The sequence below is a fragment of the Micromonospora sp. NPDC047793 genome, from assembly GCF_040642635.1.
Classification (GTDB): domain Bacteria; phylum Actinomycetota; class Actinomycetes; order Mycobacteriales; family Micromonosporaceae; genus Micromonospora.
Genome location: NZ_JBEYSG010000006.1, coordinates 171,893 through 228,117 on the forward strand (window position 1 = coordinate 171,893; position 56,225 = coordinate 228,117).

A 56,225-nucleotide genomic window follows, 5' to 3' on the forward strand; every position below is an offset into this window, starting at 1 on the left:
TGGTGCCCGGCTGGTCGGCGGAGCACACCTGGCAGGGCTGGCACGACACCCCGCAGTCCCCGGTCGACGGGGTCGCGGTGATGGCCAACGAGCGCGGCATCTCCACCGCCCTCGGCGTCGAGTTCGCCCCGCCGTACCGCGCCGACCGGATCCGTACGCTGCTCACCGCCCGCACCGGTTGGCGCGCGGAGCAGATGGCCGCCGTCCACACCGACACCCACCTGGCCGGCGCCGCACCGCTGCTCGCGGTCCTCGCCGACCTGGACGGCCTCAGCGCCGACGCCGACGCGCTGCGGACCCGCCTGCTGGCGTGGGACCGGCGGATGGCCGCCGACAGCGTCGACGCGGCGGCCTTCGCCGACCTGCGCTCGGCGGTGGCCCGACGGCTCGCCGTCCACCCGGCGCTGGCCGGGCTGGCCGAGCCGCCCGCCCACCCGGAGGTCTTCCACCCCTGGCTGGCCCTGGTGCCCCGGGTCGGGTACGCGGTGGTGCCGCTGCTCCACGCCGACCTGCCCGGCGTGGACCGGGACGCGCTGGTGCGGGCCGCGGCCGAGGAGGTCGCCGCCACCGGCGACACCCGTCGGTGGGGTGAGCGGCACCGGCTGCTGGCGTGGCAGGCCCTGCCCGACCCGGCCGCGCCGCCCGGGCCGGAGCTGCACGGCGACAGCGACTGCGTGCTGGCCACCTCCAGCGTCCCCGGCGTCACCGACCTGTGCCTGCGCGGGCCGGCCGCCCGGTACGTGTGGGACCTGGCCCGCCGCGAGGACAGCCGCTGGGTGGTGCCGCTCGGCGCCACCGGCACCGGAGCACACCGCGACGACCAGCTCCCCCACTGGCTGCGCGGCGACCTGGTCGAGGTGACCTGCGACTGGGACCGCCTCACCGAGGAGCACGATGACTGACCCGCACCACCACCGGCGGCACGTCCCCGGTTTCGGCACCGTCACCTTCCGGCCGGTCGACCCGGAGGCCGACGCGGACGTCATCCACGGCTGGGTCAGCCAGGACCGGGCCCGCTTCTGGGGGATGGGCGACGCCGACCGGGACCGGGTCGTGGAGGTCTACCGGTACGTCGACTCGCTGCCCAGCCACCACGCGTACCTCACCCTGCGCGACGGGCAGCCGGTGGCGCTGTTCCAGGGCTACCAGCCCGAACACGACCCGGTCGGCGAGTGTTACCCGGTACGCCCCGGCGACTACGGCGGCCACCTGCTGATCGGCACCCCGGTACGCCCCGAGCCCGGGTTCACCGGCACGCTGCTCGCCGAGTTCGTCGCGTTCGTCTTCACCGACCCCACCCGACGGCGGCTGATCATGGAGCCGGACGCTCGCAACGACAAGGCGATCGCCCGACTCCGGCGGGCCGGTTTCGTCGAGGGCCCGTTGATCGACCTGCCGCACAAACAGGCCCGCCTGATGTTCCTCGACCGACCCAGGGTCGCGCTCGATCCAGGATCGAGTGGCATCCCAGCGCCGCAGTGACCACCCGATCCCTGATCGAGCGTGATCTCGGAGGCGGGTTCCGCGATCGAGAGGAGTGCCGTGGTGGACGTCTTCGGATCGGTGGCCGACCTGTACGACACCGTCCGGCCGGGCTATCCGCCCGAGATCGCCGGGGAGATCGTCGCCTACCACGGCGGCACGCCCGCGTCCGTGGCCGAGATAGGTGCCGGCACCGGCAAGGCAACGACCGCGCTCGCCCGCATCGGCGCACCCCTGACCTGCATCGAGCCCGATCCCCGGATGGCGGCGCTGCTGGCCGCGCGTCACCCCGGTGTTCGCCTCCACGTCAGCACCTTCGACCAGTGGTCGCCACCCGCCGGTGGGGTCGACGTGCTGGCCTGCGCCATGGCCTGGCACTGGCTGGATCCGGCCACCCGCAACGCACGCGCACGGCGGGCACTCGCGCCCGGCGGCACACTGGCTGTCCTCGGGCACCGCTACGACTACACCGACCCCGGCCAACGAGCGGCGATCCGATCGGCACTGCACGCCCTGGACCCCACCGTGCGGGAGCGGCCCACGGACTGGTTCCACCAGGACATCGTCGACCATGGACAGTTCGTCGACGTCCGCCAGGAGGTCTTCCGACGCGAGCTGCCCCTCGACCGGCAACGCTATCTCGACCTGGTGCGCACCTTCGGGCCGTACCTCTCCCGGTCGCCGGAGCAGCAACGGGCTGGTCTGACCGTCCTCGGCCGACTGGTCGACGACTTCGGTGGCACTGTCCTCCTCGACCTGCGCACCACGCTGGTGCTGGGCCGGGCGGGACGGCGCACCGGTCACGCCGGCCGGCAGCGCTCCGACAGGGCGTAGCGGGTCAGCACCACGTCCCCGATCTGACGCGCCTCCATCACCTGGGCCCGCCGGCCCGGATGCCAGGGGAACCGGCCCTCACCGACGAACCGGGGTGCCCGCCGGTCCCCGACGAAGAACGGCGCGACCACCAGGTGCAGTTCGTCGGCGAGCCCGGCGGCGAGGAACTGGCCGTGCACCACCGCGCCGCCCTCCACCAGGAGCCGCCGTATCCCCCGGTCGGCGAGGTCGGCCAGGGCCCGCGACAGGTCGACCGGGTCACCGGCGTCGACGACGGTGGCCAGGTCACCGAGGCGGTGCCGGGTCTTCTCCAGCGCGCCACTGGCGCTGTAGACGATCCGGTCGGTGTCGCCGACGGTGAAGAACCGGGCGGTCGGGTCCAGGTCGCCGCAGCCGGTCAGGGTCACCCGGGTCGGGGACTCCGGCAGGCCCCGGGCCACCCGCTCGGCCCGGCGCCGGTCGCAGCGGACCAGCAACCGGGGATCGTCCCGGCGGACCGTACCGGCGCCGACCAGGATCGCGTCGCAGTCGGCACGGACCGCGTCGACACGGTCGAGGTCCGCGTCGTTGGAGAGCAGCAGTCGCTCCTCGGTGGCGTCGTCGATGTAGCCGTCGATCGAGGTCGCGCAGCTGAGCAGCACGTACGGGCGCTGCGCCGTCGCCGGGCCGGTCACCGGACGAAGGGAAGATCGACGGTACGGGCGGCGCGGCTGGCCTTGGCCGCGAGGTAGTCGGCGTTGGCCGGGGAGAGGAAGACACCGGTGGGCACCTGCTCGGTGACGGTGACCCCGAGGCGCCCCAACTGCTCGGTCTTCTCCGGGTTGTTGCTGAGCACCGCGATCGGCCCGACACCGAGCGCGACGAGCATCTGCGCGGCCACGGTGTAGTCGCGCTCGTCCTCCTCGTGCCCCAGCGCCACGTTGGCCTCGAAGGTGTCCAGCCCGGCGTCCTGCAACGCGTACGCGTCGAGCTTGGCGTACAGACCGATGCCCCGGCCCTCCTGCCGCAGGTAGAGCAGGTACCCGCCGACCTCGGCGATCCGCTGCACCGCCTCCCGCAACTGGGGGCCGCAGTCGCAGCGCTGACTGCCGAAGACGTCACCGGTCAGGCATTCGCTGTGCGGGCGGACCAACGGCACGGCCCCGCCCTGCTCGGCGTCGCCGAGGGCGAAGGCGAGATGTTCCCGGCCGTCGACCAGGCCGTCGAAGGTGAACAACCGGGCGGTGGTGGCGTAGCCGTCGGGGAACCGCAGCGGCACGGTGACCTGCGTCCGGATGGAGGCGAGAGGCAGTGAGTCGGACATGGGTCTCCTCGTCATACGGTGGCGGGTACACGGACACGTCGAGCCAGCAGCACGGCCGCTCCGGGCAGGCTCGCGACGAGCACGAGAGCCCCGTACACGGTCGCCGCGGCCACCCCCTCGGCGGCGGTCAGGCCGGCGGCGGCGAACGCCCACGCGGCCACCCCCTCGCGCGGACCGAAACCGGCGACGTTCGCCGGCACGGCCATCGCGAGCAGGGCAAGCAGGGTCAGCGGCAGCAGCAGGGTCAGCGGCGCGGTGGAGCCCGCCGTCCGCGCCGCCACCAGGAACGTCGCCAGGTGCCCGCCGATCGCGAGCGCGGAGGCGAGCAGCACACCCAGCCAGGTGCGTCGGCCCAGCAGGCCGTGGCGCACGTCGGAGACGGCCGTACCGATCGCGCGGGTGACCCGGGTGGCGCCCGACTGCGGCAGCATCCGGGCCGTCAGCACCACGCCGGCCAGCACCGCGACCGCGACGGCGGTCGCCACCGGCAGGTACGGCCGCACCGGCGAGGGGAACACGAACAGCAGCACCACCGCGACCGCGACCAGCACCACCTGACCTGCGACGCGCTCCCAGACCACCGCCCGGATGCCGCGTCCCACGTCACCGACGTCACGGCCGTGGCGTACCGCCCGGTGCACGTCGCCGAGGATCCCGCCGGGCAGCGTGGCGTTCAGGAAGATCGCCCGGTAGCAGTGCGCGACCGCCTCCCGCAGCGGCAGCCCGACGCCGAGACCACCGGCGACCAGGCTCCACCGCCAGGCGACACAGACCGTGGTGAACAGGCCGATGGCGAGCGCGGCACCCAACGCGGGTGCGTCGATCAGCCGCAGTCCGGCCAGGAACGGTCCCGTTCCCAGCCACAGCAGCAGCCCGACGAGCACGGCGAGTCCCAGCGCCAGTCGTGCCCAAGCCCAGAACGACCGACCCGCCGGGGCGGCCGTGGAGACGGCGCCACCAGCTACATCCCCCACGCGTGCCTCCCCGGCATGGCGATCTTCCCTGACTGTACGCACGTAGTCGGCCGGCCACCGGTTCAATGGCACAGCGCGAGCAGGTCGACGTGATCGACCTGTACCCCGAGACGACCGGTTCTAGCCTCCTCGCGCCGACGACGCGCGTACTCCTCGGTGCGGTCGGTCAGCTCGGGCCGGTGGTCGCGGGCCGCGTCCAGCCAGCCGGCGAACCACTCCCCGGCCAGGTCGGCCTCGTCCGGCCCGAGCCGCCACGGGCTGGGCTGCACCCGCACCGGCACCCCGTGCCGGGCGAAGGCGGCGGTGCACGCCTGCACCGCGTCCGGGCCGAGCAGGTGCCGGCCCGCCACGGCCCGCCGCTGGTGGGCGTTGAAGGCCGCCGCCACCTCGTCGTCCAGCGGGTCGGACGGGGTCAACCGCACCCCGCCGGTCACCGAGATCAGGAACAGCGTCCGGGTGCCGGCACCGACACAGGCCGCCACGATGCGGTCGATCTCCTCGGCGGTCAGCATGTCGAGCAGCGCCGACGCGGTGACCAGGGCGGTACCGGCCAGGTCACCGTCGGTCAGCCGGGTCAGGTCCCCCGCCTCGGCGCGTACCGTGACCGCGCTGCCGTCGGCGGCGGTGGTGGGCATGTCGGCGCAGGCCCGGGCCAGCAGGTCGGGGTCCTGGTCGTGCAGCACCCAGTGCTGGGGGCCCGGCAGCAGCGGGGCCAGCCAGCGGCCCAGCGAGCCGGTGCCGGCGCCGAAGTCGCGCACCAGGTACGGGCCGTCGGTCAGGGTGGCCCGGACCGCGTCGACCAGCTCCGTCGACCGGGCCGCCACGTCGGCGGGTTCGCGCAGCGAGAGCCACTGCGCGAAGCCCGGCGGAAGCGAGAAGCTCATGCCGGCACTCCGCTCCGCTGCGTGCCGCCATGAGGCACCACCACCCTGCACCGATGATTCACTCGCTGACGCTTACTCATGCCGGCACTCCGCTCCGCTGCGTGCCGCCATGAGGCACCACCACCCTGCACCGATGATTCACTCGCTGACGCTCGTTCATGACGCCAATGCCTCCTTGAGGGCGGTGGTGATCCGGGTGGTGGTGGCCGTCCAGTCGTCGAGCGTGTCCCGACGCCGCAGGGCGGCCTCGCGCAGGCGTGCCCGCAGGGCCGCGTCGTCCAGCCAGTGCCGCAGCGCCCCGGCCAGCGCCTGCGGGTCCTCCGGCGGCACCAGCAGCCCCGGCCGTACGCCGTCGGGGGCGTGACCGAGGGCGTCGGGCAGCCCGCCGACGGCCGAGGCCAGCACCGGCATGCCTCGGGCCAGCGCCTCGGTGACCACCATCCCGTACGTCTCGCCCCGGGACGGGTGCACCAGCAGGTCGGCGGCGGCGTACGCGGCGGCGAGCCGGTCACCGGTGAGCGGGCCGGCCAGTCGTACCCGGTCGGCGAGCCGGTGCTCGGCGAGCCGGGCCCGCAGCCGGTCGACGAAGGGTGGGTCCCGGTGCAGCGGGCCCGCGCAGGTCAGCGTCCAGTTCCGGTCCGCGACCGCGGCGAGCGCCTCGACCAGCACATCATGGCCCTTGTGTGCGGCGACGGCCGCGACGCAGAGCAGTGCCGCGCCTTCCGGCGAACCGGGTACGGGCGGAGCCGGGTCGACCCCGGGCGCGGCCACGTGCACCCGGTCGGCGGGCAACGCGTACCGGTGCAGCAGCCGGTCGCGCGTCCAGGCGCTGGTGGCGACGACCGTGGTGGCCGCCGCCAGCGCGCGGGCCTCGGCGTCGTCGTCGCGGGGCAGGTGCACCAGCGGGACCAGGCGCAGCCGTCGGGCGTGTGCCACGAGCACGTCCGGGACCACCGAGGCGACGAGGCCGTCGATCAGCACCGGGGCACCGTCGGGGAGCCCGGCCAGCACCTCGGCCAGCGCGGCCTGCTCGGCCGGGGACGGCTGCGGCCAGCCCCCGGGCACGGCGTACTCGCGCACCGGCCAGCCGGCGGCGGCCAGACCGGCGCAGACACGCCGGTCGTAGCCGTTGCCTCCGCTGGGTGCGGCCGGGTCGTCGATGTCACCGGGCAGGATCACGTGCAGAACCGGCACGTGCGAGTCACCGGGCAGGATCACGTGCGGAACCGGCACGTGATCCTCGCCCGACGCGGGCGTATGCGGTACGACCACGTCAGGCGGCGCCCCCGCCGGACCCGCCGGGCAGTGACCGCTCGTAGGCGGCCCAGGCCACGTGCGACTCGTGCAGGGTCACGGTGATCCCGGTCAACCCGTGCGCGCCCGCTCCGAGCGCACCGGCGGCCACCGCGTCGGCGAGCCGGTCGGCGATGGTCCTGGCCAGTACCTCGGTGGTGGTGTTCGTGCCGGCGAAGGCGGGCTCGTCGTCGAGGTTGCGGTAGTTCAGCTCGCCGAGCACGGCCTTGAGCTGGTCGGTGGCGAGTCCGATGTCGACCACGATGCCGTCGGCGTCGAGGTCGGGACGGCGGAAGGTGGCGTCGACCACGAACGTCGCGCCGTGCAGCCGCTGGGCGGGCCCGAAGACGTCGCCCCGGAAACTGTGGGCGATCATGATGTGGTCACGGACGGTCACGCTGAACACGGTCTACTCCCCGTCGTAGGTGATGAGATGGCAGAGCGCGGGCAGGCTGCCCTCGCTCAGTCGGTGCAGGACGTCGGGCAGCTCCGCGAAGGGCGACCGCCCGGTGATCAACGCGTCGAACGCCGGATCGGCGAGCAGGTCGAGCGCGAGAGCCATCCGGTCGGCGTAGCTGCGACTGCCGCCCCGGGCGGGGGCGACCGTGCCGACCTGGCTGCTGCGGACGGTCAACCGCCCCGAGTGGAACGCGCCACCGAGCGAGAGCTGCACCTGGCGGTCGCCGTACCAACTCAGTTCCAGCACGGTCCCCTCGGGCGCGAGCAGGTCCAGGCCGCGTTGCAGTCCGGCGGCGGTGGCGCTGGCGTGCACGACGAGGTCGCGTCCCCCGGTGGCGGTCTCCGGCGTGGCGAAGTCCACACCGAGCGCGGCGGCGATCCCGGCCCGGGTCGGGTCGGTGTCGACGAGTTCCACCCGTACCCCGGGGAAACGGGCCAGCAGGGCGGTCACCGCGCAGCCCACCATGCCACCGCCGATCACGGTGACCCGGTCGCCGACCAGCGGCGGCGCGTCCCAGAGCGCGTTGACCGCGGTCTCCACCGTGCCGGCCAGCACCGCGCGGGCAGCCGGCACGTCCTCCGGTACGACCGTGACCGCGTCGGCGGGCACCACGTACGCGCTCTGGTGCGGGTGCAGACAGAACACCGTCCGCCCGCGCAGCCGCTCCGGCCCCTGCTCGACCGTGCCGACGCTCAGATAGCCGTACTTGACCGGGGCGGGGAAGTCGCCCTCCTGGAACGGGGCGCGCATGGTGTCGTACTGGCTCTCGGGGACCGCGCCGGTGAAGACGAGCGTCTCGGTGCCCCGGCTGACGCCCGAGAAAAGTGCCCGGACCAGCACCTCTTCCGGGCCGGGCGTCGGGAGGGTCACCGAGCGGATCTCACCACGGCCTGGCACGCTGAGCCAGAAGGCGCGAGCCGTTCGGGTCACCGAGTTCTCCTTTGCCTGGGTCCGGACCGAACCGATCCGTGATGTTTTCCGTACATCTCTGACAGGGTCGTCGATCATAAACACGGAGGCACGGTGTCCACAGTTCGAACCGGTCCGCAAATCGGGCTGATCGTTCAGATCGTCCTGCTGGCGGGGCTCGCCGCGACCGTCGGTATCGGGGTCGCCGGCTGGGTGGCCGGGCTCGCGTACGGCACAGTGACCTGCGCGGTTCTCGTCCGCGCCCTGCGCCGATCCGGCTCGGACCGGCTCGGACCCGCCGACTGGGTGACCATGGGGCGGGGGCTGCTGGTCGGCGGGGTCACCGCGCTGATCGCCGACGCGCTGATCGCCGGCCGCCCGGCGCCGGTGGTGGTGCTGGTCACGATGACCGTGGTGGCGCTGGCCCTGGACGCCGTCGACGGCAAGGTGGCCCGCCGCACCGGCACGGTCAGCGCCCTCGGTGCCCGGTTCGACATGGAGGTCGACTCGTTCCTGGTGCTGATGCTGAGCTTCTACATCGCCCCGTCCGTCGGCGGGTGGGTGCTCGCCATCGGCCTGATGCGGTACGCCTTCCTGGCCGCGAGCTGGGCACTGCCGTGGATGGACCGGCAACTGCCGCCCCGGTACTGGCGTAAGGTGGTCGCCGCGGTCCAAGGGATCATGCTCGCGGTCGCCGCGTCCCAGGTGCTGCCCGGGCCGTTGACCACTCTCGTACTGGTGGCGGCGCTCGGCATGCTGGTCGAGTCGTTCGGGCGGGACGTCGGGTGGCTGTGGCGGCAACGCGCGCCTCGGATCGTACCCGCGGTGGTGGTCCTGCCGGCGCCGGTCGTCGCTCGCCGGATCGATCGGATCGAGGACCGCGACATGCCACCCGCGCCTGTCCTGTCGCTGCGCTGACCCGGGAGAAGCAGTTGTCGAACTCCGACCCGGCCCCCACGCCGGGCACCGACCACGCCCGCACCACCGAGACCGAGCGACCGGACCACGAGCCCGCGTCCCCGCCCGCACCGGAGACCGCCGCCGAGGCGGAGACGACCGACGAGCCGGCGGCGGCGCCCAGCCGGCGGCGGGCGGTGCTGGCCCGGGTGGTGACCGTGCTGGCCGCCGTCCTGGTGCTGGCCACGTTGACGCTGCCCAACCGGCCGTGGCAGTTGGAACCGGGCACGTTCCTGCGGATCCCGCTGGAGGCGCTGCTGCTGGCCGCGCTGCTGCTGGCGCTGCCCGGCCGCCCCCGCCGGGTGGTGGCCGCCGTCTCCGGCGTACTGCTCGGGCTCGTCGCCATGGTGAAGGTCGGTGACATCGGCTTCTACTCGTCGCTGGGGCGCCCCTTCGACCTGGTGCTGGACTGGTCCCTGCTCGGCCCGGCGTTCGCGTTCGTGGCCGAGTCGGTCGGCCGGCCGGGTGCCATCGCGATCGCCACCGGGGTCGGACTGCTGCTGCTGGGCATCCCCGTGCTCACCGCGCTCTCCTCGGTCCGGCTGGCGGGGGTGCTGGCCCGCCACCGCACCGGCAGTACCCGGGCCGTCGTGTCGCTGGTGGTGGTCTGGGTGGTGCTCGCAGCCTTCGGGGCACGGATCGTGCCGGGCGTGTACGTGGCCGACTCCAACGCGACCACCCTGGTCCAGGAGCACGCCGTCGAGGTGTACGCGCGGCTGCACGACCGGGCCGCGTTCACCGAGGAGATCAACGTGGACCCGTTCCGCGACCTGCCCGGCGACCAGTTGCTGACCGGGCTACGCGGCAAGGACGTGCTGATCACCTTCGTGGAGAGCTACGGCCGGGACGCGGTCGCCGATCCGGACTTCGCCTCGATCCAGCGGGTCCTCGACGAGGGCGCCGGGCGCCTGTCGGCGGCCGGATTCACGTCCCGCAGCGGCTTCCTCACCTCGCCGACCATCGGTGGGGCGAGCTGGTTGGCGCACGCCACCCTGCTCTCCGGGCTCTGGATCGACAACAACCAGCGGCACCGCAACCTGCTCGCCACCGACCGGTTCACCCTGGGTGACGCGTTCCAGCGCGCGCAGTGGCGCACGGTCGGCGTGATGCCGGCGGTCAACCAGGCCTGGCCGGAGGGGGCGTTCTACGGGTACGAGAAGTTCTACGGCGGGCCCGACCTCGGCTACCAGGGGCCGAAGTTCGCCTTCGCGCCGATGCCCGACCAGTTCGCCATCCACCAGTTCCACCAGCGGGAGCTGGCCGCCCCCCGGGACCGCCCGGTGATGGCCGAGTTGGCGCTGGTCTCCAGCCACTCCCCCTGGACCAAGGTGCCGTCGGTGGTGGACTGGGACGACATCGACGACGGCGAGGTGTTCCAGCGCGGCATCATCGGCACCCCGGCCGCGCAGGCCCGCACCGGTTACCGGCACTCGATCAACTACACGCTGCGTACCCTCGTCTCCTACCTGGAGCGGTACGGCAACGACGACACGGTGATGGTCATCGTCGGCGACCACCAGCCGGCGCCGGTGGTGACCGGGGAGAACCCCAGCCCCGACGTACCGATCCACATCGTGGCCAAGGACCCGGCGGTGTTCGCGCAGATCGAGGACTGGAAGTGGCAGGAGGGTCTGACCCCGGACGCCGACGCCCCGGTCTGGCGGATGGACACCTTCCGCGACCGGTTCCTGACCACCTTCGGGCCGGGCAACTCCCGCTCCCAGGCACAGGGCCGCTGACCTGCCCGTGGTCCCGCACCGACCGCTGACGGCCGGTGCGGGACCACGGATCAGCCGGGTTTGCGGGCGACCAGCACGTCGCGGACGATCGCCTGGTCGACCCGGTGGGACAGGGCCTGCCAGGGGCCCTCGTCGAGCACGTCGAGACCGGCGGCGGTCAGCCGCTCGGCGGCGGCCTCCCGCCGGGCCACGTTGGTGTTCCAGGAGATGCCGAGGGCACCGCCGGGGCGCAACAACCGCGCCCATCCCGGCACGGCGGCGGTGAGCAGCGCCAGCGGGTCGCGGGCCAGACCGGTCTCGGCGGTACGGCTGCCGTGCTGCACCCCGTACGGGGCGTCGGCCACCACCACGTCGACGGTCTCCGGGCGGAAGAACTCCCCGACCCGGGTGGTGTCGGCGCTGACCACGTCCACGGTCTGCACGTCGCCCGCCTTCTGCGCCTCCTTCGAGGCGGCCACCTCGACCCGCAGCCGTTTGCCGACCACCTTGCGTTCCCGACGGACCGCCCCGGACTCCAGCACCCGGTGCTTGACCCGCTTGCGCTTGAGCCAGGTGCTGAGGAACGTCTGGTACGCCTCGAAGTCCTTGCTGTCGCGGTCCAGGCCGGCGGCGTCGAAGCCGTACATCATCGCCTGGTTGACGGTGGTGCCCCGGCCGCAGAGCGGGTCGAGCACCCGGAACCGTCGGGTGAGCAGGTCGTCGGCCCAGGCCGAGGCGAGCAGGGTGACGTTGAGCAGCAGCTTGGTGAACTGCTCGTTGGTCTTTCCCGGGTACTTCTGGATGGTGATCAGGTCGTCGTCGAAGCGGTCCAGAGGCGTCAACGGCACCGGCCGCAGCAGGTCACCGACGAACCCGAACAGCGCGTACGCGCTGGACAGGTTGGCCAGCAGCGCGGCGTCCCGTTCACTCAGTCCGCCGTCGACCTCGAACGTGACGTACGGGACGCCGCCCACGGCGACCGTCTCCACCGCCCCGATCCGTCCACCGAGCACGCTGCTGCCGAAGATCTCCAGCTCGGCCCGCGTCAGCTCCACCGCCGCCCCCGAGTACACCCGGTTACTCGAAGGCAGGATCAACACCCCATACCGCTCCACAACCAGGCACTATCCCACGCCCCCGCTCCCCCACCTGCACCCCGGCCCCCCGACGCGATCATGGAGTTGTGGTACCGCGTGCGCCGCACCTCGCGGCCGTCCGGGCACCACAACTCCATGATCGCGGGACTCGTCAGACGGGCAGGCCGCCGACCTGCGTGTTGATCCAGGAACGGATGGAGGGGAGGTCACCGTAGATCGAGGGCGCGGTGGCGCAGGTGGAACTGTTGTTGCCGGCCCGACTGGTCGCGCCGATCACCTGCCACACGCCGTTGACCCGGCGCACCTGCGGGCCACCCGAGTCGCCGTAGCAGGCCCCGGCGTTGCCGTTGGTGTTGTTGGTGCAGATCTCGTACGGGCCGTTGATGCCGCTGCACCGGCTGTCGGCCACGATCGAGGTGTCCAGTTCGTTCGCCGTGACCGGCGCGGAACCGCAGCCACGCGGCGCGCAGGTCTGGCCCCAGCCGATGATGCGGGTGGCGGTGCCGACCGCGCCGGAGGTGGACGGGATCACCGCCGGCGCGTAGCTGACCGAGCTGGAGAGCTGGAACAGCTTCACGTCGATGGTGGGGTGGTTGACGGCCCGGCTCACGCCGGCCACGACGCCGCCGCTGCTGCGGTTGACGCTGCCCACCCGCACCGACGAGGGGGTCGGGCAGTGCTTGGCGGTGACCACCCAGTTCGCCTTGATCAGCGTGCCGGTGCATCCGGAGGTGTAGACCAGCCACGGGTAGTTCTCGGTGGCCGGCCGACCGCCGACCACGAAGGTGCCGAACTCCCCGTCCTCGGTCCAGGTGTACGACTGGGCCACGTCGGCCGTGCTGCGGCTGCCCGCGAAGAGCTGGTTGACCCGGCTGGCCTCGGCGGCACTGGGGTTGGCGTTGGTGCAGGAGACCGGGGCGCTGCTGCCGGACATCAGGTCCGAACAGAGCCCGGTACGCCGGTCGGGCAGCCCGAGGATGTGGCCGAACTCGTGGGTGGCGATGCGGGTGCGGTGGTAGCCCTGGTCGACGGCCTGCCACCCCATCCAGATCCGGCCGGAGCCCAGCCCGGTGACCTGCGCCCGGGGCCAGCCGGTGTCGACCAGGATGGTGACGTTGGCCGGCGTACCCGGGACCAGCCGGACGTTGCTGACCCGGCTGTTCCAGATCTGGGCGGCCTGGTCGAAGTTGGTCCGGAACTCGCCGGCCCGGCTGGCGTCGTAGTACACGGTCCGGGCCGCGGCGGCGCCGGTGGCGGTGACCACCTGCACGCCGGTCGCCGCCAGCACCGCCGCGAGCGCGGCGGTGGCCGCGCGCAGCAGTTGTCGTCGGATCATCAGGTACTCCCCTGCGGACTGCGCGGCGCGCCGATACGCCGCGATCGATGTGCGTGAATATTAATGGCCGCCTCCCGTCCGATGTCATCGCGAAAGCGTCATACCGCCCGGGAGCTGTTACCCGGGTGTTGCGTAACAGTGAAAGCGCGGTGGCAGACCGTGACGACCGTGGACGCACGAGGTCACGCCCGCGCCCCGTCCGGCGCCGGGCGGACGGATGGGAGACGACGATGAGGACCAGAAGGACCCTGACCGCACTGGTCGTGGCGGTCACCACGCTGCTGGCCACGACCGCGACCGGCACACCCGGCACGGCGGCGACCGGTACGCCGTACTGCGGGATCACCTGGGGCAGCGGGGACCGGACCGCCGGCGCGTCGAGCAGCGCCCCGCTCGTCGAGGTACGCACCGGCCGGCACGAGTGCCACGACCGGGTGGTGTTCGAGTTCGACGGCACGGTCAGCGGCTACTCGATCGGGTACGGCGAGACGTACACCGAGGGCGAGGGACTGGCGCTGTCGCCGTACACGGCGGGTGGCGCGCTGCTGCGGGTCTCGCTGCGGGCCCCCGCGTACGACGAGGCGCACCTCGCCACGGTGCCGTACCGGGTCGGCGACCACGTCGCCACCGTTTTGCGCTACCCGACGCTGCGCGACGTGGTCTTCGGCGGCAGCTTCGAGGGCTACACCACGTTCGCGGTCGGCGTCCGCGCCCGGCTGCCGTTCCGCGTCACCGTCCTGCCCGGCCCGGGTACGCACACCCGCATCGTGCTCGACGTCGCCCACCAGTGGCAGGAGTGACCCTCCGTGCCGGGCCGCATGTAAGGAGGGGTCCCCTGCTATGCACCAGGCGATAGCAGGGGACCCCTCCTTACACCAACGGCGGAGCGGGATTACGCTGGGTGCATCATGGACGGCCACGTGCTGGTGGTCGAGGACGACGCCTCCATCCGGGAGGTCGCCGCCCTCGGACTGCGCCGCGCCGGGTTCCGGGTGGAGACCGCCGTCGACGGACGGCAGGGCCTGGCTGTCTGGCGGGCCGGACCGGTGGACCTGATCGTGCTGGACGTCATGCTGCCGGGGCTGGACGGCCTCGAGATGTGTCGCGAGGTCCGGCGGTCCAGCGCGGTGCCGATCCTCATGTTGACCGCGCGCACGGACACCATCGACGTGGTGGTCGGCCTGGAGTGTGGCGCCGACGACTACCTGCGCAAGCCCTTCGACCTGCCGGAGCTGGTGGCCCGGGTGCGGTCGGTGCTGCGGCGCACGGTCGCCCCGCCGGATCCGGGGCCGCTGCGGGTGGGCGGTCTGGAGATCGACCCGGGGGCGTTCGCGGTCCGCCGGGACGGCGTCGACCTGCCGTTGACCATCACCGAGTTCCGCCTGCTGTTGGAGCTGGCCCGCCGCCCCGGGCAGGTCTTCACCCGCGAGTTGCTGCTGGACCGGGTCTGGGACCACCGCTTCCTCGGCGACAGTCGCCTGGTCGACGTGGCCGTGCAACGACTCCGCGCCAAGATCGAACCCGATCCGGCCCACCCTCGGTTGATCCGGACCGTACGCGGCGCCGGCTACAAGTTCACGGCCGGCTGACCGGGCGACCGCGATGGGCACCGACACCGTGCGCCCGGGCCGGCTGAGACGCCGGTTGACCATCGCTTTCGTCCTGGTCGCCGGGGTCTCCGCCGGGGTGCTCGCCGGTGGGTCGTACCTGCTGCTGCGGCAGGCCCGCTACGACGCCTCACTGCACGCCGCCGCAGCCGACGCCCGCTACCGACTGGTGCTCGCCGGTCAGTTCCTGCCGCTGACCGAGCACCGCCGCACCGAGCTGCTCACCAGCTTCGAGAACAGCGGACGCCACGTGGTCCTGGTCGACGATGACGCCTGGCCGTCACACCCGGCGTACGCGCCGCCGCTGGGCGCACCGCTGCGGGCCACCGTGGCCGCCGGGCAGCTCGGCTACGAACGCCCCGCCGGAGGTGACGAGCTGCTGGTGGTGGGCGGCCGGATCCCCGGTTCCACCGCCGAGTTGTACGTCGTCACCGGCGAGGCCGGTCTCGCCGCCGATCTGGGCCAGCTCCGCACCGCCCTGACGGTGGGCTGGATGCTGGTGATGCTGCTCGCCGCCGCCGTCGGCCACGCGTTGGCGCGGCGCACCCTGGAGCCGGTGGGACGCGCCGGCCGCGCCGCCCGGGCGATCACCGAGGGGCTGCTGGCCACCCGTCTGCCGGTGCGGGGGCGCGACGAGTTCAGTGCCTGGGCGGTGGCGTTCAACGAGATGGCCGAGGCGCTGGAGGCGAAGATCGCCGACCTGCACCAGGCTCGGGACCGGGAGCGGCGGTTCACCGCCGACGTGGCGCACGAGCTGCGTACCCCGGTGACGGCCCTGGTGGCCGCGGCCTCGCTGCTGCACGACCACCTCGACCACCTGCCCGGCGACGCCCGGCGCGCCGCAGAGCTGCTGGTCGACGACGTGGTCCGACTGCGCCGACTGGTCGAGGACCTGATGGAGATCTCCCGGCTGGACGCCGGCCAGGAGGTCGTCACCGACGTCGACGTCGACGCCCCGGACCTGCTGCGCGCGATCGTCGCGGCCCGGGGGTGGCGGGACCGGGTCGAGGTCGACGCGGATGCGGTCCGGGTCCGCACCGACCCGCGCCGTCTGGAACGGGTGCTGGGCAACCTGGTCGCCAACGCGGTGCAGCACGGCGGTGGCGCGATCCGGGCCCGGGTGGTCCGCGCCGGTGACCGGGTGCTGTTCGACGTCGACGACCAGGGGCCGGGCATCCCGGCCGCACACCTGCCCCGCCTCTTCGACCGGTTCCACAAGGTCGATCCGGCCCGTTCCGGCGGCGGCAGCGGGTTGGGCCTGGCCATCGCCCGGGAGAACGCCAGGCTGCTCGGCGGCCGACTCACCGTGCAGAGCGCCCAGGGCGTCGGCACCCGCTTCCGCCTCGACCTGCCCGACCACGGCGAGGTGCCCGGGGAATCGGCCGACAGCGGTGCCGAGTGAGCCGGCGTCGGCACCGCGTGGCCGGGGTGACCGTCGTCCTGCTGCTCCTGGCCGTGGGCTGCGCGCCGTCGCGGTCCGGCTCGCTCGGCCCGGCACCCACCGGCTACCCGGCGGCCCCCACCGGCGCGGTGAGCACCAGCGCCGCGCCGACCCCCGGCACGCCGCCGACCGCCACCGGCCCCGCCTCCGCACCATCGCGCGCCGGGACGCCGACCACCCGGGCCGCGACGCTCACCCTGGAGCTGTGGTACGTCCGGGACGGACGGCTCGCCCCGACCCGGCGTACCCGGCCGACCACGCCCGCCACCTCACGCCTGGCGCTGGCCGAGCTGGCCGCCGGACCGACCCGTCCGGAGGCCGACACCGGTCTGGTCACGCTGCTGCCCGAGGGGGCGCAGGTGAGCCGGATCGCCGCCGGGGTCGCCACGGTACGTCTGCCCGACGTGCCCGATCCGGCCGACGCACGGCTGTGCGAGGCGCAGGTGGTCTACACGCTCACCCAGTTCGCCACCGTTCGGCGGGTCGACTTCGGCACCGCCGCACCGGCCGGCCAGGCCGAGTACGCCGACCTGCTGTCTCCGGTGGTGGTCGCCGAGCCGGTCATCGGCGCACGGGTGAGCAGCCCGATCACCGTCTCCGGCAGCGCCGACGTGTTCGAGGCGACGGTCAGCGTCCGGCTGCTCGACGCCGCCGGTCGCACCCTCGCCACCGGCTTCACCACCGCCACCTGCGGCACCGGCTGCCGGGGCGGTTACCGGCTCACCCTCGCCTACCGGTCGGCCCGGGAGCAGCCCGGCACCGTCGAGGCGTACGAGGTGTCCGCCGCCGACGGGTCCCGGACGAAGCTGGTCGCCGTACCGGTGACGGTGGCCGCCACCCGGTGAGCCGTCAGTCGAGGAGGCCCTCGTGCAGGGCACGCAGCACCGCGTTCGTCCGGTCCCGCGCGCCGAGCTTGGTGAGGATGGTGGAGACGTGGTTCTTGACGGTCCCCTCCGCAAGGAACAGCACCTCGGCGATCTCCCGGTTGCTGTAGCCGTGCGCGACGAGCCGCAGCACCTCCTGCTCGCGTTCGGTGAGGCCGGGTACGGGCCCGGCGTGCGGCCCGGCCGGTGACGGCCCCGACCGGATCGCCCGCAGCATCCGGTCGGTGATCGACGGGGCGATCAGCGTCCCGCCGTCGGCGAGCGTGCGGATGGCCCGGGTGAGCTGGTCCAGCGTCACGTCCTTGAGCAGGTAGCCACGGGCGCCCGCGCGCAGCGCCGCCAGCACCAGCTCGTCGTCGTCGAACGTGGTCAGCACCAGCACCGGGATCTCGACCTCGGCGGCGCGGAGTCGTTCGAGCGTCCAGATGCCGTCGAAGCGGGGCATCCGCAGGTCGAGCAGGATCACGTCCGGCGTGGTCTCGGCGACGACCGCCAGTGCGGCCCGCCCGTCGTCGGCCTCGCCGACCACGTCGATGTCGGCTACCTCCAGCAGCCCCCGGATGCCCTGCCGGATGAGCGTCTGGTCGTCGACCACCACCACCCGGGTCATGCCGCCGGCACCCGCGCGGTCACCCGGAATCCGGTCCGCCCGTCGACGGCGAGGTCACCGCCGAGCGCCTGGAAGCGTTCGCGTAGCCCCCGCAGCCCGTTGCCGAGCACCAGGTCCGGTGCGCCGTGCCCGTCGTCGCGGGCCTCCAGCACGGTGCCCCGGGCGTCGGCGGTCACCGAGATCCACAACTCCCGCGCCCCGGCGTGCCGGATGGTGTTCGTGACGATCTCCTGGGTGGCCCGCACGAACGCCGCGCTCTCCTCCTCGTCGACCCGCACGGTCGGCGAGACGTCCACCGACACGTCGAGTCCCGGCAGGTCGCGGGCCATCCGCCGCAACGCCTGCTCCAGGTCGGGCGGTTCGGTCCGCAGCCGGCCGACCGTGGCGCGTACGTCGCCGAGCAGTTCGCGGGCGACCCGGTCGGCCCGTTCCACGTGGGTACGCGACGCCTCGCCGTCGAGGTGCCGGGCCGTCTCCAGTTCCAGCGTCAGGACGGTCAACTGGTGACCGATCTGGTCGTGCAGCTCCCGCGAGATCCGCAGGCGCTCGGCGGTCCGGGCGGACTCGGAGAGCAGCACGCTCGCGGCCTGCAACTCCACGTGTGCCTCGGCCAACTCGCGGCGCATCCGCTGCTCGCGGAGCAGGGTGCTCGAACTGAGCAGGCTGGCCAACTGGATGAGCAGGTAGAAGCCGACCACCACGACCGCCTCCGCCGACCGGAGCGCGGTCGGCGGCAGGCCCACGGCGATCACCACGGTGTTGAGGACGACGAGGACCAGCCCCACCTTCAGGGGCAGCAGGTACACACTGACCGCTGCGGTGAGCACCAGCAGCACCGGCAGCAGCCCCGTGTTGGGCAGTGCGAGAACCACCGCCCAGGACGCCAGCACGGCCACCGCGAACGCCCCGGTACGCAGCGGACCGGCCCGCTCGATGGCGAGCGAGGTGAGCAGCGCGACGAGGTGGAGGAGGAACAGCGCGATCCACAGAACCCGGGGGATCTCGGTGTCGACGGCCCCGAACAGCACGGGCGCGGCGACGCCGACCGCGACCACGAGCATGGCGATGCCGGACCACTCCTCCGTCCCGAAACGTCGCACGCCCCCACTCTAGGGCGGCCCGTGTCGGGCGCACCCGTGCCGGAAGTCATGCCCCCGGGAGGTGACTTCTGGGACAGGTGGCCAGGTCGGGGTGTCCGTAGCGTCGAGGCATGACCGATGCCGAACCGGCGATCCTCGCCGAGAACCTCGCCAGGAGTTACGGATCGACCCGGGCCGTGGCCGACGTGAGTCTCCGGGTCGACGTCGGGGAGGCGGTCGGCGTCCTCGGCACCAACGGAGCCGGGAAGACCACGGCGGTCGAGATGATCGCCGGGCTACGCGTACCCGAACGGGGGCGGGTACGCGTACTCGGACTCGATCCCCGGGCGGACCGGCGGCGCGTACGGCAGGTGCTCGGGGTGCAGCTCCAGCACGCCTACCTGCACGGCGCGCTGCGGGTGTCCGAACTCGTCGACCTGTACCGCAGCTTCTATCCCGACCCTCGCCCGGCCGACGAGTTGCTGGACATGGTCGATCTGACCACGCACCGGAAGGCGACGTTCGAGAAGCTCTCCGGCGGCCAGCAGCAGCGGCTCTCGATCGCCCTGGCGCTGGCCGGCCGCCCCCGCGTGGTGATCCTCGACGAGTTGACCACCGGCCTGGATCCGAAGGCCCGCCGCCGCATGTGGGCGACGATCGAGCAGCTCCGCGCCGAGGGGGTGAGTGTGCTGCTGGTCAGTCACGCCATGGAGGAGGTCGAGCGGCTGTGCGACCGGGTCGCCGTCCTCGACGCCGGCCGGGTCGTCGCCACCGACACTCCCGCCGGGCTGGTCGCACAGACCGGCGCCGCCAGCCTGGACGACGCGTTCGTCGCGCTCACCGGCAAGGAACTCGACCTGGAGGACGCCGCATGACCACCGTCGTCGCCCACCGACCGGGGATGCGGTCGCTGCTGACGTTGATCCGCTGCGAGGCGAAGATGGTCATCCGGGACACCCCCGGACTGGTCGTCCCGCTCTGCCTGCCGCTGTTGATCATGCTGACCAGCGCCGGCTCCGCGAACGAGCAGGAGGTCTCTGGCGGGCTGACCGCGCTGGACCTGTTCGTGCTCCCGCTCGTGCTCACCATGGTCATCGCGATCATCGGCATCATCAACATGCCGAGCTTCCTGGCCTACTACCGGCGCTCCGGCATCCTGCGCCGGCTCGGCGTCACGCCCGCCTCACCGGCGACGGTGCTGGCCGCGCAGGTGATCGTCAGCGTGCTCCAGTCGGTCGTCGGCATCGCCGCCGCCGTCGCGCTCGCCTTCCTGGTGTTCGACGCGAACGCGCCGGTCGACGTCGGCGCGACCCTCGGCGTGGCGGCACTGGCGATGGCCGCCATGTACAGCGCCGGCATGATCGTCGCGGCGGTCGCGCCCACCCCGAACTCCGCTGTCGCCATCGGCCTGGTCATGTTCTTCGTCCTCGGCGCCCTGGGCGGGATGTTCGGCGGACCGGGCTCGCTGCCGGGCCCGCTCGCCGACATCGGTCGCCTGTTGCCGTTCGGCGCCTCCGTGGAGGCTCTCGGCGCCGCCTGGGAGGGCACGCCGGTCGGGCTCGGGCAACTGCTCGGCCTCGGCGTGACGGTGCTCCTCGGCGCGACCGTGGCGGGCCTGCTGTTCCGCTGGGAGTGACCCGCGCCGCCAGGCAGCCTTGCCGCCCTGGGGCCGCCGGGCGGTCCCGGGGCGGCCGTACGCGGGGGCACCGCCGGCGCCGCGTACGGCAGCGCGGTCAGCGCCGCTTGCGGCGGTTCCTGGTCCGGGCCCTCCGCTGGTCACGAACGCTGCCCGGCGGCGCGGAGGCGGTCCCGGCGATGTCGGCTTCCCGGGCCCGCCGTGGGACCGGCGGCAGGACGAGCGTCCCGACCTCCGGCGCGGCGGTCGGCGGACCGACCGGGACCGGTTCCGGCAGCCGCCGCTCCAGGTCCGTGATGATCGCCTGTACGCGGGCCAACTGCTCCCGCACCGACGGCTCGTCCTCGGCGTGCCCGCCCGTCGGCCGACCGGCCCGCTGCGCGGCGACCTGCTCGTCCTGGTGCGCCTCCTGCAACGCGGTGAGCACCAGCCCGACCAGCAGATTGGTCAACAGGTAGCAGGCGGCCACCATGTAGGAGACGTAGTAGAGCACCGCCCACCCGGTGACGTCGCGGCCCGCCTGGAGCGTGTCGGTGATCCCGTCCAACGACAACAGCAGGAACAGCGTGAGCATGGCCTGGCCGACCGTGCCGTACTCCTCCGGGTAGGCGGCGCCGAACAGCATCCAGCCGAGCATCGCGTACCCGTACAGCAGCAACGCGGTGACCAGCAGGAAGCTGGCCAGACCGGGCAGGCTGCGCCGGATGCCCACCAGGATCACCCGCAGACTCGGGAAGAGCCGGAACGCCCGCACGATCCGGGCCAGCCGCAGCAACCGGAGCAGGGTCACGTTCTCCCGCACCCCGGGCAGCAGCGGCGCGGCCACGATCACCAGGTCGAACACGTTCCACCGGTCCCGGAAGAAACCGGCCGGGGCGGTGGCGTGCGCACCGAACCGCATCAGCAACTCCAGCACGAACAACGCGATGCAGACGTACTCGACGGCGCGCAGCCCGATGCCCACGGTCGCCACGACGTTGCCGTACGTCTCCAGGCCCAACGCCACCGCGTTGACGATGACGACGGCGAAGCTGGCCAGGTTGAACCAGGGCGCGCCGACGACGGCCCCGCAGCGCACGGCGAGCCGGCGCAACGGACCACGGACAGTACGCGTCATGCTACTCCTCGACCGGCTCACGACCGGACGGCAGCCTATGACATCCCGGGACAGGCCGGGCAGCCGGACCGGCCACATAGGACGGATCCCAGCTCACCACGGCGCGCCGCCGGAGACGGTCGCGCAGCGGCCCTCACGGCCACGCGACTCCGCCCCCCGGGCCGTCGCGCCGGGCACGCTCGCGCGGTGGGCGGCTGGACAGCCGCCCTTACGATCTCCGTCGTGTCCACCTCCGTCGCCACCGAGTTCGCGGGCTCCTGGACCGCCGGCCGGTCGGTCCGCCGCACCGCGCTGCTGCTGTTCCTCGGCGTCGCCGCCGTCGCGCTGAACACCGGCATCGGGTACGCCTCCGCAGGCACCCGGGTGATCCCGATCGTGACCGGCGTACTCCTCTGCCTGGCCTTCGCCACCGGCGTCCATCTCCTGCACCGGGCGAGTTGGCTGGCCCTGCTCTCCCTGCTGCCGGCCCTGTTCGTCCTCGTCGGCTCGGTGCAGCTCGCCCCCGACCTGGCCCTGGAGCAGCGCGGCGTCCGCCAGCAGGTGACGATCGTCGACTCCGAGGCCAGCGGCAAGCGGCACACCTTCACCCTGCGCGGCGCGGCCGGCCCGCTCGACGAACCGCTCGTGTACCAGGGCAGCTCCCCCGGCTACCGGGTCGGCGACACGCTCACCGTGCTGACCGACCCGGAGGGACGGATCGCCCTGCGGGACGCCGACCGGGTCGACTCCGCCGGCAAGGTGGGCAGCCTCGTTCTCGGCGCCCTCGGCTGGGCCGTGATCGCCCTGCTCGCCGGCTGGCGCGGCCACGTCCGCCGCCGCACCGGCCGCCACGTGGGCCTGATCCTCTAGCGCGGGACCTCGGACCTGGCACGAACCCCGGACCCGGTACGAGGTGGGGAGATTTGTTGTCGCTGGAGCGACAACAAATCTCCCCACCAAGTCTGGAATGCGCTCCACCGCGGAGCAGGCAAGCGCCCACCGGAGCCGGACGGCTGGATCACGCACGGCCGACACCGCTCACCGCGCCGGCATGGCACCCGGCAACCGGTCCGGCCGCTGTGGAGGGACCCGCCCGAGACCCACAAGTCAGCGAGGATTCCTCGCGTTTTCGTTGACGCGCGCCACCGCAACGTGAGATACATGGCCACACGTCGATGGAGACGCCGGCCCGACGCCGCCGTCCGGAGAGGCGAGAGATGACACCGCCCGCACACCCGCCGGTCCGGCGGCGTCGCCCCCTGTCCCGACTGCTGGCCGGGCTGGCCGCGCTCGCGGTCCTCGTGCCAGCCGCGCCCGCGTACGCCAACTCGCTGCCCAACCTGCCGCACCACGCGGGCGGCTACGAGTCGTCCTTCTCCCCCGCCTACGACTACGACACCGACGGCTGTTACGCGGTCTCGGCGATCAGCCCGGACGGCCGGATCAACGGCGGGTTGCGGACCACCGGGGCGATCAACGGCAGTTGCCGGGACCGGTCCGACCTGGACATGTCGCAGACGTACGCGCGGTCGAAGTGCAACAACGGCTGGTGCGCGATCGTGTACGCCAGCTACTTCGAGAAGGACCAGGCGGTGCACGGCAGTGGCCTCGGCGGTCACCGGCACGACTGGGAACACGTGATCTCCTGGGTCGACCAGGTCACCGACCGGGTCGAGTACGTGACCACCACTCAGCACAGCAGTCGACGCACCTACCCGCGCTCCCAGGTGCGCTTCGACGGCACGCATCCGAAGGTGGTCTATCACAAGGACGGCGCGTCGACGCACTTCTTCCGGCTCGCCAACGGCAACGACGAGCCGCCGGAGAACCACTACGGCACCTGGCACTACCCACCGGTGGTGGACTGGCACGGCTGGCCCAGCCTGGACCTGCGGAACAGTCTCATGGCGGCCGACTTCGGCGCGGCCAGCATCAAGATCAAGGATGGGGCGTTCGAGTACCTGCTCGGCGTCGCCAAGCCCGCCGGCATCCCGTTCGACGCGTACGCCTGAGGGCGAGCGGCGACTCGCTCACCGGTCGCCCAGCGACACCACCAGCTCCTGGGTGCGGTGGTCGGAGACGCCCCGCGCGTCGCCGAAGCGGTAGGAGTGCACCCGGACCTGCGGCGAGGCGAGCGCCCAGTCGAGTCGCCACCAGTGCGGCCAGCCGGGTCGGGCCGCGAAGCTGGCCGGGTACGGCGTCGTCATGGCGTGGGCGGCGTCGCGCAGGCCGTCGGGCAGTTTACGCAGGTCGCCCATTGCCGGCGTGGTGTTCAGGTCACCGGCGAGCAGCACCGGATTCGGGTTGTCACGAACGTCGCGGGCCAGCGCCCGCCACTGCGGCTCCCGCTGGGCCCGTTGTTCACGCAGAATGCGGTAGAAGGCGGCGTCGAAGGGGCCGTGCTGCGGGGAGAGCTGCACCGGCAGGTGCAGGTTGTACGCCGAGAGCACCCGCCCGCCACCCAGGTCCAGGTCGGTCCGCAGCGTCTTGTAGCGCCACTCGTCGCCGGCCGCCGCGACCTCGGGCGGCAGGCCGACCGGCTCCAGCGGTGCCTGCCGCAGCACCGGCAGCCGGGAGAGGGTGACCAGCTCGCCGACCACCACCACGTGGAAGCCGGGGAACTCGGCGCGCAGCCGGTCCAGCGTCGCCTGCGTCGGCCGGCCCTGCTCGAACCAGTACTCCTGCAACAGGTAGACGTCGGCGTCGGCGTCGCGCAGCACCTGGTACATCGTCTCGGTCTCGCCGCCGGAGTCCCAGTAGCCGGTGTTCCAGGAGAAGACGCGTACCGCGTCGGCCGGGGCGGGGCCGTCGCCGCCCTGCCACCAGCGCACGTTGACGCCGCCGAGCCCGGCGCCGAGCAGCAACGCCAGGGCGGCGAGCACCGCCACCACACGACGACGGCGGCGGCTCATCACCGCGCCGGCCGCCAGCACCAGGGGCACCAGCAGGAAGGCCGGCGGCGGCACGGTGTCCACGGCGAGCCAGAGCCACCACCGCCCGCTCAGTGCCCGGTGCGCGACGGTGAAGGCGAGCCAGAGCCCGGCGGCGGCCGGCCACAGCACCGTCGGCCAGCGCCGCCGTACCGCGCGCCCGGGTCGCGTCGCGGTGTCGGCGGCGACCGGCGCGGCGGTGGTCACGCCGATTCCCACCGGGGGGTGCCGTCGATCGGAAACGAGGCGTCGTAGAGCTGCCGGAACGGCCGGGAGAGCAGCCACTGCGCGGCGCCGGTCGCCACCCCGGCCGTGATCGTCACGTTGACCAGGAAGTGCAGCCCGGCGAAGCCGAGCAGGAACAACGGCCCGTGCCGCCGCAGGACGAAGCGGTACATCCCGGCGTCGCAGGCCAGCGACGCGGCCAGCAGGGCCGCCGGCAGCACCGCACCCCACGGCCCGAACAGCAGCGGTACGACCAGCGCCGGCAGGGCGAGGAACGCGGCCAGGCTGCCCCATGCGCGGGAGGCGGTCTCGAAGCCCTTGCCGAATCGCCGGGCGCGGGCGTACAGCGGAATCCGCAGCCGTCCCCGGTGGAACAGCTTGCGCAGCAGTCCGGGCAGCTCGTGGTCGTGGTCGTGTCGGCCGCGTACCTCGGAGGTGAGCAGCATCCGGTACCGGCGGGTCAGCCGGTAGCCGTAGTCGACCTCCTCGGTCTGCCGCAGGGCCGGGTTGAAGGGCCCGATCTCGTCGTACACGGCCCGGCGGATCACGCAGACGGCGGGGAAGAGGAACGACACGTCGCCCTCCGAACTGATCGACCAGTAGTGGTACTGGAGCCCACGGTAGCGGGAGACGAGCGTGTCGTGGATCAGCGGCTCGGCGTCCTGGATCCCGCAGACCGCACCGACATCCGGCGCGTCCCGCAGGAGGCGCACCGCGTGGGCCACCGCGTCGGGCGCCAACGCCAGGTCGGAGTCGACGTAGCAGATCAGCTCGCCCCGGGTGTGCGCGGCACCGACGTTGCGGGCGGTCCCACAACCACCGTTCGCGCCGGTGCTGACCACGCGTACGCCGAGTGCCTCGGTCACCGCGACGGACTCGTCGGTGCTGCAGTCGTCGACCATCAGCACCTCGATGTTCGGGTAGGTCTGGTCGAGCACCGAGCGCAGGCAGAGGTCCAGGGACTCGGCGTAGTTGTAGTTGGGCACGATCACCGAGACCAGCGGAAGGGCGTTCATCGGGTGGCGACCTCCGGGCGGTCGTAGAGCCGACGGAACCGGCGTGAGGTCAGCCAGGCCAGCACACCGCAGGCTGCGGCGACCGCGATGACCAGGTTCAGGAAGAAGTGCATCGCGACGAAGTAGACCAGGAACCCCCAGCCGCGTTCGGCGCGGACGAAGCGGTACATCGGCAGGTCTCCGGCGACGAAGGCGGCGAACGCGGCCAGCGGCACCACCAGTGCCGCCGGGCCGAGCAGGACCGGGAGCACGAGGGTGAGCAGGGTCAGCGGGGCGGCGATGCTGACCCAGGCCCGGGGGCCGCTGCGCAGTCCGCCGGGGAACTCGGGTTTGCTCGCGTACATCGGGATGTGCAGCGCCGTGCGGGTGAACACCTTGCGGATCAGGACACCGAGTTCGTGGTCGTGGTCGTGCACACCCCGCACCCTCGGCGACAGCAGGATCCGGTAGCGCTGCGCGAGCCGCATGCCGTAGTCGGCGTTCTCGGTCTCGCGCAGTCGGGGGTTGAACGGGCCGATCTCGGCGAACACCCGGGCCGGCACGGCCAGCAGCGCGGTGTAGAGCGTCATGATCTGCCCCTCGTCGGCGATCAGCCAGTAGGACTGCTGGAGGCAGCGGTACTCCTCCAGCAGGCTGTCCCGGATCAGCGGCACCGGATCGTAGTTGCCGCACACCGCCCCGATCTCCGGGTCCGTGGTGAGCAGGTCGACCGCGTTGGCCACCGCGTCCGGGCGGGCCGCCACGTCGGAGTCGACGAAGAACAGGATCTCACCCGCCGCGACCGCCGCGCCGAGGTTACGGGCCGCGGCCGGGCCGCTGTTGCTCGGCGTCCGCACGACCCGCGCGCCGTGGGCCTCGGCGACCGCCACCGAGTCGTCGGTGCTGCAGTCGTCCACCACGATGATCTCCAGGCGCGGGTACGTCTGTGCCCGCAGGGAGTCGAGGCAGAGCCGCAGCGCGCGGGCGTAGTTGTAGTTCGGCACGATGACCGACACCAGGGGAGGGCTCATCAGTCCATCCAGGTCAGCAGGTGGGGATAGCGGGCGTTGATCTGTGCCACGGCCAGCACGACGCCGATCAGCACGGCACAGCCGACGATCGTCCGGTCGCGCAGCAGGATCCGGATCGGGTCGCCGCCGGTCCGCAGCACCAGGACCGCCTGGAGGTAGCGGAACGCGGCCAGCAGCCCGAGGGGTACGACGAGGGCCAGGACGGCCGGCGGGTAGGCGGCGATCGGGGCGTCCAGGTGCAGGTAGAGCAGGAAGGTGGTGCCGGCCAGGGAGGTGGTCAGGCCGAGCAGGTGGTCGGCGAGCAGCAGGTTGTAGCCGTGCAGCGCAGGCCGGTGCGGCGTGCCCAGGGCGGACAGTTCGTGCCGGCGCTTGCCGAGGATCAGCACCAGGCAACCGCTGAACACGGCGGTCAGCAGCAGGCTGGCGGGGACCGTCTCGGTGGCGGCGTACCCCTGGAGGACGCGCAGCACGAAGCCGGTGGAGACCACGCAGACGTCCAGCAGCGGCAGGTGCTTGAGCCACCGGCTGTAGGCGGCGCTCAGTGCCAGGTAGGCGATCAGCGGCCACCAGGTCATCTCCGGCCCCGTGACGGTCACCGCGACCAGTCCGACCGCGAGCAGCACCGCGTACGCCCAGGCGACCGGGACCGGGACGTGCCCGGCGGCGATCGGGCGGTGTTGCTTGTCGGGGTGCGCCCGGTCCAGGTGGCGGTCGACGATGTCGTTGAGCACGTAGATCACCGACGAGGCGAGCGTGAACGCGACGATCGCCCACAGGCACCGCCACAGCGACGACGCCGTCCAGACCGGGGTGTCGACCAGGGCGAGCGGAACGGCCAGGAGGTTCTTGACGACGTGACCCGGCCGGGCCAGGACGAGGAGGTGGCGTGGCAGCAGGAGCGGGCGTACGACCCGGTCGGGGGCGACCGGGGCGACCGGCTCCACCACGGTCTCGGCGGCGGTCATCGCGGGCCGTCAGAAGAAGATCTTCGCGGCGGCCAGGGCGCCCTGCCGCCACGGATCGCGGCTGGTCCGACCGTCCCGGGCCGGTCGGTGATGCTGCCGTTGCGCCCGCCACCACTCGTAGGTGCGCAGGATGGCGTCCTGGTTGGACAGCTTGGGCCGGAAGCCCAACCGGTCCCGGGCCTTCTCGGTGCTGACGTACGAGTCGGCCATCAGCTTGTGCAGCAGGCGCCCGTAGACCGGGGAGAGTCGGCTGCGTTCCAGCAGGCTGAGCGCGGCGAGTGCGGGCCGGGCGGGCAGCGAGACCACGCGTCGGCCGTGACCGGCGGCGTCCAGGACGGCCTGGAAGTCCTCGCGCAGTGTGCCGAACTCCTCGGCGGCGAGGTTGTACGTGTCGTTGGCGACGTCGTCGGCGGCGTGCAGGACGGTGACCACGGCGTTCACCAGGTCGTCCACGGCGAACATCTGGATCCGCACGTCGCCGCGACCGAGGACCGGGAAGTGGCGCCCTTCCTCCGCCCACTCGAAGAGCATGGCGAACAGTCCCATCCGGCCGGGGCCGACGAAGGTCTTGGGCCGCAGCACCGCCACCGGCAGGCCGTCCGCGCGGTGCCGTTCGGCGATCTCCTCGGCGGCGGCCTTGGCCGCGCTGTAGGTGTCGACCGGACTGCGCGGGTACGCCTCGGTGGTGGGCACCTGCTTCGGCAGCCCGTACACGGCCGTCGAGGAGACGTGCAGGACGCGAGCCACCCCGGCCCGGCGCGCCGCGTCGAAGACACCGCGCGTACCGTCGACGATGACCGACCGGATCTCGTCGGTCGGGTAGCTGGGCAGCGCCGCCGCGCAGTGGATCACCACGGTGGCGCCGGTGAGGGCGCGGTCCAGCAGGGCCGGGTCGCGGATGTCGCCGACGTACCCGACGGTGGGTTCCGGTCGCAGGTCGACGCCACGGACCTGGTGTCCGTCGGCGGCGAGACGGTCGGCCAGCCGGGAGCCGAGCATCCCGGCGGCGCCGGTGATCGCGATCACCACAGCGATCCCACCTTCTGCGTGACGAACCGGGTCACCAGTCGGGTCAGTCCCTGGTCGAGCACCTCACCCAGGGCGTCCACGGCCCGCTGCGCGTCGGCCGGCTCGGTGACCAGCGACGGGCCGACGACAAGCGGGTTGCGGCCGTTGAGTGTGTAGTAGGTGAAGATGTCGTGGTCGCGGTAGAGCGCGTTGATGACGGCGCAGGTGACCAGCTTGGCCTTGAAGCGGGGGTCGCGGGCCACACCGGCCGGGGCGAGCCGGCCCACCAGGTCGAGGATCCGGGGTCCGCCGTCGATGTGCACACCCCAGAGCGCCCCGGCGCCGGCCACCCGGCCGACCGCCTCCGGATGCTCCTTGGCCAACCGGTGCAGCCCCGGTTCGAGGACCCGTTCCAGCGCCCGCGCCCGTGCCGGGTAGTCGTCCTCCACCACGATGTTGATCGCCTCGATGGCGGTGACGCACTCCTCCCCCATGCCGTAGTAGGTGGTGCTGGTGCTCTGCAACAGCGCGTCGGTCAGATTGTCGTACGCCTTCCGGAAGACCGGCTTGCGGGCGACGAAGGCCGATATGGACGACTTGCCGCCGCCGAACGATTTGCTGGTGGTCAGCACGTCCGGTATCAGATCCGGGTAACGCATGAAGTAGAAGAGGCTGCCCGTCTTGCCCCAGCCGGTGTAGATCTCGTCGAAGATGAGTACGATGTCGTGTCGGTCGCAGAGTTCCCGGACGCCGCGAAGGAAATCTTCGTCGCACCATTGAATGGTGGAGGCGCTGAAAGGTTCGACGATCAGGGCGTACACGTCACCCGCATGCCGCTCGATAGCGGACCGGACGGATTCCAGATCCCCGTACGCGAATGGGACGATTCCCGGAATTGTCGGAAAGTTGAAGTGCGGCTGTCCGGTGAGCCCACCGGAACCGAGCAACTTCCCGTGGAATCCGCAGTCCGCGCGAAGGATGGTGCCCCGTCGACCACCGTGGTACTTGTAGGCCAGCTTCACCGCACCCTCCACCGCCTCGGCGCCGGAGTTGGGCAGGAACGACATGGACAGATCGCCGGGCAGCAGCTGGGCCAGGTTGTGGCCGAGCGCCGCGAGGTAGGGCGAAAAGTACGTCTTGTGCACCTCCATTCGCCGACGCTCGGCGAAGCGTTGCCGGGCCGCCACGATCCGTGGATGGTTGTGGCCGTGGTTGAGCACCCCCACCCCGCCGGTCAGATCGAGGACGCGCCGGCCGTCCCGCAGGGTCAGGTAGGCACCCTCGGCCTGCTCCACCAATTCCCGACCGAACCCGAACGACGTCATCAGATTGACCTGGCTCGCGTTCACGTACCGCCGATAGAGGTCGTGCACCTCGCGAACGGTGAACCGCTCGCATTCCTCGACACTGACGAGATTGGGCATGCCGCGACGCTATCTATTGGTCCGTGATCTTTCCTGGACCGAGGCTGGATGCAACCTTGACTACGCAAGGCAACCCTTGCCACGGCGGGTGGGGCATGGATAACTTGGTCAAGGCGCAACACAATTGCCGCCGGTCAATTCCTCTGCACATTAGCCAACACTCGTTGAGGTGCCCGTCATGCCGCCGACGGTGTCGGTAATCGTTCCCACCCACAACAGCGCCAAGACCCTGGGTGCGTGCCTCGCGGCGGTGCACCGACTACGGCACCCGGTGACCGAGGTCATCGTGGTCGACGACGCCAGCACCGACGACACCCGGGCCGTCGCCCAGCGCTTCCCGTGCCGGCTGCTGGTCACCGACCGCAACGCCGGCCCGGCCGCCGCCCGCAACCGCGGCATCCGGGCCGCCACCGGCGACCTGCTGTTCTTCCTCGACTCGGACTGCGCCCCGGAACCCGACGCCCTGGGCAACGCCCTGGCCGTCCTGCGCGAGCAGCCCGACGTCGCCTGCGTGCACGGCATCTACGCGCTGGAGCCACTCTTCGACGACGGGCCGGTCGAGGCGTACCGGCTCACGCACGGGCACCACTGGCGGCTGCGCCACGTCGGGCGGGTCCGCACCACCCTCTTCGCGATCTGCCTCATCCGCCGCGAGGTCTTCGACACGGTCGGCCTCTTCGACGAGAAGCTGCGCGCCTCCGAGGACGTGGAGATCGGCGACCGGATGGGCGACCGGTACGGCATCGTCCTCACCGACACGGTGGTCTGCCGACACGACGACGACAGCCGACTCGGGTCGTTGCTGGCCAAGCAGTTCCGCCGCTCGCAGATGCTGATTCCGGTGGCCCTGGCCGAACGCGGACCGGCCGGGATCCGCGCCAACAGCGCGGCGGGCCTGCTCACCGCGGCGGCGGTGCCGGCGACGCTGCCGACGGCACCGCTCACCGGCGGGTGGCCGGTGCTGTCGCTGCTGTTCCTCGTCCTGTTCACGGTCGCCGAGCCCGCGCTGCTGCGGTTCGTGCTGCGTCGACGCGGGCTGCCGTTCACCCTCTTCTTCTTCGCCGTGCACCTGCTGGTCCAACTCGCCGTCGTCGGCGGCGCCGTCGTCGGCGGGATCCGTCACCTCACCGACCGCGACTTCGGGCCGAGCCGGGCCACCGCGGCGAAGACGTCCCGATGAGCGCCCGCCGAGGACCCGTCACCCGACTCGGCGCGCACCTGCACGCACAGGCGTTGCACTACCTGCTGTTCGCCTATCGCGGCGGGCAGACACTGCGCTGTCACGCGGCCCCCGGCGGCCCGCGCTGGCCGGCGTTCGGCCTGGCCGGGGAGGAGGTCGCCCTCACCGTCGACGACGGGCCGCACCCGCAGTGGACGCCCGCCCTGCTCGACCTGCTCGACCGGCACCGGGTACGCGCCACCTTCTTCCTCATCGGCGACCGCGTCCGGGAACACCCGGACCTGGCCCGGCGGGTGCTCGCCGCCGGTCACCTGATCGGCAACCACTCCCGCTCGCACCCGCAGCCGTTCGCCGCGCTGTCCCGACCCGCGATCGTCGCGGAGATCGCGCAGACCCAGCGCGACATCGAGGACGCCACCGGGGTGTCGCCGCGCCTGTTCCGCGCGCCCGGCGGCAACTGGTCGCCGACCGTCCTGCGGACCGTCGCCGAGCTCGGCCTCACTCCTGTCGACTGGACGGTGAACCCCAGTGACTGGCGTCGTCCGGGTGTCGCGCGGATCGCCCGCACGCTGTCGCGTACCCGGCCCGGGCAGATCATGCTCTGCCACGACGGCGGTGGCGACCGGTCGCAGACCGTCGCCGCCCTGGCCGAGGTGTTGCCCGGGCTGACCGCCCGTGGGCTGCGCTTCGTCACCGTCCCCGCACACGTGACGCCCCGGCCGCGCCGGGTGGGAGAAGGCCCCTGATGTCGCAGAGTGAACTGTCCATCCTGCTCCTGGGTCCGGTGCGGGCCCGGCGGGGAGACACCGTCCTGTACCTGGGCACCCCCCGGCAGCGGGAGGTCCTGGCGGTGCTGGCGATGCGCAGCGGCATGGTGATGTCCGTCGCCCAGATCGTCGAGGCGATCTGGGTCGGTCGGCGGCCCGACTCGGTGGAGAACATGGTGCACACCTACATCGGCCGGCTGCGTCGGGCCCTCGAACCACCCGGAGACCGTCCGGCGGTGGCCCGGGTGCTGCGCTCCACCCGACCCGGCTACACCCTCGACGTACCGCCCGACGCCGTGGACACCGTCCGCTTCGAGCAGGACGTCCGCCGGGCCCGGGCGGCCCGCGCCCAGGCGGACCTGACCGACTCGCTCTACCTGTTCCAGGCCGGTCTGGCGCGCTGGTCGGGCCGGGCGCTGCACGAGGCCACCGGCCCGCTGGCCGAGGCCGAGCGGATCCGGCTGACCGAGCTGCGCCAGGACGTCCGGGAGGAGGTGACCGGCGTACGGCTGCTGCTCGGCGACATCGAGAACGTCGTCGCCGAGCTGCGCTGGATGCTGGCCGAGCACCCGATGCGGGAGCGGCTCTGGGAACTGCTGCTCATCGCGCTCGGGCAGACGTCACGGCGGGCCGAGGCGCTGACCGCCTTCCAGGACGCCCGGACCACGCTGGCCGACCGGCTCGGCGTCGAACCGGGACACCGCCTCCAGGACCTGCACCGCCGGCTGCTGCGCAGCGAGCCGGTGACGGTGTGGCCATGGTGGGAGCGGCGCGTGCCGGTGTAGGCCCCGGTGGGGCTCAGGGCTCCGCGACGGCGGCGGGGGTGAGGACGAAGAAGGCGTCCCGCCCGGCGTCACCGGTCTCCGGCGGTCGCCAGGTGGTCACCTCCAGCCCGCAGTCCCGGATCACCGCCACGAACTGCCGGGACCGCTGCACGTCGTAGATCTGCACGAGGATCCGTCCCCGCGCGGTGAGCATCCCCGGCAACCGGCGCAGCAGGTCCGCCGCCTCCGGCACGGACAGGTAGTAGATGACCTCGCGCAGCAGGATCGCGTCGTACCGGTCCGGCGGCGTGTACGTGCGGATGTCGGCCACCGCGTAGGACGCGTCCGGCCGACGCAGCGCCCGGGCCGTCCCGATGGCCCGCCGACTGATGTCCACCCCGTGGTAGTGCCGGTAGCGGCCCCGGCGTAACGCCAGGTTGACGCTGGTGCCGCAGCCCAGGTCGAGGATCGCCGGTTGCGGCGCCCACGTCTCGATCAGAGACAGCGGAACGCTCCCGTCGCCGGCCTCGTCGAGGTATCCCCACATCCCCAACGCGTACTGGGCGTCCCAGAGCACCGCGTTCAGCCGTGGACTGCGCCGTACCAGCGCCCGCACCGGTGCCCCCAGCAGTCCCGCCGTCGTCCGTAGTCTCGACACGTCCCTCACCGACCTCCTCCGCCGGGCCCGCCCGGCGGCTGTCAACACGAACGGCTCACCCGACCGGTGCCGACCGCTCGACCGGGACCGGCCCGGTGAGCACCGGACCGTCGCGCCGCAACCGGCGCCGGTGCAGATACTGGGCCAGCATCAGCCCTCCCCCACCGACGGCCACCTCGCTGAGCGCGCAGACCAACCGGCTGACCAGCACCACCGGGGTGGCCACGGCCACCGGCAGCACGGTGGACAGCCCGAGCATCAGCACCGCCTCCCGGACACCCAGGCCGTCCGGGGCCACCATCACGGCCAGCCCGGCGACGGTCGCGGCGGCGAACCCGGCCACGCAGACCAGGTAGGACCGCAGCGGCGGCGCGCCGGCCGCCACCGCGAGCAGCCACAGGTGGTGCCCGGAGACGAACCAGGACAGCGACTGCGCGCCGATGGCCCGTCGCAGGCCCGCCGGGGAGGCGCGCACCTGCGGCGGTGGACGCCGCAGCAGCCGGGCCACCAGGACCAGCGCCTTGTCGAGCAGGTCCGGCCGGACCACGAGCACGAGCAGTGGGACGCTGGCCAGCAGCAGCCACCAGGTGGCGCCGGACAGCACCGCCGGACCGGCGGCGACCCCCAGCGTCATGCCGGTCATCGCCACCACCGCCCAGCTCAGCAGGAACACCCCGGCCAGCCGGACCGGCCCGACCTCGATCTCCCGACCCATCCGCAGCAGCACCGGCAGGGCGACCAACCGACCGGGCACGAACTTGGTCAGGAACCCCACGAAGAACAGCCGGTACGCGGTCCACCGGTCCACCGGCGCACCCAGGTCGACGAAGATGGCCCGCCAGGACGCCACCCCCAGCAGCAGCCCGACGGCGTTGACCAGCAGGGCCGCGCTGACCGCCGCGCCCACCCGCCACGGGTCCAGGCGACCGGCCAGCGTCGCCACCGGAGTCCAGTCCTGGGAGCGGACGAAGAGCACCAGACCGACGGCCAACGCCACCACGAAGGCGACGGAAAAGGCCCGGTTGAGCCACCGCCACCAGCCGCCGCTCACCGGCGCGGTTCCACGGTGACCGGACGGGAGCCCCGGGCGCGTACCCGACGCGACAGCGCGGCGCAGATCCCCAGCCCCATCCCGACGAACTCGGTCAGGTGGGTGAGCAGGCGCATTCCGGCGGCGTAGAGCGCGAACCGGGGCCCCCGGTGCCGCGCCGCGAACGCCAGCAGGGCCCGGTCGGCCACCCCGACGGTCACCAGCAGGGCCAGCGGCAACACCACCAGCCCGGGTGTCACCAGGACCAGCGGCGCGGTGGCCACGGCCAGCCCGGTGCCGGCCATGCCGACCACCGCGCCGACGTCGACCCGGTGCGGCGGACGTCCGTCGGCGACCGGCGGCTCCCAGCGGGCGGCGACGACCGCGTCGGCGTACGTCACCGCGCGGCGGAACAGTTCCGACAGGTACGGCCGGAGCCGGTCCACGTCGTCGTGGCGGCCGACCATCTCGGCACTGACCCGGATCTCGTAGCGCGCCGGCAGCCGGGTGCCGAACTCCACGTCCTCGGCGTCACGCAGCCGTTCGTCGAAGCCACCGACCAGCTCGAAGACGTCTTTCGGCACGGCCGTCAGCGCGAACATGGTGGTGGACGTGACCCCGGTGGCCCGGCGTCGCCAGAAGTGCTCGAACAGTGTCTTGTACGCCTCGACCGGCCCGTCGTCGTGGAGCGGGCGCAGGTCGTAGATGCCCTGCACCACGCCGCAGTCCGGATGCTCCCGCAGTACCCGCACCGCCGCGGCCAGCGTGCCGGGGGCAAGGGCGACGTCCGAGTCGACGAAGAGCAGCACGTCACCGGTGGCCCGGGCGGCACCGGCGTTGCGGGCCGCCGACACTCCCCCGTTCACCGGCAGAGCCAGCACGGTGCAGCCGAATCCGGCGGCGATCCGCCGGGACCGGTCGGTGCTGGCGTCGTCCACCACGATCACCTCGGCCGGCGCAACGGTCTGCGCGTACACCGCCGACAGGCAGTCGCCGAGGGTTCGCTCCTTGTTGTAGTTGGGCACCACCACCGACACCCTCACCGGTGCCACCCCTCCCCGCCGTCGGAGCGGGCACCGTCCGGCCGCCACGCCAGCCAGCCCAACGCCGCGTACCCGACGAGCACGTACAGGTTGCTGTGCAGCAGTTGCCAGTCACGGAAGTGCAGGTCGACGCCACGCAGCCCGATCACCGTCCAGGCGGCGCTGGCCACCAGCGCGGTCCAGAGCAGCACCGCGACGGCGACCGCGTACCGGTTCCGCCGGCCGCGCACCGCCAGCAGCACCAGGGCCGGTACGCACCAGATCCAGTGGTGGTGCCAGGAGATCGGCGAGACGAGCAGGCCGGTGGTCGCAGCGGCCAGCACTCCGAGGAGTTCGTGACCGGCGCGGACGCATCGGACCGCGACGACCAGTCCGGCCACCGCCGTCAGTGCCGCCAGCGGCAGCCAGACCGCCCGGACGTCGGCGGTGTCGCCGATCCGGGCCAGCGCGCCGTGCAGCGACTGGTTCAACACGGTCCGGGGATCACCGGTGACCCGGGCGGTGTCGAACAGGCCGCCGCCCCAGAACCGGACCGAGTCGGCTGGCCGCCAGGCCAGCCCGAGCCCGACGGTGGCGGCGAACGCGGCCAGCGCCACTCCGGCGGCCCGCCAGCGACGCAGGCAGAGCAGGTAGACCACGAACAGCAGCGGGGTGAGTTTGATCCCGGCCGCGACGCCGACACCGAGGCCGCGCCAGCGGCGGTCCGGATCGCCGGTCAGGTCTAGCAGCACCAGCAGCGCCAGGAAGAGCCCCACCTGACCGACCTGGAGGTGCCCGGCCACCGGGAAGACCGGGAGCACCGCGACCGTGCCCAGCAGGACCGGTCCGGGTCCGGTGTCCGCCCCGGCGGCGCGCAGAGTCACCCGGACCACGGCCGCCACGGCGGCGACGGTGGCCAGCGTCCAGAGGCCGATGCCGGTGGCGGCGTCGAGGTACGCCAGCGGTTGCAGCAGCAGCGCGGCGAACGGCGGGTACGTGAAGCCCAGGTCGATGCCGTCGGTCCCCCGGTGGATCACGTCGTAGAGGGCGCCGTCGCCACCGGCGGCGGCGACCGCGCCCGCCCGGTAGACGGCGAGGTCGCCCCAGAACCGTCCCGTGCCGTGGTGCACGGCGACCGCTGCGGCGGCCACCAGCACCGCGAGCAGCGGCAACGCGGCGGCCGGCAGCACCGTGGCGAGTCGGCGCGCCGGCCGGGAGTCTGTCGTCGGCGAGAGGGTCGTCACCGCATCCCCCTTCAGACGTCGGCGGGACGACGGTAACAATCGATGCGGTACCGGTTTCTGTAACTGATCTGGATTACCGACGGTGCAGGTGAACCCCGGCCCGGCGTCCGCCCCCCGCGGACGCCGGGCCGGCGTCTCAGCCCTTGACGCAGACCACCTGCTTGAGGTGGGCGACCACCTCGACCAGGTCCTTCTGCTGCGCCATCACCTCGGTGATGTCCTTGTACGCACCGGGGATCTCGTCGACCACCCCGGCGTCCTTGCGGCACTCCACCCCCGCCGTCTGTGCCGCCAGGTCGGCCGTGCTGAACGTCCGCTTCGCCTGCGCCCGGGACATCCGCCGTCCCGCGCCGTGCGAGGCGGAGCAGTACCCCCAGTCGTTCCCGCCGCCCCGCACGATGTACGAACCGGTGCCCATCGAGCCGGGGATGATGCCCAGCTCGCCACGTCCCGCCCGGATCGCGCCCTTCCGTGTCACCAACACGTCCACCCCCTCGTAGTGCTCCTCGGCCACGTAGTTGTGGTGGCAGCTGATCGGCTCGTCGTAGCCGACCTGCGGGAACCGGTCCCGCATCAGGTTCATCAGCACGGCGAGCATCACGGCCCGGTTGCGCCGTGCGTACTCCTGCGCCCACCACAGGTCCCGGCGGTAGGCGTCCATCTCCGGCGTACCGGAGAGGAACACCGCCAGGTCCCGGTCGGGCAGATCCGCGTTGTGCGGCAGCCGGCGGGCCACCGCGATGTGCCGTTCGGCCAGTTCCTTACCGATGTTGCGCGAGCCGGAGTGCAGCATCAGCCAGACCCGGCCCGGGTCCGTCCCGCCCTCCTCCAGACAGACCTCGATGAAGTGGTTGCCGCCGCCGAGCGTGCCCACCTGCCGCCGGGCCCGCGCCTCCAACTGCTGCACCCGCCGGTCCAGGTCACCGAAGCCCCGCCAGAAGTCGTCCCAGCCGCGCTGCTCCAGGCCCCGGATCCGGCGCGGATCCACCGGGTCGTCGTGCTTGGCGAAGCCGACCGGAATGGCGTCCTCGATGGCCCGGCGCAGCCCGGCGAGGTCGTCGGGCAGGTCGGCGGCGGTCAGCGAGCTGCGGACCGCCGACATGCCGCACCCGATGTCGACCCCGACCGCGGCCGGTGACACGGCCTGCCGCATGGCGATGACCGACCCGACCGTGGCGCCCTTGCCGAAGTGCACGTCCGGCATCACCGCGACGCCCTGCACCCACGGCAGCGCCCCGATGTTGCGCAGCTGCCGTGCGGCCTGCGGCTCGATGGCGTACGGGTCGGTCCAGACCCGTACCGGCGCCCGCGTTCCCGCGAGCAGACTGAATCCCATGACGTACCCCCGAAGTGTGTGGCTCCTCGCCCGGGCACGGCCCGACCACGGCCGACGCCGGGCAGGGGTGCGCCACCGGTGCCCTCCGGCACCGGCGCGACGAGTGGAGAAGTAGGTGGGTAGGACGAAGCCGCCCGGACCCGTGGCGGGTGGGCGGCCTCGACGAACGGGCGGACGCGCGCTAGCTGCGGCGCTCCGAGCCCCGAGGCGGAAGGCGGCGGGCGCCGGTCAGCGCCGGCGATTTCCCGAGCCGACAGGGTTCACCCCGGGTCGGCCAACCGTCCTGCGGTCTGACGTCTGTCGACACGGCGTACTCCTCTCGGCTCCGGTCCGATGTGACCTGATGCCGAGAAGAGTAGGGACCACCGCCGGTGGGCCGCAAACGATATTGAGCGACGCTCAGACGCGCGCGCCTTCGCCCTGATCGCCGCCGACCCGGTCAAGGTGGTCGGCGAGTTCGTCGGTGAGCAGCAGATCGGTACGGATGTCGTCGTGCGGGTACGCGGCCCGGCCGACCATGTGCGCCGCCACCGGCGCGGTGGCCAGTTGGAAGACGCCGACCAGCACCAGGGTGGTGATGTCCACCCCGGTCCGCAGCCGCAGCGCGCAGCCGACCAGCACCAGCAGCAGCCCGAGGACCTGCGGCTTGGCCGCGGCGTGCATCCGGGTGAGCAGGTCCGGGAAGCGCACCAGCGCCACCCCGGCGGCGAGGCTGAGCAGCGCGCCGCTGATCAGGCAGACGGCGGCGACGATGTCGAAGAAGGCGTCCAGGCTCATTTGGTGTTTCTCCGCGCGGCGAATCGGGCGACGCTGACCGACCCGACAAAGCCGAGGACCGCGAGGACCACCAGCACCGGCAGTGCGGTGGCGTCGCGGCTGTAGGCGGCCTCGGCGGCGATCCCGGCGACGATGATGGCCAGCAGGACATCGGTGGCCACGGCCCGGTCGAGGATCGACGGGCCACGGATGATGCGGGTCAGGGTGAGTCCGCCCGCCACCGCGAGCAGCACGGTGACGGTCACGGCGACGACGGTCATGACGCGGCCCCTTCCAGGTCGGCCGGTGGGGTCGGATCGGGGTTCTCGCGAACGCGACGCAGCTCGTCGGCGGAGCCGATGGCCTCGATGATGCGGGCTTCGAGCGCCAGCACCTCGCGCCGGAACTGTTCCACCTCGTCGATGCTGTTCACGTTGATGACGTGGACGAACAGCGTGCCGGTGTTCCGGTCGGCCTCCAGGATCAGGCTCCCCGGCACCAGCGACAGCGCCTCGGCGGTGAGGGTGAGGTTGAGATCGGTGTTCACCCGGAGTGGCACCGCGATGATGGCGCTGCGCGGGACGTGCCCGGGGCGGAACGCCAGCCAGGCGATCTGGATGGAGGCGACCACCAGGTCACTGAGGAACCGCGCCCAGAAGCGCAGCATCCCCACCGGGTGGAGCCGACCGGCGAACGTCACCGGCGGCAGTGGGAAGACCGCGATGACGATGGCGGCCACCACCAGTCCGCTGAGGATGTTCGCCACAGTGAAGTGGCCCCAGAGGAGCACCCAGACGACGACCAGCACGGTCACCGCGATGATGCGGTTGCGGCGTCGCGCCGCCCGGGTCAGTGGCGGGTTCGGCGAGTCGGTCGGCGGGGCTGGGGTCATCTGGTCGGGGCTCACGGCGTACCCCCTGGGAAGACGGCCTCGACGTAGGGTGTCCGCCGCAGCAGGTCGTCGGCGGCGTCGGTGCTGAGGTCGAAGAGCGGACCGGCCACCACGGTCAGCGCCAGCCCGAGCGCCACCAGGGCGACGGTCGGCGCGATCATCAGACCGGGCAGCACGGCGCCGCTCTGGCCGGTGGTGTTCACCTGCGGCTGGATCGCACCCTCGGTGCGGGAGGCCCGGTCGGCGTCACCGGCGTCCGGCATGTCCGGGTGCGGTGCCCGCCAGAACGCGAGGTTCCAGACCCGGGCGACCGCGTAGAGGGTGAGCAGGCTGGTCACCAGACCGCCGGCGACCAGGATCCAGGCCAGCACGCCGCCGTCGGCGATACCCGCCTGCACCAGGCCGACCTTGCCGAGGAAACCGGAGAACGGTGGGATGCCGGCGAGATTCAACGCGGGCACGAAGAAGAGGATGGCCAACACCGGCGACAGTCGTGCCAGGCCGCCGAGGCGGTCCATGGCGGTGCTGCCGCCGCGACGTTCGACGAGGCCGGCGGCGAGGAACAGGGTCGTCTGGATGGTGATGTGGTGCACCACGTAGAAGATCGCCGCGGAGAGGCCCAGCGACGAGGTGAGCCCCACGCCGAACAGCATGTACCCGATGTGGCTGATCAGGGTGAACGACAACAACCGCTTGATGTCGGACTGCGCCACCGCACCGAGGATGCCGACCAGCATGGTCAACACCGCTACCACCAGGAGCAGGGTGGCCGTACGGCCACCGGGGAACAGCAGCGTCTCGGTCCGGATGATCGCGTACACACCGACCTTGGTCAGCAGGCCGGCGAAGACCGCGGTGACCGGGGCCGGGGCGGTCGGATAGCTGTCCGGCAGCCAGGCCGACAGCGGGAACACCGCCGCCTTGATGCCGAAGGCGAGCAGCAGCATGCCCTGCAACAGCAGGCGCATGTCGTCGGGCAGCGCGTCCAGCCGGTCCACGAGCTGGGCCAGGTTGAGCGTACCGGTCGAGGAGTACACCAGGCCGATGGCGACCAGGAAGATCACCGAGGAGAGCAGGCTGACCACGACGTACGTGGTGCCGGCCCGGATCCGGGTCTCGGTGCTGCCCAGGGTCAGCAGCACGTAGCTGGCGACCAGCAGGATCTCGAATCCGACGTAGAGGTTGAACAGGTCACCGGAGAGGAACGCGTTGCACACACCGGCGGTCAGCACGAGATAGGTCGGGTGGTAGACCGACAGCGGCGTCTCCTCGTTGCCGTCGGCCATACCCTGCCCGATGCTGTAGACCAGCACGCAGAGGGTGACCGAGGCGGAGACCACCAGCATCAGCGCGGCGAGCTGGTCGGCGACCAGCACGATGCCCATCGGGGCGACCCAGCCGCCGACCTCCACCACGAGCGGACCGTCGATGCTGGAGCGGACCAGCAGCATCGCGGCGACCGCGACGGTGGCGGTGAGCACGGTGAGGCTGACCCACCGCTGGGCACGTGGACGGCCCAGCAGCAGCAGCGTGATCGCCGCGCCGAGCAGCGGCATCACCACCGGCAGCGGAACGAGGTAGGTCATCCGGCCCTCCCCGCGTCGACCGAGGCGGTCCGGGACCGCTCCGTCTCGGTGTTCGCGTCGTCGTCGTCATCGTCGTCACCGGTGCCGGCGTCGGCATCGCCCGGACCCTCGTCGCGTTCCGCGAGATCCATGATCCGGCGGTCCTCGACGTCGTCCTGCACCTCGTCGTGCCCGTTGAGGTGCCAACTCCGGTAGGCCAGGGCGAGCAGGAAAGCGGTCATGCCCAGGGTGATGACGATGGCGGTGAGGATCATCGCCTGCGGCAACGGATCGCTCATCTCCTCCTGCGGGCTGTCGCCGACGATCGGCGCGGTGCCGGCGCGCCCGCCGGTGAGCAGCAGCATGTTGGCGCCGTTGCCGAGCAGGATGACGCCCATCAGCACCCGGGTCAGGCTGCGCTCCAGCAGCAACGTCACGCCCGCGGCGACGAGGACGCCCACCACGATGACGTAGGTGAGGTTGGGTGTCACACCAGCTCCTTCTCGCGGATCTCGGCGTCCTCGGTCTCGTGTTGGCGGTCCATCTCGGCACCCAGGCTGCGCAGGATGTCCAGCACCAGCCCGACGACGATCAGGAAGACACCGACGTCGAAGAAGGCCGAGGTGACGAAGTGGATGTGCCCCAGCACCGGCAGATAGAAGTCGAGCAGGGCGGTCTGGAGGAACTCCCCACCGAGCAGCATCGCGGCCACGCCCGTGCCGACCGCGACGAAGAGTCCGGCGCCGAGGACCGCACCGGCGTCGACCGGTGCCGCGCCGTTGAGCTCGGTACGCCCACCGGCCAGGTAGCGCACGGCCAGGGCGAGGCCGGCGACCAGACCGGCGGCGAAACCGCCGCCCGGGGCGTTGTGGCCGCTGAACAGCAGGTAGATGGAGAACAGCAGGATGGCGTGGAACAGCAGTCGGGTGACCACCTGGAGGATGACCGACTGGGAACGCGCGGTGGCGCCCGTGGTCAGCCAGCGGGGCCGGGTCGACTCGGTCGGGTCCCCACCGGGGATCTGACCGCGCCGGTCCAGGTCACGGGCATGACGGAAGATCAGGCTCGCGACGCCGGTGGCGGCCACCACGAGCACCGCGATCTCACCCATGGTGTCCCAGGCCCGGATGTCGACCAGGGTCACGTTGACCACGTTCTTGCCGCCGCCGTAGGAGACCGCCTCGTCGGGGAAGTCCACCGAGATGGGGACGGCCTGGCGGGCGCCGGTCGCGACGTACGCCATGCCGGCGGTGACGGCACCGACGGCGATGCCGAGCACGACACGTCCCCGGCGGCTGGCACGGATCGGCCGTTCCGAGAACTTCACCGGCAGACGGCGCAGCACCAGCACGAACATCACGATCGTGACGGTCTCCACCAGGAACTGGGTCAACGCCAGGTCGGGCGCACCGTGCAGGACGAACAACAGCGCGATGCCGTAGCCGGCGACACCGACCAGGATCATTGCGGTGAGCCGGCGCAGCGCGCGGGCGGCCATCACGGCGGCGACCACGACGACGGCGGCGGCAACCCCCTGCAACGGCGTGTCCCACAGGTGGAAGCGCTGCGGCCAGGGGCTCCCGGCGATCAGGGTGCCGCCGGGCAGGACGACCAGCACCACCAGGATCACGCCGAGATAGAACGGCAGCGAACCACGCTGGGTGGCACCGGTCAGCTCGACCGCCAGGCGGTCGATGCCGCTGATGGCCTTCTTGTAGACGCTGGCGCCGTCGAACGGCAGGCGCAGCGTCGCGCGTACCCGCTCCCGCCGCATCAGGTGGAACAGGCCGGCGCCGGCGGCGATGGCCAGCACCGACAGACCCAGCGCCGGGGTCAGGCCGTGCCAGAGCGCCAGGTGGTAGCCGGGCTCGGCGGAGCGGTAGAGGTCGGCGTACGGGGCGAGCAGGCGGTCCACCGCCGGGGCGAACAGGCCGGCGGTGACACCGGCGACCGCCAGCACGGCGGCCGGGGCGAGCAGCGACCAGGACACCGGCGTGGACTCGGTGTCCGGGGTGTCGGGCTTGTCGGCGAAGGCACCCCACATGAACCGCAGGGTGTACGCCACGGTCAGCACCGAACCGAGGATCACCCCGGCGAGGACGACCAGGTTCGCGGTGCCGCCGTGCAGCAGCGCCTCGACCGCCGCCTCCTTGGCCACGAACCCGGCCATCGGGGGCAGGCCGGCCATCGACGCGGCCGCGAGACCGGCGACCACGGCCAGGGCGGGTGCGCGGCGCCGGAGTCCGCTGAGTTCGCGCAGGTCACGGGTGCCGGTGATGTGGTCGACGACGCCGACGGTGAGGAACAGGGTCGCTTTGAACAGGGCGTGGGCCAGCACCATCGCCACTCCGGCCAGCGCGGTGTCCCGGGTGCCGCCACCGAGGATCACCATCAGCAGGCCGAGCTGGCTGACCGTGCCGTAGGCCAGCAGCAGTTTGAGATCGGTCTGGCGCAACGCGGCCCAGCCGCCGAAGAACATCGTGAGTAGACCGGCGACCAGGAGCACCGGGCGCCACGGTCCGGCATCGGCGACGGCCGGGCCCATCAGGGCGACCAGGAACACACCGGCTTTGACCATCGCTGCGGCGTGCAGGTATGCGCTGACCGGCGTGGGTGCCGCCATCGCGCCGGGCAGCCAGAAGCTGAACGGGAAGATCGCCGACTTGCTCAGTGCGCCCAGCAGGACCAGCACCACCGCCACCGCGAGGTAGCCGCCGCCGGGCAGGTTCTCGGCGATCTCGGACCACCGGTAGGTGCCGGCGTGCTGACCGAGCATGACGAAACCGGCGAGCATCGCCAGGCCGCCCAGCGTCGTCACCAGCAGGGCCTGCATGGCCGCCCGTCGGCTGGCCCGCTTGGCGGGGTCGTAGCCGATCAGCAGGTAGGAGAAGACGGTGGTCAGCTCCCAGAACACGTAGAGCAGCAGCAGGTCGTCGGAGACGACCAGGCCGAGCATCGCGCCGGCGAAGGCGACGAACACGGCGGCGAAGCGTCCCAGGCTCGGGTCGTCGGAGCGGAAGTAGCGGGCGCTGTACGCCAGCACCAACGCGCCCACCCCACCGACCAGGATGACCATCAGCCAGGACAGCGTGCCCATCCGTAGCGCGAGTTCCAGCCCCAACTGCGGCACCCAGGAAACGGTCTCCACCACCGGCTCACCGGAGCGGACCCCGCTCGTGTGAGTCAACGCCCACACCAGCGTCGCGCCAGGCACCAGTGCCACCAGGTAGAGGGCGTGCCGTCCCCAGGTCCGCACCAGCGCCGGGGCGATCACAGCTGTCAGCGCATGGACCGCCACCAGTACCAGCACACACCCTCCCCAGAGATCATTCGTCGGTGTGACGACCCTATCCGGTAAGGACCGCAATCCGCATCTGCCGTGATCCGGATCAAAGGTGTGTCACCCTGACAGACCGCCCCGGCTCGTGTGCGAGTTCACGTGCGGTTCACAACCCGACCCACGCGTGAAACCTGCGGCCCACCAGGAGATCCGATCACACCTTAACGGACGTTCAGTCTCGTCCCGCACGTCGGAGTCGCCCGTCATCCCGGTCGATACGAAGTTCTCGTTCCAACTCGACGATGAGAGTGCGCAGGTCGTCCAGCCGTTGGCTGATCGCGATCCGGTCCAACTCGTCGGGCACCCCGTCACCGTCCTGGTCGTAGCCGGGGGCGAGCCCCTCGGTCATCTCCAACCGCCGCGCCTCCTCCATCGAGTTGACGAAGACCGCGATGAGGATGTTGAGCAGCAGGTTGACGGTGATCACCACGAAGCTCACGTAGTAGAGCACGGTCCACGGCGAGAACTCCATGCCCTGCTCGATCAGGTCCGGCAGGGTCTCCAACGAGAGCAACACGAACAGTGTCAACAACGACCGCCCGATGTCCCCGTATTCCTCCGGGTAGACGTCCTTGAAGATCAACCATCCGGCCATGCCGTACACGTAGAGCGTCACCATCGCCAGCGCGAGAAACCCGCCGATACCGGGCAGGCTGCGCCACAACGCCGCGACGATCATGCGCAGGCCGGGCGAGAACCGCACCAGCCGCACCATCCGCAACACCCGGACGACCCGCAACAGCGCCGAGTCGCCATGCAGGCCCGGGACGAAGATCGCCGCGATCACCAGGAAGTCGAAGACGTTCCAGCCGTGCCGGAAGAAGTCCTGCGGGCGGCGACCGTAGGCCAGCAGCCGGATGGCGATCTCGATCACGAAGACCGTCCGGAAGAACCACTCGACGCCGTGCAGCGCGGTGCCCGCCGTGCCGAGATCGGGATAGGTCTCCAGACCGAGCACCACCCCGTTGGCGAGGATCACCGCGACGATGGTGACCTCGAACGACCGCGAGGCGGCGATCTCGTGGCAGGCGCGGGCGAGCCGGGATTCGGGCGGCAGCTCCACCGGCCCACCCCGCTGGACCGGCACACGCGTGACAGTCACCCGGCGACCGACCCCGACGGGAGGTCTGGGACCGGCGAGGCCGGCCACCGTGCGTCACGGCGACATCGACGTACGGCAGTCATGGCCCACAGCGTACGGGACGCCGTGGGTCGGACCGCCCGGCCTTTGCGGAGCGCGATGTCGCACCGGCGTGCCCCCACCGGTGCGACATCCCCCGTCCACTCCGGACCGGCCGTCGCCGGTCCGGGAGCTATTCCACCGGGACGCGGTCCAGGAACCCCAGCACCTGGGTCAGGCGTCCGTCGTCGTCGACGGTCGCCACGTCGAAACCGGCGATCGGCGCCTCGACCCCCTCGGGGCCGAGTTCCCAGGCGAAGCGGACCTGCTGGTGGTGGCCGTCGACCGGACCCACCGCGCGGAACGACATCCCGGGGAACCGGTCCTGCACCGCCGCGATCGTCGCGTCGACGGCGTCGCGCCCCTCCGCGACCACCAGCGGGTCGACGTAACGCCCCTCGGCGGCGAACAGGTCGTCGATCTCCCGGCGTCGCCGTGCCGGGTCGGTCTCGTTCCAGATCGCCAGGTACCGCTCGACCAGCTCGTCGAACTCGACAGCCATCCCCGTCTCCTCGTCGCCACACACACGGCCCGACTCTCGGTGCCGGGACCGATGTTTCCCGGCCGCCGCGCACGGTGTCGATTACCTCGTGGGTAATGGTTCGGGCGACCAGCCCTCACTAGGGTCGGCGAGGTGACCACTGTGACCTCGCCGAGCCGTCCGGTCGGCACGCTGCTGCGCGACTGGCGGCGGGTACGCGGGCTGAGCCAGCTCGACCTGTCGATCGAGGCGGGAGTCTCGACCCGGCACCTGAGCTTCGTGGAGACCGGCCGCTCCCGACCGAGCCGGGAGTTGCTCATGCGGCTCGGTGAGCAGCTCGACCTGCCGCTGGCCGCCCGCAACGTGATGCTGCTGGCCGGCGGGTACGCGCCCGCCTTTCCCGCGCACGACCTGGCCGACCCGGAACTGGCCCCGGTCCGCACCGCCGTCCGCCGGATCCTCGACGGGCACCACCCGTACCCGGCCGTGCTCGTCGACCGGCACTGGCACCTCCTCGAGGCCAACCCCACGATCGACCTGTTCACCGCCGACGCCCATCCCGACCTGCTCACCCCGCCGGTCAACGTGTTGCGGCTCAGCCTGCACCCCGACGGCATGGCACCGCGCATCCTCAACCTCGCGCAGTGGCGCGCCCATCTGCTCAGGCGACTACGCCACCAGGCCCAGACGACCAGCGACCCGGTGCTGACCGCGCTGCACGACGAGCTGCGCGGCTACCCCGGCGGCGAGGGACCCGCCGAGCCGGTCGGTGACCTCGCCGCACGGGTCGCCGTCCCGCTGCGTTTCCGGCACGACGACGGCGAACTCTCGTTCTTCAGCACCACGACGCTCTTCGGCACGCCGCTGGACGTGACGGTCTCCGGGCTGGCCGTGGAGGCGTTCTTCCCCGCCGACCCGGCCACCGCCGAGGCGCTGCGCGACCTCGCCCCGCTCAGTCCGCCGACGAGCGGGTGACCGGCAGGTCGAAGTAGGTGTCCGGCCAGGGCTCGTCGCGGTAGCGGAAGTGCCACCACTCCCGGTCGTAACCGACGAAACCGCCGTCGGTCATCAGGTCCCGCAACAACCGCCGGTTCGCCTGTGCGGTGGCGCCGACCGCCGTCGAGTCGGTGTGCGACAGCGGGTCGAAGCAGTCGAAGCCCGTCCCCATGTCCACGCTGCCGTCGGTGGAAAGCCGGCCGTACGGGTCGGTGCAGGCGGCCGGGGGCCGACCCGGGACGGGCCCGGACCGCTCGGGCGGCGGCTCCTCGACCAGCGTGAGGTCGACCGTGCTGCCCCGGCTGTGCGACGTGGGGGCACCGAGGTAGCCCCGGTCGAACAGCGCGGACTTGGCCACCCGGGGATAGAACTCCGCCTTGGTCTCCTGCCGCCCCGGGTCGGCGCCCCAGGCCACGAAGTCGTTCACGGCACGCTGCGGGCGGTAGCAGTCGTACACCTTGAGGCGGTGACCGGTGGCCAGGGCGGCGTCCTGCACCCGGCGCAACGCCCGCGCGGCCGCCGCGGTGAGCAGGCAGAGCGGCTCCTGGTAACCGTCGACCGGGCGACCGACGAAGTTGTGCGCGGTGGCGTAGCGGATGTCGGTGAGGATGCGTCCGTCCAGGTCGGACAGGACCACCAGGCCCGGCCGCGCCGGTGCCGACGCCGGCGGTGGCGTGCGGGACGGCTCGGGCGTCGGCGCGTTCCGCCCGCACCCGCCCAGCCCCGCGACCAGTCCCACCACGGCCGTCGGGACGACCGCCCACCGACCGAGCCGGCACCGGGCCGGACCGGTCGCCCGGTGTGTTGTCGACGCGGACCGGGCGGGTTCAGCGGGCCGGGCGGCCACGGTGGGCGGCGCGGCGGCGATGCCGGGTGACGAGCGCGCCGGCCAGCAGCGTCACGCCGACGGCGAGCACGACCAGCGAGGCCCACCGCAGCGGGGCGCCGAGCGTCCGCGGTGCGGGCTCCGCTGCGGCCCCGCCGGGCAGCGCCTGCGGCGGCACCGAGGCCGACGGTACGGCGGACGTGGCGGTGCCCGGACTCACCAGCACCCCGACCGAGGTGTCCCGGGGCAGCGCGAACCCCCAGTCGAGCAGCGCGGCACCCTGCTCCCAGCCCCGCTTGTCGACGACGTCCGCGCCGAGCAGGGTGACCACCAGTCGACGCCCGCCCCGCTCGGCCGCGCCCACGTAGGTGTGCCGGGCCAGGTCGGTGTAGCCGGTCTTGCCGCCCAGCGCACCCGGATAGTGGTAGAGCAACTGGTTGTCGTTGTCGATGGCGAAGCCCTTCGTGCCCTGCGCCGGCTGGGGCGGGATGTTCGCCTCCCGGGTGGCCGCGTACCGCCGGAACTGTTCGTCGGCGAAGCAGGCGCGGGCGATCAGCGCCAGGTCGTACGCGCTGGTGAACTGCCCCGGACCGTCCAGCCCGGACGGGGTCACCGCGTGCGTCTGGTACGCGCCGAGTGCCCGGGCCCGCTCGTTCATCGCGCGCAGCCCGCCCGCCATGCCGTCCGGCCCACCACCGGCCCGCGCCAGCGCGTTCGCCACCTCGTTGCCGGACCGCAGCAGCAGACCGAGCCAGAGCGTCTCCACCCGGTACCGGCCGCCCTCCACCAGCCCCACGGCCGAACTGCCGGGTTCGATGTCGAGGTCCCCGGCGGTGATGGTGACCATGTCGTACGGGTCGAGTCGGGGCAGCATGGTCGCGGCCAGTAGCAGCTTCTGCACGCTGGCCGGGGTGGCGTACTCGTGCGGGCCACAGCCGCCCAGCACCGCACCGGTGTCCAGGTCGGCCACCAGCCACGAGGTGGCGGCCACCTCGGGCGGCCGGGGCACCGTCGTCGGCACGACCAGTCCCTGGGTGGCCAGCCGCGCGCCGCCCACCGCCCGCTGCACCGGGTCCGGTGACGGCGTGACCGGCTGCGACGGCCCGGGAGCCGGCGGTGCCGGACGTGGACACGGCACGGGTGCCGCCACCGCCACGGTCGCCGGCAGCGGTGTGGTCATGAGCGCCGTCGCCACCGCGACGACCAGGGCTCGGACTCTCACATCCAGCGACACTATCGGGTGATTACCGACTGGTCCGGCAAATCGACCATCGCACACGCGGTCGGCGCGTCCGCCGGCCGGCGGGTGGTGCGGATCGTCGGGTCAGTCGCGGGTGCGGCCGGAGGCGCGGATCCGGCGGGCGGCGACCACCGCCAGGGCGATCGCGGCCGCGCCGACCGCCAGCGCCACGACCGTGCCCGCGCCCGGGCGGTCGTCGACGGTGGCCGAGGTCGTGGTGCTCACCGGCGGCGCCTCGGCCGGCGCGGGCAGGGCCGGCGAAGGCGGTACGGGCGTTCGTGCGGCGTCCCACTCCCCCGGCTCCACCAGCCGACCCACGCCGGCCTCCCGGGGCAGCCGGAAACCCCAGTCGAGCAGGGCGGCACCCTGCTCCCAGCCGCGCTGCGGTCGGGGCTCGGCACCGAGCAGCGTGACCACCAACCGGCGACCGTCGCGCTCGGCGGCGCCGACGTAGGTGTGCCGTGCGTAGTCGGTGAAGCCGGTCTTGCCGCCCAGCGCACCCGGATAGCGGTGCACGAGCTGGTTCTCGTTCTGGATCTGGAAACCCCTGGCGCCCAGCCCCCGCTGGGCCGGGATCCGGGTGCGTTCGGTGAGCGCGTACCGGCGGAACGTCGGGTCGGCGAAGCAGGCCCGGGCGATCAGCGCCAGGTCGTACGCGCTGGTGAACTGCCCCGGACCGTCCAACCCGGACGGCGTGACCGCGTGCGTCTGCAACGCGCCGAGGTGCCGGGCGTACTCGTTCATCGCCCGCACCCCGCCCGCCGCACCGTCCGGGCCACCGCCGAGGCGGGCCAGCGCGTTGGCCGCCTCGTTGCCGGACTGCAACAGCAGACCGAGCCAGAGCGTCTCCACCCGGTACCGGCCACCGGGCAGCAGCCCGACCGCCGACGAGCCGGGCGCGATGTCCAGGTCCTCCCGGGTCACCCTGATCACCTGCTCCGGATCGAGTCGGGGCAGCATGGTCGCGGCCAGCAGCAGTTTCTGCACGCTGGCCGGGGTGGCGTACTCGTGCGGGCCACAGCCACCGAGCACGGTGCCGGTGTCCAGATCGGCCACCAGCCACGAGGTCGCGGTCACCCTCGGCGGGGCCGGTACGCCCGGCGGCACGACGAGTCCCGAGGTCGCCAGCGGCTCCCCGCCGACCACCCGGTGCTCCGGGTCCGAGGGTGGCGGGGTCGGCCGGGGCGAGCGGGTCACCTTCGGCGCGACGGCCTTCGGGCAGGGCACCGCAGCAGTCGGCGTGGCGGCCGGCGCAGCAGGCGGCGGCGACACGGCGGCGACACGGTCGGTGATCGCAGCCGCACCGGCAGTCGCGGGGATCGCCACGATCGCGAGGACGACGACGGCGACGGAGAAGGCCCGGACGCTCATGAAGACGCAGACTAACGGCACGATCGGCGGCCGCACCCGATCGGTCGGACCGCCGACTCGACGCGAGGGTGCGGATCTTCCACACGCACCGGTTGAACCGATCCCGCGCGCCCCCCGTATCCACAGCCGAACACACCACAACGTTCGGACCTGCGGCGGGAGCGCTCCCGAAGCGCGTCCGACGGTCACCCCGGGACAGGCTCCGGCATGCGGAACGGCCGCCGCTGTCGAGGCTCCCGGGCTTCCCACGGCGCTTCAGCCGGCGGCCGCCGACGCGGTCGGCCCGCCCGGCGGTCATTCATGAGGAGAGAATCATGGTCAGGCGTACCCAGAAGCAGCGGAAGCAAGCCGCCCTGAAAGTCGGCGGCGTCGGCATCCTCGCGGTCGCGCTGCTCGGCGCGGGCTTGACGCTGGCCTCCGCCGACGACAGCGCCGGGGCGGCGCAGACGGCGAACTGCCCGACGGTCCGGGACAAGCTCTCCGGCGTACCCGCCGCCGCCGTCGCCGGCGTCGAGCAGGAACTGGCCAACCTCGACAAGCAGATCGAGGAGGCCAACGCCCGCCTCGCCGCCCAGGCCGCCAACCCCCAGGGTGGCGCCAACTTCGTTCAGCTCGCCATCCTCGGCCCACTGGCCAGCAAGCGCACCGCCGCCCTCGACCGCATCGGCATCAACATCAACCGGGCCGGTGGCCAGCGCCCCGACCTGGCCAGCCTCGCGAACTGCGGACTGAACGCCGCAGGCACCCCCAGCGCCGTCAACGGCGGCGCGGGCAACGGCAACATCGGTGCCGGGAACGCGAACAACGGCGGCAACACCGGCAATGCCGGAGCCGGAGCGGCGCAGACGGCGAACTGCCCGACCGTCCGGGACAAGCTCTCCGGCGTACCCGCCGCCGCCGTCGCCGGCGTCGAGCAGGAACTGGCCAACCTCGACAAGCAGATCGAGGAGGCCAACGCCCGCCTCGCCGCCCAGGCCGCCAACCCCCAGGGCGGCGCCAACTTCATCCAGAACGCCATCCTCGGCCCACTGGCCAGCAAGCGCACCGCCGCCCTCGACCGCATCGGCATCAACATCAACCGGGCCGGTGGCCAGCGCCCGAACCTCGCCAGCCTCGCCACCTGCGGACTGAACACCCCGGGTACCCCCAGCGCGGTCAACGGCAACAGCGGCAACGCGGGTAACGGGAACGCCGGGAACAACGGCAACGCCGGTAACGGCAACGCGGGCAACAACGGCAACGCCGGGGCCGGCGTGGCGCAGCGGGTGAACTGCCCGAGTGTCGCCGACCGCCTGCCGGCCGTACCCGCTCAGGCCGCCGCCGAGGTGCAGCGCGAGCTGGCCAACCTGGAAAACCAGATCGCGGACGCCAACGCCCGTCTCGCCCAGCTCGCGGTACGCCCGGAGGGTGGAGCGAACTTCGTGCAGAACACGGTCGTCGGCCCGCTGAAGGACCGGCGTGTCGCCGCCCTGAACCGGATCGCCACCGCGATCGGCCGGGTCGACGGCAACCGGCCCGCCGAGCTGGTCAACCTGGCACCCTGCTCGGTCAGCTGACCTGACGGAACGCTACGGATGGTGGGCGATGGCTGTAGCCATCGCCCACCATCTCTTTTTGCGGCATCTCTCACAACTGGTTGACCCCTCAGTCACCAAGCGACTACAAAACGTTACAGAGCGGGGCCGGATCCGCCGGCCGCGGTCGGAGGGGTGACCGTGGGTCTGATCTCGTACGACGACGCCGAGGCGGCCGCGTTCGCCGCCACCCGCGAGCTGGCACCCGCCGGCCTGACCCACTGGCGACACGCCGTCCGGGAGCACCTGCGACCACACCCCGGGTCGACGCTGCTGGACCTCGGCGCCGGTACGGGAGCCTGGGCCACCACCTTCGCCGGCTGGTACGGAGTACGTGTGCTGGCGGTGGAGCCGGCCCCGGCGATGCGTGACCGGTGCCCGCACCGGCCGATGCTCGCCGGTGAGGCGACCGCGCTCCCGCTGGCCGCGTCCAGTGTGGATGGTGCCTGGCTCTCGACGATGCTGCACCACGTACCCGATCTCGACGCCGTGGCCCGGCAGTTGCGCCGGGTGCTGCGTCCGGGCGCTCCGGTGCTGATCCGCTCCCCCTTCCCGGGACGGCACCAGCTCGTCGCCCTCTTCGAGTGGTTCCCGGAGGCGATCCGGGTGCTCGACCAGTTCCCCAGCCTGTCCCGGGTGCGCTCCGCGTTCGCCGCGGCGGGGTTCCCGGTGAGCAGCGTCGAGCCGGTCGCCCAGACCGTGGCCACCTCGCTGGCCGAGTACGCCGACCGGATCGACCGCCGCGCGCACACCCCCCTGCACCTGATCACCGAATCCGAGTTCCGGGCCGGCATGGCCCGGCTACGCCAGGCGGTCCGGGGCAGTGCCCCGGCACCGGTGGTCGACCACCTCGACCTGCTGGTGCTGCGCTGATCCGACCGGAGCGCGGATCAGCACAGGCCGAGGTGCCGCAGGTAGTCGTGCAGCGCGGCGGATCCGGCCAACCGACGCAGGCTGCGTCGGTGCAGGTCCTGTTCCCGCCGGGCGAGTTCCGCGCGGACCCGCAGCGGGCTGCCGGTGCTCCTCAGCTCGTCCAGCACCGCCGTGATGATCTCGAACGGGTAGGCACCCCGGCGCAGCAGCGCCACCACCTGGGCCGCACGCAGCTCGGCCTCGTCGTAGCGCCGGTAGCCGGTGCCCGGCTCGCGGCCCGGCCGGAGCAGACCACGCGCCTCCCAGGCCCGTAGCTGCGAGGTGCGGACACCCACCAGGTCGGCGACCGCGCCGACCCGGGCGGCCCGGCGGGGCACCGGGACCGGCGGGGCGGAGGCGCTCACCACCGTCTCGAAGGCGCCGAGCACCCGACGGATCTCGGCACGTTCCCGGTCCAGTTCGGCGTGCCCGGCGTCCAGCGCGGCCAGCACCGTCGGCAGGTCACCCACGTGCGCCGCCGCCATGATCTGGCGGGTACGCGCCCAGCCGTGCCCGTCCGCGACCGTCCGCGCCACGGTCAGCGCCCGCTGGTGCGCCGCAGTGAAGATCCGGTAGCCGCTCGGTGTGCGCTCCACCGGCGGCAGCACCCCGAGATCGACGTAGTTGCGCACCTGCTGCACGGAGATGCCGACCGCCGCGGCGAGGTCGACCGCGCGCAGTCGCCCGGTCGTCCGTCGTCCCGCCACCGGTTCACCCTAGCGCCTCACGGTTGTTTGAGACTTTGCGGCACCTTTCGCCGCTCGAAGGCGCTCAACGTCGACGAAAGTCTCCACGGGAAGGTCCATGAGACACTTGAACCTGGCCAGGCCATCCCAGCTCTTTCTTTCCGGGGCGGGAGTCCGTCCACGATCTCGCGAAGGGTTCGCATGCAGCAGCCAGCACGGTCCGCCGCCGACAGTCACGACGTGATCGAGGTACGCGGAGCACGGGAGAACAACCTCGACTCCGTCTCGGTCGACATCCCGAAGCGTCGCCTGACCGTCTTCACCGGCGTCTCCGGATCCGGTAAGTCGTCGCTGGTCTTCGGCACCATCGCCGCCGAGTCGCAACGAATGATCAACGAGACCTACAGCGCGTTCCTCCAGTCGTTCATGCCCAACCTCTCCCGGCCGGACGTGGACTCGCTGCGCAACCTCACCCCGGCGATCGTGGTCGACCAGGAGCGGATGGGCGCCAACTCCCGCTCCACCGTCGGCACCGCCACCGACGCGTACGCGATGCTGCGCATCGTGTTCAGCCGGCTCGGCACCCCGCAGGTCGGTGGAGCCGGAGCGTTCAGCTTCAACCTCGCCGAGGGCATGTGCCCCGCCTGTGAGGGCCTGGGCCGCGTCTCCGACCTCGACGTCAACGAACTCGTGGACGTGGAGAAGTCCCTCAACGACGGCGCGGTCACCGTGCCGAACTTCGCGGTCGACACCTGGTACTGGCAGACCATCGTCGGCTCCGGTCTCTTCGACCCGGACGTCAAGCTCCAGGACTTCACCCCGCAGCAGTGGGAGGACCTGCTCCGCAAACCGGCCACGAAGATCAAGGTGGGCGGCACGAACCTCACGTACGAGGGTCTGATCGTCAAGGTGCGCCGGCTCTACCTGGCCAAGGACCGGGAGTCGATGCAGCCGCACATCCGCGCCTTCGTCGACCGGGCGGTCACCTTCACCACCTGTACCGACTGCGACGGCACCCGGCTCAACGCCGCCGCGCTCTCCTCCCGCATCGCCGGACGCAACATCGCCGAGTGCGCCGCCATGCAGATCAGCGACCTCGCCGCGTTCGTCCGGGGCATCGAGGACTCCTCGGTCGCCCCGTTGACCGGGAACCTGCGGGAACTGCTGGACTCGCTGGTCGAGATCGGTCTGGGCTACCTCAGCCTCGACCGCGAGTCGGCCACCCTCTCCGGCGGTGAGGCGCAACGGGTCAAGATGGTCCGGCACCTCGGGTCCAGCCTCTCCGACATCACGTACGTCTTCGACGAACCCACCGTCGGCCTGCACCCGCACGACATCGCCCGGATGAACGACCTGCTGCTGCGACTCCGGAACAAGGGCAACACGGTCCTCGTCGTCGAGCACAAGCCGGAGACCATCGCGATCGCCGATCACGTGATCGACCTCGGTCCCGGTGCGGGCACCGGCGGCGGCCGGATCTGCTACACCGGCGACGTGGCCGGGCTGCGCCGCTCCGACACCCGCACCGGCCGGCACCTCGACCACCGGGTACGCCTGCGCGAACAGGTCCGTACCCCCAGCGGACAGCTGGCCATCCGCCACGCCGACCTGCACAACCTGCGCGACGTCAGCGTGGACGTCCCGCTCGGCGTGCTGACCGTCGTGACCGGGGTGGCCGGCTCGGGCAAGAGTTCCCTGGTGCACGGCTCGCTGCACCGCCGCGACGGGGTGGTCGTGGTCGACCAGGCACCGATCCGGGGCTCGCGGCGCAGCAACCCGGCCACGTACACCGGCCTGCTCGACCCGGTCCGCACCGCGTTCGCCAAGGCCAACGGGGTGAAGGCGGCGCTGTTCAGTGCCAACTCCGAGGGCGCCTGCCCGACCTGCAAGGGCATCGGGCTGGTCTACACCGACCTGGCGATGATGGCCGGCGTCGCCTCGGTCTGCGAACGGTGCGAGGGTCGGCGCTTCACCGACGAGGTGCTGACCTACCGACTGCGCGGTCGCACCATCAGCGAGGTGCTCGGCATGTCGGTCAGCGAGGCGCAGGACTTCTTCCCCGGCGGTGCCGCCCGGGTGGTCCTGGACCGGCTCGCCGACGTGGGGCTGAGCTACCTCACGCTGGGCCAGCCGCTGACCACCCTCTCCGGCGGCGAACGGCAGCGGCTCAAGCTGGCCATCCACATGGCCGAGAAGGCCGGCACGTACGTGTTGGACGAGCCGACCA

54 protein-coding genes and 1 pseudogene (2 of these 55 running past the window's edge) are annotated in these 56,225 nt (G+C 72.4%); 20 read left to right on the forward strand and 35 right to left on the reverse strand.

Annotated features, from left to right (window positions below; genetic code table 11):
• The 3 genes from ABZ738_RS15245 to ABZ738_RS15255 all read left to right on the forward strand — a co-directional run.
• Positions 1-902, forward strand: the final stretch of a protein-coding gene (locus ABZ738_RS15245; protein WP_176094089.1) for a penicillin acylase family protein. It extends 1,174 nt beyond the left edge of the window; the window shows 902 of its 2,076 coding nt (coding positions 1,175-2,076); the start codon falls outside the window, past its left edge; its stop codon occupies positions 900-902.
• Entirely contained in the window at positions 895-1,482 is a 588-nt protein-coding gene (locus tag ABZ738_RS15250; RefSeq protein ID WP_131052905.1) for a GNAT family N-acetyltransferase, read from the forward strand. Before ABZ738_RS15245 ends, ABZ738_RS15250 begins: the two co-directional genes overlap by 8 nt.
• 63 nt (positions 1,483-1,545) lie before the next feature.
• A complete protein-coding gene (locus ABZ738_RS15255) occupies positions 1,546-2,316 on the forward strand; it encodes a methyltransferase domain-containing protein (protein ID WP_357213624.1) in 771 nt (256 codons plus the stop codon).
• Here the strand turns inward: ABZ738_RS15255 and ABZ738_RS15260 are convergent.
• The 7 genes from ABZ738_RS15260 to ABZ738_RS15290 form a co-directional block, all read right to left on the reverse strand.
• Entirely contained in the window at positions 2,283-2,990 is a 708-nt protein-coding gene (locus ABZ738_RS15260; protein WP_131052903.1) for a dihydrofolate reductase family protein, read from the reverse strand. The genes ABZ738_RS15255 and ABZ738_RS15260 overlap by 34 nt on opposite strands.
• Complete coding sequence (ribA, locus tag ABZ738_RS15265) at positions 2,987-3,619, reverse strand: GTP cyclohydrolase II (RefSeq protein WP_131052902.1); 633 nt, start codon at positions 3,617-3,619, stop codon at positions 2,987-2,989. The genes ABZ738_RS15260 and ribA overlap by 4 nt, the downstream gene beginning before the upstream one ends.
• An 11-nt stretch (positions 3,620-3,630) precedes the next feature.
• Positions 3,631-4,593, reverse strand: a complete 963-nt coding sequence (locus ABZ738_RS15270) for a lysylphosphatidylglycerol synthase domain-containing protein (RefSeq protein ID WP_131052901.1) — start codon at positions 4,591-4,593, stop codon at positions 3,631-3,633.
• Positions 4,594-4,655: 62 nt separating this feature from the next.
• The gene (locus ABZ738_RS15275) at positions 4,656-5,477 is read right to left on the reverse strand and encodes a class I SAM-dependent methyltransferase (protein ID WP_131052900.1); all 822 of its coding nucleotides are present in this window, start codon (positions 5,475-5,477) and stop codon (positions 4,656-4,658) included.
• 156 nt (positions 5,478-5,633) lie between these two features.
• Positions 5,634-6,671, reverse strand: a complete 1,038-nt coding sequence (locus tag ABZ738_RS15280) for a glycosyltransferase family 4 protein (protein WP_357213882.1) — start codon at positions 6,669-6,671, stop codon at positions 5,634-5,636.
• A gap of 79 nt (positions 6,672-6,750) precedes the next feature.
• The gene (locus tag ABZ738_RS15285; protein WP_131057553.1) at positions 6,751-7,176 is read right to left on the reverse strand and encodes a 6-carboxytetrahydropterin synthase; all 426 of its coding nucleotides are present in this window, start codon (positions 7,174-7,176) and stop codon (positions 6,751-6,753) included.
• Between the two features lie 3 nt (positions 7,177-7,179).
• On the reverse strand, positions 7,180-8,160 hold the full coding sequence (locus tag ABZ738_RS15290) for a zinc-binding alcohol dehydrogenase (protein WP_357213630.1): 981 nt from the start codon (positions 8,158-8,160) through the stop codon (positions 7,180-7,182).
• A 93-nt stretch (positions 8,161-8,253) separates the two neighbouring features.
• Between ABZ738_RS15290 and ABZ738_RS15295 the strand changes: the two genes are divergently transcribed.
• Both ABZ738_RS15295 and ABZ738_RS15300 read left to right on the forward strand, forming a co-directional pair.
• Complete coding sequence (locus ABZ738_RS15295; protein ID WP_131057547.1) at positions 8,254-9,057, forward strand: CDP-alcohol phosphatidyltransferase family protein; 804 nt, start codon at positions 8,254-8,256, stop codon at positions 9,055-9,057.
• Positions 9,058-9,257: 200 nt separating this feature from the next.
• Positions 9,258-10,835: pseudogene (locus tag ABZ738_RS15300) on the forward strand (sulfatase-like hydrolase/transferase); the annotation flags it as partial.
• Positions 10,836-10,885: 50 nt separating this feature from the next.
• On the opposite strand, the gene ABZ738_RS15305 reads toward ABZ738_RS15300, so the two are convergent.
• A complete protein-coding gene (locus ABZ738_RS15305) occupies positions 10,886-11,914 on the reverse strand; it encodes an SAM-dependent methyltransferase (protein WP_236145905.1) in 1,029 nt (342 codons plus the stop codon).
• Between the two features lie 148 nt (positions 11,915-12,062).
• The gene (locus tag ABZ738_RS15310; RefSeq protein ID WP_176094084.1) at positions 12,063-13,247 is read right to left on the reverse strand and encodes a snapalysin family zinc-dependent metalloprotease; all 1,185 of its coding nucleotides are present in this window, start codon (positions 13,245-13,247) and stop codon (positions 12,063-12,065) included.
• 230 nt (positions 13,248-13,477) lie between these two features.
• Here ABZ738_RS15310 and ABZ738_RS15315 point away from each other — a divergent pair, with 230 nt between their 5' ends.
• The 4 genes from ABZ738_RS15315 to ABZ738_RS15330 all read left to right on the forward strand — a co-directional run bounded on the left by ABZ738_RS15315 (position 13,478) and on the right by ABZ738_RS15330 (position 17,140).
• Positions 13,478-14,047: a hypothetical protein gene (locus tag ABZ738_RS15315; RefSeq protein ID WP_131055046.1), complete on the forward strand. Its 570-nt coding sequence runs from the start codon at positions 13,478-13,480 to the stop codon at positions 14,045-14,047.
• A gap of 108 nt (positions 14,048-14,155) precedes the next feature.
• On the forward strand, positions 14,156-14,836 hold the full coding sequence (locus ABZ738_RS15320; protein ID WP_357213635.1) for a response regulator transcription factor: 681 nt from the start codon (positions 14,156-14,158) through the stop codon (positions 14,834-14,836).
• A 13-nt stretch (positions 14,837-14,849) separates the two neighbouring features.
• Positions 14,850-16,256 carry an ATP-binding protein gene (locus ABZ738_RS15325; protein ID WP_357213638.1) on the forward strand — a complete coding sequence of 469 codons (1,407 nt, stop codon included), beginning with the start codon at positions 14,850-14,852 and terminating at the stop codon, positions 16,254-16,256.
• Entirely contained in the window at positions 16,253-17,140 is an 888-nt protein-coding gene (locus ABZ738_RS15330) for a Gmad2 immunoglobulin-like domain-containing protein (RefSeq protein ID WP_357213641.1), read from the forward strand. Before ABZ738_RS15325 ends, ABZ738_RS15330 begins: the two co-directional genes overlap by 4 nt.
• A gap of 4 nt (positions 17,141-17,144) precedes the next feature.
• On the opposite strand, the gene ABZ738_RS15335 is transcribed toward ABZ738_RS15330, so the two are convergent.
• Both ABZ738_RS15335 and ABZ738_RS15340 read right to left on the reverse strand, forming a co-directional pair.
• Positions 17,145-17,789, reverse strand: a complete 645-nt coding sequence (locus tag ABZ738_RS15335) for a response regulator transcription factor (RefSeq protein WP_131054743.1) — start codon at positions 17,787-17,789, stop codon at positions 17,145-17,147.
• Positions 17,786-18,889, reverse strand: coding sequence for a histidine kinase (locus ABZ738_RS15340; RefSeq protein ID WP_357213645.1), 1,104 nt, complete (start codon positions 18,887-18,889; stop codon positions 17,786-17,788). Before ABZ738_RS15340 ends, ABZ738_RS15335 begins: the two co-directional genes overlap by 4 nt.
• A gap of 110 nt (positions 18,890-18,999) precedes the next feature.
• Between ABZ738_RS15340 and ABZ738_RS15345 the strand changes: the two genes are divergently transcribed.
• Positions 19,000-19,743 (forward strand): ABC transporter ATP-binding protein, encoded by a 744-nt coding sequence (locus ABZ738_RS15345; RefSeq protein ID WP_131054742.1) that lies wholly within the window; start codon positions 19,000-19,002, stop codon positions 19,741-19,743.
• A complete protein-coding gene (locus tag ABZ738_RS15350; protein ID WP_131054741.1) occupies positions 19,740-20,504 on the forward strand; it encodes an ABC transporter permease in 765 nt (254 codons plus the stop codon). Before ABZ738_RS15345 ends, ABZ738_RS15350 begins: the two co-directional genes overlap by 4 nt.
• 97 nt (positions 20,505-20,601) lie before the next feature.
• Here ABZ738_RS15350 and ABZ738_RS15355 read toward each other — a convergent pair whose 3' ends face one another.
• The gene (locus ABZ738_RS15355) at positions 20,602-21,621 is read right to left on the reverse strand and encodes an ion transporter (RefSeq protein ID WP_357213649.1); all 1,020 of its coding nucleotides are present in this window, start codon (positions 21,619-21,621) and stop codon (positions 20,602-20,604) included.
• Positions 21,622-21,843: 222 nt separating this feature from the next.
• On the opposite strand from ABZ738_RS15355, the gene ABZ738_RS15360 reads away from it, so the two are divergent.
• Positions 21,844-22,470: a hypothetical protein gene (locus ABZ738_RS15360; protein WP_357213652.1), complete on the forward strand. Its 627-nt coding sequence runs from the start codon at positions 21,844-21,846 to the stop codon at positions 22,468-22,470.
• A gap of 347 nt (positions 22,471-22,817) precedes the next feature.
• Positions 22,818-23,612 (forward strand): NPP1 family protein, encoded by a 795-nt coding sequence (locus ABZ738_RS15365; protein ID WP_357213655.1) that lies wholly within the window; start codon positions 22,818-22,820, stop codon positions 23,610-23,612.
• Between the two features lie 18 nt (positions 23,613-23,630).
• On the opposite strand, the gene ABZ738_RS15370 is transcribed toward ABZ738_RS15365, so the two are convergent.
• From ABZ738_RS15370 to ABZ738_RS15395, 6 genes are read right to left on the reverse strand one after another with little or no spacing between them, the layout of a single operon-like run.
• Positions 23,631-24,737 (reverse strand): endonuclease/exonuclease/phosphatase family protein, encoded by a 1,107-nt coding sequence (locus ABZ738_RS15370; RefSeq protein ID WP_357213657.1) that lies wholly within the window; start codon positions 24,735-24,737, stop codon positions 23,631-23,633.
• Entirely contained in the window at positions 24,734-25,771 is a 1,038-nt protein-coding gene (locus tag ABZ738_RS15375) for a glycosyltransferase family A protein (RefSeq protein ID WP_131055504.1), read from the reverse strand. The genes ABZ738_RS15370 and ABZ738_RS15375 overlap by 4 nt, the downstream gene beginning before the upstream one ends.
• A complete protein-coding gene (locus tag ABZ738_RS15380) occupies positions 25,768-26,781 on the reverse strand; it encodes a glycosyltransferase family 2 protein (RefSeq protein ID WP_131055502.1) in 1,014 nt (337 codons plus the stop codon). The genes ABZ738_RS15375 and ABZ738_RS15380 overlap by 4 nt, the downstream gene beginning before the upstream one ends.
• Positions 26,781-27,746, reverse strand: coding sequence for a UbiA prenyltransferase family protein (locus tag ABZ738_RS15385; RefSeq protein WP_357213661.1), 966 nt, complete (start codon positions 27,744-27,746; stop codon positions 26,781-26,783). The genes ABZ738_RS15380 and ABZ738_RS15385 overlap by 1 nt, the downstream gene beginning before the upstream one ends.
• Positions 27,747-27,755: 9 nt before the next feature.
• Positions 27,756-28,775 (reverse strand): NAD-dependent epimerase/dehydratase family protein, encoded by a 1,020-nt coding sequence (locus tag ABZ738_RS15390; protein WP_357213664.1) that lies wholly within the window; start codon positions 28,773-28,775, stop codon positions 27,756-27,758.
• Positions 28,769-30,079: an aspartate aminotransferase family protein gene (locus ABZ738_RS15395; RefSeq protein ID WP_217706096.1), complete on the reverse strand. Its 1,311-nt coding sequence runs from the start codon at positions 30,077-30,079 to the stop codon at positions 28,769-28,771. The genes ABZ738_RS15390 and ABZ738_RS15395 overlap by 7 nt, the downstream gene beginning before the upstream one ends.
• A gap of 277 nt (positions 30,080-30,356) precedes the next feature.
• Between ABZ738_RS15395 and ABZ738_RS15400 the strand changes: the two genes are divergently transcribed.
• The 3 genes from ABZ738_RS15400 to ABZ738_RS15410 are packed head-to-tail and all read left to right on the forward strand — an operon-like array spanning position 30,357 to position 32,910.
• Positions 30,357-31,358 carry a glycosyltransferase family 2 protein gene (locus tag ABZ738_RS15400; protein ID WP_357213668.1) on the forward strand — a complete coding sequence of 334 codons (1,002 nt, stop codon included), beginning with the start codon at positions 30,357-30,359 and terminating at the stop codon, positions 31,356-31,358.
• A complete protein-coding gene (locus ABZ738_RS15405) occupies positions 31,355-32,104 on the forward strand; it encodes a polysaccharide deacetylase family protein (RefSeq protein ID WP_357213671.1) in 750 nt (249 codons plus the stop codon). Before ABZ738_RS15400 ends, ABZ738_RS15405 begins: the two co-directional genes overlap by 4 nt.
• Complete coding sequence (locus ABZ738_RS15410) at positions 32,104-32,910, forward strand: BTAD domain-containing putative transcriptional regulator (protein WP_131054066.1); 807 nt, start codon at positions 32,104-32,106, stop codon at positions 32,908-32,910. The genes ABZ738_RS15405 and ABZ738_RS15410 overlap by 1 nt, the downstream gene beginning before the upstream one ends.
• Before the next feature lie 13 nt (positions 32,911-32,923).
• Here the strand turns inward: ABZ738_RS15410 and ABZ738_RS15415 are convergent, their stop codons facing one another.
• From ABZ738_RS15415 to ABZ738_RS15475, 13 genes are all read right to left on the reverse strand, one after another.
• On the reverse strand, positions 32,924-33,556 hold the full coding sequence (locus ABZ738_RS15415) for a class I SAM-dependent methyltransferase (RefSeq protein WP_131054065.1): 633 nt from the start codon (positions 33,554-33,556) through the stop codon (positions 32,924-32,926).
• A gap of 46 nt (positions 33,557-33,602) precedes the next feature.
• Entirely contained in the window at positions 33,603-34,598 is a 996-nt protein-coding gene (locus tag ABZ738_RS15420; protein WP_357213676.1) for a lysylphosphatidylglycerol synthase domain-containing protein, read from the reverse strand.
• Positions 34,595-35,620 (reverse strand): glycosyltransferase, encoded by a 1,026-nt coding sequence (locus ABZ738_RS15425; protein WP_357213679.1) that lies wholly within the window; start codon positions 35,618-35,620, stop codon positions 34,595-34,597. The genes ABZ738_RS15420 and ABZ738_RS15425 overlap by 4 nt, the downstream gene beginning before the upstream one ends.
• Positions 35,617-36,843, reverse strand: coding sequence for a glycosyltransferase 87 family protein (locus tag ABZ738_RS15430; RefSeq protein ID WP_236145765.1), 1,227 nt, complete (start codon positions 36,841-36,843; stop codon positions 35,617-35,619). Before ABZ738_RS15430 ends, ABZ738_RS15425 begins: the two co-directional genes overlap by 4 nt.
• 136 nt (positions 36,844-36,979) lie before the next feature.
• A complete protein-coding gene (locus ABZ738_RS15435; RefSeq protein WP_131053585.1) occupies positions 36,980-38,179 on the reverse strand; it encodes an RtcB family protein in 1,200 nt (399 codons plus the stop codon).
• A gap of 399 nt (positions 38,180-38,578) precedes the next feature.
• On the reverse strand, positions 38,579-38,956 hold the full coding sequence (gene mnhG / locus ABZ738_RS15440; protein WP_131053584.1) for a monovalent cation/H(+) antiporter subunit G: 378 nt from the start codon (positions 38,954-38,956) through the stop codon (positions 38,579-38,581).
• Entirely contained in the window at positions 38,953-39,216 is a 264-nt protein-coding gene (locus tag ABZ738_RS15445) for a monovalent cation/H+ antiporter complex subunit F (RefSeq protein WP_131053583.1), read from the reverse strand. The genes mnhG and ABZ738_RS15445 overlap by 4 nt, the downstream gene beginning before the upstream one ends.
• The gene (locus ABZ738_RS15450; RefSeq protein WP_131053582.1) at positions 39,213-39,827 is read right to left on the reverse strand and encodes a Na+/H+ antiporter subunit E; all 615 of its coding nucleotides are present in this window, start codon (positions 39,825-39,827) and stop codon (positions 39,213-39,215) included. Before ABZ738_RS15450 ends, ABZ738_RS15445 begins: the two co-directional genes overlap by 4 nt.
• Positions 39,828-39,838: 11 nt before the next feature.
• A complete protein-coding gene (locus ABZ738_RS15455; RefSeq protein WP_131053581.1) occupies positions 39,839-41,413 on the reverse strand; it encodes a Na+/H+ antiporter subunit D in 1,575 nt (524 codons plus the stop codon).
• The gene (locus ABZ738_RS15460; protein WP_131053580.1) at positions 41,410-41,883 is read right to left on the reverse strand and encodes a Na(+)/H(+) antiporter subunit C; all 474 of its coding nucleotides are present in this window, start codon (positions 41,881-41,883) and stop codon (positions 41,410-41,412) included. Before ABZ738_RS15460 ends, ABZ738_RS15455 begins: the two co-directional genes overlap by 4 nt.
• Entirely contained in the window at positions 41,880-44,702 is a 2,823-nt protein-coding gene (locus ABZ738_RS15465) for a Na+/H+ antiporter subunit A (protein ID WP_131053579.1), read from the reverse strand. The genes ABZ738_RS15460 and ABZ738_RS15465 overlap by 4 nt, the downstream gene beginning before the upstream one ends.
• Positions 44,703-44,904: 202 nt before the next feature.
• The gene (locus tag ABZ738_RS15470) at positions 44,905-45,834 is read right to left on the reverse strand and encodes an ion transporter (protein ID WP_236145764.1); all 930 of its coding nucleotides are present in this window, start codon (positions 45,832-45,834) and stop codon (positions 44,905-44,907) included.
• Between the two features lie 211 nt (positions 45,835-46,045).
• Positions 46,046-46,414, reverse strand: a complete 369-nt coding sequence (locus ABZ738_RS15475; protein ID WP_131053578.1) for a nuclear transport factor 2 family protein — start codon at positions 46,412-46,414, stop codon at positions 46,046-46,048.
• Positions 46,415-46,546: 132 nt separating this feature from the next.
• On the opposite strand from ABZ738_RS15475, the gene ABZ738_RS15480 reads away from it, so the two are divergent.
• Positions 46,547-47,368 carry a helix-turn-helix transcriptional regulator gene (locus ABZ738_RS15480; RefSeq protein ID WP_131053577.1) on the forward strand — a complete coding sequence of 274 codons (822 nt, stop codon included), beginning with the start codon at positions 46,547-46,549 and terminating at the stop codon, positions 47,366-47,368.
• Here ABZ738_RS15480 and ABZ738_RS15485 read toward each other — a convergent pair.
• The 3 genes from ABZ738_RS15485 to ABZ738_RS15495 all read right to left on the reverse strand — a co-directional run bounded on the left by ABZ738_RS15485 (position 47,346) and on the right by ABZ738_RS15495 (position 50,826).
• Positions 47,346-48,128: a M15 family metallopeptidase gene (locus ABZ738_RS15485; RefSeq protein WP_357213689.1), complete on the reverse strand. Its 783-nt coding sequence runs from the start codon at positions 48,126-48,128 to the stop codon at positions 47,346-47,348. The genes ABZ738_RS15480 and ABZ738_RS15485 overlap by 23 nt on opposite strands.
• A gap of 88 nt (positions 48,129-48,216) precedes the next feature.
• Positions 48,217-49,395, reverse strand: a complete 1,179-nt coding sequence (locus ABZ738_RS15490; RefSeq protein WP_176095833.1) for a serine hydrolase — start codon at positions 49,393-49,395, stop codon at positions 48,217-48,219.
• Between the two features lie 144 nt (positions 49,396-49,539).
• Positions 49,540-50,826, reverse strand: a complete 1,287-nt coding sequence (locus tag ABZ738_RS15495; RefSeq protein WP_357213692.1) for a serine hydrolase — start codon at positions 50,824-50,826, stop codon at positions 49,540-49,542.
• Positions 50,827-51,140: 314 nt separating this feature from the next.
• Here ABZ738_RS15495 and ABZ738_RS15500 point away from each other — a divergent pair, with 314 nt between their 5' ends.
• Together ABZ738_RS15500 and ABZ738_RS15505 are read left to right on the forward strand one after the other, a co-directional pair.
• Entirely contained in the window at positions 51,141-52,382 is a 1,242-nt protein-coding gene (locus ABZ738_RS15500; protein ID WP_357213695.1) for a hypothetical protein, read from the forward strand.
• Positions 52,383-52,541: 159 nt separating this feature from the next.
• A complete protein-coding gene (locus ABZ738_RS15505) occupies positions 52,542-53,273 on the forward strand; it encodes a methyltransferase domain-containing protein (protein ID WP_131054941.1) in 732 nt (243 codons plus the stop codon).
• Positions 53,274-53,290: 17 nt separating this feature from the next.
• Here ABZ738_RS15505 and ABZ738_RS15510 read toward each other — a convergent pair whose 3' ends face one another.
• Positions 53,291-54,019 (reverse strand): MerR family DNA-binding transcriptional regulator, encoded by a 729-nt coding sequence (locus tag ABZ738_RS15510; protein WP_131054942.1) that lies wholly within the window; start codon positions 54,017-54,019, stop codon positions 53,291-53,293.
• A 180-nt stretch (positions 54,020-54,199) separates the two neighbouring features.
• On the opposite strand from ABZ738_RS15510, the gene ABZ738_RS15515 reads away from it, so the two are divergent.
• On the forward strand, positions 54,200-56,225 hold the 5' portion of the coding sequence (locus ABZ738_RS15515) for an excinuclease ABC subunit UvrA (RefSeq protein ID WP_131054943.1). 248 nt of this gene lie beyond the right edge of the window; the window shows 2,026 of its 2,274 coding nt (coding positions 1-2,026); its start codon is at positions 54,200-54,202; the stop codon falls past the right edge of the window.

What these genes read in the sequence shown, in the direction of transcription:
- ABZ738_RS15250 (WP_131052905.1), top strand. Translation starts at nt 895, where the DNA reads ATGACTGACCCGCACCACCACCGGCGGCACGTCCCCGGTTTCGGCACC.
- ribA (WP_131052902.1), bottom strand. Translation starts at nt 3,619, where the DNA reads ATGTCCGACTCACTGCCTCTCGCCTCCATCCGGACGCAGGTCACCGTG.
- ABZ738_RS15275 (WP_131052900.1), bottom strand. Translation starts at nt 5,477, where the DNA reads ATGAGCTTCTCGCTTCCGCCGGGCTTCGCGCAGTGGCTCTCGCTGCGC.
- ABZ738_RS15310 (WP_176094084.1), bottom strand. Translation starts at nt 13,247, where the DNA reads ATGATCCGACGACAACTGCTGCGCGCGGCCACCGCCGCGCTCGCGGCG.
- ABZ738_RS15315 (WP_131055046.1), top strand. Translation starts at nt 13,478, where the DNA reads ATGAGGACCAGAAGGACCCTGACCGCACTGGTCGTGGCGGTCACCACG.
- ABZ738_RS15320 (WP_357213635.1), top strand. Translation starts at nt 14,156, where the DNA reads ATGGACGGCCACGTGCTGGTGGTCGAGGACGACGCCTCCATCCGGGAG.
- ABZ738_RS15325 (WP_357213638.1), top strand. Translation starts at nt 14,850, where the DNA reads ATGGGCACCGACACCGTGCGCCCGGGCCGGCTGAGACGCCGGTTGACC.
- ABZ738_RS15335 (WP_131054743.1), bottom strand. Translation starts at nt 17,789, where the DNA reads ATGACCCGGGTGGTGGTGGTCGACGACCAGACGCTCATCCGGCAGGGC.
- ABZ738_RS15345 (WP_131054742.1), top strand. Translation starts at nt 19,000, where the DNA reads ATGACCGATGCCGAACCGGCGATCCTCGCCGAGAACCTCGCCAGGAGT.
- ABZ738_RS15350 (WP_131054741.1), top strand. Translation starts at nt 19,740, where the DNA reads ATGACCACCGTCGTCGCCCACCGACCGGGGATGCGGTCGCTGCTGACG.
- ABZ738_RS15355 (WP_357213649.1), bottom strand. Translation starts at nt 21,621, where the DNA reads ATGACGCGTACTGTCCGTGGTCCGTTGCGCCGGCTCGCCGTGCGCTGC.
- ABZ738_RS15365 (WP_357213655.1), top strand. Translation starts at nt 22,818, where the DNA reads ATGACACCGCCCGCACACCCGCCGGTCCGGCGGCGTCGCCCCCTGTCC.
- ABZ738_RS15375 (WP_131055504.1), bottom strand. Translation starts at nt 25,771, where the DNA reads ATGAACGCCCTTCCGCTGGTCTCGGTGATCGTGCCCAACTACAACTAC.
- ABZ738_RS15380 (WP_131055502.1), bottom strand. Translation starts at nt 26,781, where the DNA reads ATGAGCCCTCCCCTGGTGTCGGTCATCGTGCCGAACTACAACTACGCC.
- ABZ738_RS15385 (WP_357213661.1), bottom strand. Translation starts at nt 27,746, where the DNA reads ATGACCGCCGCCGAGACCGTGGTGGAGCCGGTCGCCCCGGTCGCCCCC.
- ABZ738_RS15395 (WP_217706096.1), bottom strand. Translation starts at nt 30,079, where the DNA reads ATGACGTCGTTCGGGTTCGGTCGGGAATTGGTGGAGCAGGCCGAGGGT.
- ABZ738_RS15400 (WP_357213668.1), top strand. Translation starts at nt 30,357, where the DNA reads ATGCCGCCGACGGTGTCGGTAATCGTTCCCACCCACAACAGCGCCAAG.
- ABZ738_RS15405 (WP_357213671.1), top strand. Translation starts at nt 31,355, where the DNA reads ATGAGCGCCCGCCGAGGACCCGTCACCCGACTCGGCGCGCACCTGCAC.
- ABZ738_RS15410 (WP_131054066.1), top strand. Translation starts at nt 32,104, where the DNA reads ATGTCGCAGAGTGAACTGTCCATCCTGCTCCTGGGTCCGGTGCGGGCC.
- ABZ738_RS15435 (WP_131053585.1), bottom strand. Translation starts at nt 38,179, where the DNA reads ATGGGATTCAGTCTGCTCGCGGGAACGCGGGCGCCGGTACGGGTCTGG.
- mnhG (WP_131053584.1), bottom strand. Translation starts at nt 38,956, where the DNA reads ATGAGCCTGGACGCCTTCTTCGACATCGTCGCCGCCGTCTGCCTGATC.
- ABZ738_RS15445 (WP_131053583.1), bottom strand. Translation starts at nt 39,216, where the DNA reads ATGACCGTCGTCGCCGTGACCGTCACCGTGCTGCTCGCGGTGGCGGGC.
- ABZ738_RS15450 (WP_131053582.1), bottom strand. Translation starts at nt 39,827, where the DNA reads ATGACCCCAGCCCCGCCGACCGACTCGCCGAACCCGCCACTGACCCGG.
- ABZ738_RS15455 (WP_131053581.1), bottom strand. Translation starts at nt 41,413, where the DNA reads ATGACCTACCTCGTTCCGCTGCCGGTGGTGATGCCGCTGCTCGGCGCG.
- ABZ738_RS15475 (WP_131053578.1), bottom strand. Translation starts at nt 46,414, where the DNA reads ATGGCTGTCGAGTTCGACGAGCTGGTCGAGCGGTACCTGGCGATCTGG.
- ABZ738_RS15490 (WP_176095833.1), bottom strand. Translation starts at nt 49,395, where the DNA reads ATGACCACACCGCTGCCGGCGACCGTGGCGGTGGCGGCACCCGTGCCG.
- ABZ738_RS15495 (WP_357213692.1), bottom strand. Translation starts at nt 50,826, where the DNA reads ATGAGCGTCCGGGCCTTCTCCGTCGCCGTCGTCGTCCTCGCGATCGTG.
- ABZ738_RS15500 (WP_357213695.1), top strand. Translation starts at nt 51,141, where the DNA reads ATGGTCAGGCGTACCCAGAAGCAGCGGAAGCAAGCCGCCCTGAAAGTC.